60 protein-coding genes and 1 tRNA gene (2 of these 61 cut by a window edge) are annotated in these 57,671 nt (G+C 41.5%); 29 read left to right on the top strand and 32 right to left on the bottom strand.

Going from position 1 to position 57,671, the window contains the following annotated elements:
• From BST86_RS02305 to BST86_RS02275, 7 genes are all read right to left on the bottom strand, one after another.
• A protein-coding gene (locus tag BST86_RS02305) for a sigma-54-dependent transcriptional regulator (protein WP_105981850.1) crosses the window boundary here: on the bottom strand, positions 1 to 805 show its 5' portion. The gene continues 359 nt to the left of window position 1, outside the view; 805 of the gene's 1,164 nt are visible here — the first part of the coding sequence; its start codon is at positions 803 to 805; its stop codon lies beyond the left edge, outside the window.
• Positions 805 to 1,677 (bottom strand): DUF6268 family outer membrane beta-barrel protein, encoded by an 873-nt coding sequence (locus tag BST86_RS02300; RefSeq protein ID WP_105981849.1) that lies wholly within the window; start codon positions 1,675 to 1,677, stop codon positions 805 to 807. The genes BST86_RS02305 and BST86_RS02300 overlap by 1 nt, the downstream gene beginning before the upstream one ends.
• A 15-nt stretch (positions 1,678 to 1,692) precedes the next feature.
• Positions 1,693 to 2,592, bottom strand: a complete 900-nt coding sequence (locus tag BST86_RS02295) for a mechanosensitive ion channel family protein (protein WP_105981848.1) — start codon at positions 2,590 to 2,592, stop codon at positions 1,693 to 1,695.
• Positions 2,593 to 3,888, bottom strand: coding sequence for an ABC transporter permease (locus BST86_RS02290; RefSeq protein WP_105981847.1), 1,296 nt, complete (start codon positions 3,886 to 3,888; stop codon positions 2,593 to 2,595).
• Positions 3,881 to 4,810, bottom strand: a complete 930-nt coding sequence (locus BST86_RS02285) for an ABC transporter ATP-binding protein (RefSeq protein ID WP_105981846.1) — start codon at positions 4,808 to 4,810, stop codon at positions 3,881 to 3,883. The genes BST86_RS02290 and BST86_RS02285 overlap by 8 nt, the downstream gene beginning before the upstream one ends.
• A gap of 222 nt (positions 4,811 to 5,032) precedes the next feature.
• A complete protein-coding gene (gene dnaJ, locus BST86_RS02280; protein WP_105981845.1) occupies positions 5,033 to 6,166 on the bottom strand; it encodes a molecular chaperone DnaJ in 1,134 nt (377 codons plus the stop codon).
• A 1-nt stretch (position 6,167) separates the two neighbouring features.
• Positions 6,168 to 6,725, bottom strand: a complete 558-nt coding sequence (locus tag BST86_RS02275) for a nucleotide exchange factor GrpE (RefSeq protein ID WP_105981844.1) — start codon at positions 6,723 to 6,725, stop codon at positions 6,168 to 6,170.
• A 219-nt stretch (positions 6,726 to 6,944) separates the two neighbouring features.
• Here BST86_RS02275 and BST86_RS02270 point away from each other — a divergent pair, with 219 nt between their 5' ends.
• Both BST86_RS02270 and BST86_RS02265 read left to right on the top strand, forming a co-directional pair.
• Positions 6,945 to 7,598 (top strand): YceI family protein, encoded by a 654-nt coding sequence (locus BST86_RS02270; protein ID WP_105981843.1) that lies wholly within the window; start codon positions 6,945 to 6,947, stop codon positions 7,596 to 7,598.
• An 83-nt stretch (positions 7,599 to 7,681) separates the two neighbouring features.
• Complete coding sequence (locus BST86_RS02265) at positions 7,682 to 8,464, top strand: hypothetical protein (protein ID WP_146126690.1); 783 nt, start codon at positions 7,682 to 7,684, stop codon at positions 8,462 to 8,464.
• Positions 8,465 to 8,488: 24 nt separating this feature from the next.
• Here the strand turns inward: BST86_RS02265 and BST86_RS02260 are convergent, their stop codons facing one another.
• On the bottom strand, positions 8,489 to 9,400 hold the full coding sequence (locus tag BST86_RS02260; protein WP_105981841.1) for a TIGR01777 family oxidoreductase: 912 nt from the start codon (positions 9,398 to 9,400) through the stop codon (positions 8,489 to 8,491).
• Between the two features lie 122 nt (positions 9,401 to 9,522).
• On the opposite strand from BST86_RS02260, the gene BST86_RS02255 reads away from it, so the two are divergent.
• Positions 9,523 to 10,503 (top strand): Gfo/Idh/MocA family protein, encoded by a 981-nt coding sequence (locus tag BST86_RS02255; protein ID WP_105981840.1) that lies wholly within the window; start codon positions 9,523 to 9,525, stop codon positions 10,501 to 10,503.
• Between the two features lie 51 nt (positions 10,504 to 10,554).
• On the opposite strand, the gene BST86_RS02250 is transcribed toward BST86_RS02255, so the two are convergent.
• A complete protein-coding gene (locus tag BST86_RS02250) occupies positions 10,555 to 10,983 on the bottom strand; it encodes a DUF2141 domain-containing protein (protein WP_105981839.1) in 429 nt (142 codons plus the stop codon).
• 163 nt (positions 10,984 to 11,146) lie between these two features.
• Here BST86_RS02250 and BST86_RS02245 point away from each other — a divergent pair, with 163 nt between their 5' ends.
• Positions 11,147 to 11,968, top strand: a complete 822-nt coding sequence (locus BST86_RS02245; protein WP_105981838.1) for a hypothetical protein — start codon at positions 11,147 to 11,149, stop codon at positions 11,966 to 11,968.
• Here BST86_RS02245 and BST86_RS02240 read toward each other — a convergent pair.
• The gene (locus BST86_RS02240) at positions 11,963 to 12,289 is read right to left on the bottom strand and encodes a MerR family transcriptional regulator (RefSeq protein ID WP_055412246.1); all 327 of its coding nucleotides are present in this window, start codon (positions 12,287 to 12,289) and stop codon (positions 11,963 to 11,965) included. The two genes, BST86_RS02245 and BST86_RS02240, sit on opposite strands and share 6 nt — an antisense overlap.
• A complete protein-coding gene (locus tag BST86_RS02235; RefSeq protein WP_055412245.1) occupies positions 12,289 to 13,269 on the bottom strand; it encodes a M23 family metallopeptidase in 981 nt (326 codons plus the stop codon). The genes BST86_RS02240 and BST86_RS02235 overlap by 1 nt, the downstream gene beginning before the upstream one ends.
• A gap of 159 nt (positions 13,270 to 13,428) precedes the next feature.
• Between BST86_RS02235 and alaS the strand changes: the two genes are divergently transcribed.
• From alaS to BST86_RS02200, 7 genes are all read left to right on the top strand, one after another.
• Entirely contained in the window at positions 13,429 to 16,050 is a 2,622-nt protein-coding gene (alaS, locus tag BST86_RS02230) for an alanine--tRNA ligase (protein ID WP_105981837.1), read from the top strand.
• Positions 16,051 to 16,059: 9 nt separating this feature from the next.
• Entirely contained in the window at positions 16,060 to 16,626 is a 567-nt protein-coding gene (locus tag BST86_RS02225; RefSeq protein WP_172443300.1) for an RDD family protein, read from the top strand.
• Positions 16,627 to 16,676: 50 nt separating this feature from the next.
• Positions 16,677 to 16,973 carry a hypothetical protein gene (locus tag BST86_RS02220; protein ID WP_105981835.1) on the top strand — a complete coding sequence of 99 codons (297 nt, stop codon included), beginning with the start codon at positions 16,677 to 16,679 and terminating at the stop codon, positions 16,971 to 16,973.
• 3 nt (positions 16,974 to 16,976) lie between these two features.
• Entirely contained in the window at positions 16,977 to 17,258 is a 282-nt protein-coding gene (locus BST86_RS02215; protein WP_105981834.1) for a hypothetical protein, read from the top strand.
• A gap of 65 nt (positions 17,259 to 17,323) precedes the next feature.
• Positions 17,324 to 18,238: a GSCFA domain-containing protein gene (locus tag BST86_RS02210; RefSeq protein ID WP_105981833.1), complete on the top strand. Its 915-nt coding sequence runs from the start codon at positions 17,324 to 17,326 to the stop codon at positions 18,236 to 18,238.
• Positions 18,235 to 18,861, top strand: coding sequence for a DUF4230 domain-containing protein (locus BST86_RS02205; RefSeq protein WP_105981832.1), 627 nt, complete (start codon positions 18,235 to 18,237; stop codon positions 18,859 to 18,861). Before BST86_RS02210 ends, BST86_RS02205 begins: the two co-directional genes overlap by 4 nt.
• A gap of 48 nt (positions 18,862 to 18,909) precedes the next feature.
• Positions 18,910 to 19,632, top strand: a complete 723-nt coding sequence (locus tag BST86_RS02200; protein ID WP_105981831.1) for a DUF6498-containing protein — start codon at positions 18,910 to 18,912, stop codon at positions 19,630 to 19,632.
• Between the two features lie 101 nt (positions 19,633 to 19,733).
• Here the strand turns inward: BST86_RS02200 and BST86_RS02195 are convergent, their stop codons facing one another.
• The 6 genes from BST86_RS02195 to BST86_RS02170 all read right to left on the bottom strand — a co-directional run bounded on the left by BST86_RS02195 (position 19,734) and on the right by BST86_RS02170 (position 27,511).
• Positions 19,734 to 20,195 (bottom strand): hypothetical protein, encoded by a 462-nt coding sequence (locus tag BST86_RS02195; RefSeq protein WP_105981830.1) that lies wholly within the window; start codon positions 20,193 to 20,195, stop codon positions 19,734 to 19,736.
• Positions 20,192 to 20,884: a hypothetical protein gene (locus tag BST86_RS02190; RefSeq protein WP_105981829.1), complete on the bottom strand. Its 693-nt coding sequence runs from the start codon at positions 20,882 to 20,884 to the stop codon at positions 20,192 to 20,194. Before BST86_RS02190 ends, BST86_RS02195 begins: the two co-directional genes overlap by 4 nt.
• Positions 20,885 to 20,914: 30 nt before the next feature.
• A complete protein-coding gene (locus BST86_RS02185; RefSeq protein WP_105981828.1) occupies positions 20,915 to 21,463 on the bottom strand; it encodes an RNA polymerase sigma factor in 549 nt (182 codons plus the stop codon).
• A 127-nt stretch (positions 21,464 to 21,590) separates the two neighbouring features.
• Positions 21,591 to 24,737 carry an efflux RND transporter permease subunit gene (locus BST86_RS02180; RefSeq protein WP_105981827.1) on the bottom strand — a complete coding sequence of 1,049 codons (3,147 nt, stop codon included), beginning with the start codon at positions 24,735 to 24,737 and terminating at the stop codon, positions 21,591 to 21,593.
• The gene (locus BST86_RS02175; RefSeq protein ID WP_105981826.1) at positions 24,730 to 25,887 is read right to left on the bottom strand and encodes an efflux RND transporter periplasmic adaptor subunit; all 1,158 of its coding nucleotides are present in this window, start codon (positions 25,885 to 25,887) and stop codon (positions 24,730 to 24,732) included. Before BST86_RS02175 ends, BST86_RS02180 begins: the two co-directional genes overlap by 8 nt.
• 154 nt (positions 25,888 to 26,041) lie before the next feature.
• On the bottom strand, positions 26,042 to 27,511 hold the full coding sequence (locus tag BST86_RS02170) for an efflux transporter outer membrane subunit (RefSeq protein WP_242446442.1): 1,470 nt from the start codon (positions 27,509 to 27,511) through the stop codon (positions 26,042 to 26,044).
• 455 nt (positions 27,512 to 27,966) lie between these two features.
• Here BST86_RS02170 and BST86_RS02165 point away from each other — a divergent pair, with 455 nt between their 5' ends.
• Positions 27,967 to 28,686, top strand: a complete 720-nt coding sequence (locus BST86_RS02165; protein ID WP_105981824.1) for a Bax inhibitor-1/YccA family protein — start codon at positions 27,967 to 27,969, stop codon at positions 28,684 to 28,686.
• 1 nt (position 28,687) lies between these two features.
• On the top strand, positions 28,688 to 29,533 hold the full coding sequence (locus BST86_RS02160) for a zinc-dependent peptidase (RefSeq protein ID WP_105981823.1): 846 nt from the start codon (positions 28,688 to 28,690) through the stop codon (positions 29,531 to 29,533).
• On the opposite strand, the gene BST86_RS02155 is transcribed toward BST86_RS02160, so the two are convergent.
• From BST86_RS02155 to BST86_RS02135, 5 genes are all read right to left on the bottom strand, one after another.
• Entirely contained in the window at positions 29,485 to 30,090 is a 606-nt protein-coding gene (locus BST86_RS02155) for a hypothetical protein (RefSeq protein ID WP_105981822.1), read from the bottom strand. The two genes, BST86_RS02160 and BST86_RS02155, sit on opposite strands and share 49 nt — an antisense overlap.
• 214 nt (positions 30,091 to 30,304) lie before the next feature.
• A complete protein-coding gene (ettA, locus tag BST86_RS02150; RefSeq protein ID WP_105981821.1) occupies positions 30,305 to 31,996 on the bottom strand; it encodes an energy-dependent translational throttle protein EttA in 1,692 nt (563 codons plus the stop codon).
• Positions 31,993 to 32,406, bottom strand: a complete 414-nt coding sequence (locus BST86_RS02145; protein ID WP_105981820.1) for a hypothetical protein — start codon at positions 32,404 to 32,406, stop codon at positions 31,993 to 31,995. The genes ettA and BST86_RS02145 overlap by 4 nt, the downstream gene beginning before the upstream one ends.
• Entirely contained in the window at positions 32,407 to 32,583 is a 177-nt protein-coding gene (locus BST86_RS02140; protein ID WP_090756521.1) for a CAL67264 family membrane protein, read from the bottom strand. It lies immediately after the preceding gene.
• Positions 32,584 to 32,631: 48 nt separating this feature from the next.
• On the bottom strand, positions 32,632 to 33,786 hold the full coding sequence (locus BST86_RS02135; protein WP_055412226.1) for a THUMP domain-containing class I SAM-dependent RNA methyltransferase: 1,155 nt from the start codon (positions 33,784 to 33,786) through the stop codon (positions 32,632 to 32,634).
• A 44-nt stretch (positions 33,787 to 33,830) separates the two neighbouring features.
• Here BST86_RS02135 and BST86_RS02130 point away from each other — a divergent pair, with 44 nt between their 5' ends.
• Together BST86_RS02130 and BST86_RS02125 are read left to right on the top strand one after the other, a co-directional pair.
• The gene (locus BST86_RS02130) at positions 33,831 to 34,640 is read left to right on the top strand and encodes a class I SAM-dependent methyltransferase (RefSeq protein ID WP_105981819.1); all 810 of its coding nucleotides are present in this window, start codon (positions 33,831 to 33,833) and stop codon (positions 34,638 to 34,640) included.
• Complete coding sequence (locus BST86_RS02125; RefSeq protein WP_242446441.1) at positions 34,637 to 35,308, top strand: ZIP family metal transporter; 672 nt, start codon at positions 34,637 to 34,639, stop codon at positions 35,306 to 35,308. The genes BST86_RS02130 and BST86_RS02125 overlap by 4 nt, the downstream gene beginning before the upstream one ends.
• Before the next feature lie 36 nt (positions 35,309 to 35,344).
• On the opposite strand, the gene trhA is transcribed toward BST86_RS02125, so the two are convergent.
• From trhA to mnmA, 5 genes are read right to left on the bottom strand one after another with little or no spacing between them, the layout of a single operon-like run.
• Complete coding sequence (gene trhA, locus BST86_RS02120; RefSeq protein ID WP_105981818.1) at positions 35,345 to 35,977, bottom strand: PAQR family membrane homeostasis protein TrhA; 633 nt, start codon at positions 35,975 to 35,977, stop codon at positions 35,345 to 35,347.
• Entirely contained in the window at positions 35,970 to 36,923 is a 954-nt protein-coding gene (locus tag BST86_RS02115; RefSeq protein ID WP_172443299.1) for an NAD(P)H-dependent flavin oxidoreductase, read from the bottom strand. The genes trhA and BST86_RS02115 overlap by 8 nt, the downstream gene beginning before the upstream one ends.
• A gap of 43 nt (positions 36,924 to 36,966) precedes the next feature.
• Positions 36,967 to 37,179, bottom strand: a complete 213-nt coding sequence (locus tag BST86_RS02110) for a putative signal transducing protein (RefSeq protein ID WP_105981816.1) — start codon at positions 37,177 to 37,179, stop codon at positions 36,967 to 36,969.
• Between the two features lie 10 nt (positions 37,180 to 37,189).
• Complete coding sequence (locus BST86_RS02105) at positions 37,190 to 38,776, bottom strand: S8 family serine peptidase (protein ID WP_105981815.1); 1,587 nt, start codon at positions 38,774 to 38,776, stop codon at positions 37,190 to 37,192.
• A 9-nt stretch (positions 38,777 to 38,785) separates the two neighbouring features.
• Positions 38,786 to 39,964: a tRNA 2-thiouridine(34) synthase MnmA gene (mnmA, locus tag BST86_RS02100; RefSeq protein WP_105981814.1), complete on the bottom strand. Its 1,179-nt coding sequence runs from the start codon at positions 39,962 to 39,964 to the stop codon at positions 38,786 to 38,788.
• A gap of 153 nt (positions 39,965 to 40,117) precedes the next feature.
• On the opposite strand from mnmA, the gene BST86_RS02095 reads away from it, so the two are divergent.
• The 4 genes from BST86_RS02095 to BST86_RS02080 all read left to right on the top strand — a co-directional run bounded on the left by BST86_RS02095 (position 40,118) and on the right by BST86_RS02080 (position 43,288).
• Complete coding sequence (locus BST86_RS02095) at positions 40,118 to 41,089, top strand: fasciclin domain-containing protein (protein ID WP_105981813.1); 972 nt, start codon at positions 40,118 to 40,120, stop codon at positions 41,087 to 41,089.
• Entirely contained in the window at positions 41,090 to 41,557 is a 468-nt protein-coding gene (locus BST86_RS02090; RefSeq protein WP_105981812.1) for a transcription elongation factor, read from the top strand. It abuts the gene before it with no gap.
• A 162-nt stretch (positions 41,558 to 41,719) separates the two neighbouring features.
• A complete protein-coding gene (locus tag BST86_RS02085; protein ID WP_105981811.1) occupies positions 41,720 to 42,706 on the top strand; it encodes a fasciclin domain-containing protein in 987 nt (328 codons plus the stop codon).
• A gap of 108 nt (positions 42,707 to 42,814) precedes the next feature.
• Positions 42,815 to 43,288 (top strand): DUF1569 domain-containing protein, encoded by a 474-nt coding sequence (locus tag BST86_RS02080; protein WP_105981810.1) that lies wholly within the window; start codon positions 42,815 to 42,817, stop codon positions 43,286 to 43,288.
• Here the strand turns inward: BST86_RS02080 and BST86_RS02075 are convergent.
• Positions 43,285 to 43,725 (bottom strand): hypothetical protein, encoded by a 441-nt coding sequence (locus BST86_RS02075; protein ID WP_105981809.1) that lies wholly within the window; start codon positions 43,723 to 43,725, stop codon positions 43,285 to 43,287. The two genes, BST86_RS02080 and BST86_RS02075, sit on opposite strands and share 4 nt — an antisense overlap.
• Positions 43,726 to 43,884: 159 nt before the next feature.
• Here BST86_RS02075 and trmD point away from each other — a divergent pair, with 159 nt between their 5' ends.
• From trmD to BST86_RS02050, 5 genes are all read left to right on the top strand, one after another.
• Entirely contained in the window at positions 43,885 to 44,565 is a 681-nt protein-coding gene (gene trmD / locus BST86_RS02070) for a tRNA (guanosine(37)-N1)-methyltransferase TrmD (protein WP_105981808.1), read from the top strand.
• Between the two features lie 49 nt (positions 44,566 to 44,614).
• Complete coding sequence (locus tag BST86_RS02065; RefSeq protein WP_105981807.1) at positions 44,615 to 44,968, top strand: T9SS type A sorting domain-containing protein; 354 nt, start codon at positions 44,615 to 44,617, stop codon at positions 44,966 to 44,968.
• 127 nt (positions 44,969 to 45,095) lie between these two features.
• A complete protein-coding gene (rplS, locus tag BST86_RS02060; RefSeq protein ID WP_055412213.1) occupies positions 45,096 to 45,449 on the top strand; it encodes a 50S ribosomal protein L19 in 354 nt (117 codons plus the stop codon).
• Positions 45,450 to 45,821: 372 nt separating this feature from the next.
• Positions 45,822 to 48,041 carry an NADP-dependent isocitrate dehydrogenase gene (locus BST86_RS02055; protein WP_105983917.1) on the top strand — a complete coding sequence of 740 codons (2,220 nt, stop codon included), beginning with the start codon at positions 45,822 to 45,824 and terminating at the stop codon, positions 48,039 to 48,041.
• A 100-nt stretch (positions 48,042 to 48,141) separates the two neighbouring features.
• Positions 48,142 to 48,555: a DUF2306 domain-containing protein gene (locus BST86_RS02050; RefSeq protein WP_197709217.1), complete on the top strand. Its 414-nt coding sequence runs from the start codon at positions 48,142 to 48,144 to the stop codon at positions 48,553 to 48,555.
• A gap of 120 nt (positions 48,556 to 48,675) precedes the next feature.
• On the opposite strand, the gene BST86_RS02045 is transcribed toward BST86_RS02050, so the two are convergent.
• Complete coding sequence (locus tag BST86_RS02045) at positions 48,676 to 49,470, bottom strand: MBL fold metallo-hydrolase (RefSeq protein ID WP_105981806.1); 795 nt, start codon at positions 49,468 to 49,470, stop codon at positions 48,676 to 48,678.
• 248 nt (positions 49,471 to 49,718) lie between these two features.
• Between BST86_RS02045 and BST86_RS02040 the strand changes: the two genes are divergently transcribed.
• From BST86_RS02040 to BST86_RS02020, 5 genes are all read left to right on the top strand, one after another.
• The gene (locus BST86_RS02040) at positions 49,719 to 51,182 is read left to right on the top strand and encodes an alkaline phosphatase PhoX (protein WP_105981805.1); all 1,464 of its coding nucleotides are present in this window, start codon (positions 49,719 to 49,721) and stop codon (positions 51,180 to 51,182) included.
• Positions 51,183 to 51,186: 4 nt separating this feature from the next.
• Positions 51,187 to 53,004: a cytochrome-c peroxidase gene (locus BST86_RS02035; protein ID WP_105981804.1), complete on the top strand. Its 1,818-nt coding sequence runs from the start codon at positions 51,187 to 51,189 to the stop codon at positions 53,002 to 53,004.
• A 68-nt stretch (positions 53,005 to 53,072) separates the two neighbouring features.
• Positions 53,073 to 54,227, top strand: a complete 1,155-nt coding sequence (locus BST86_RS02030) for a trans-sulfuration enzyme family protein (protein ID WP_105981803.1) — start codon at positions 53,073 to 53,075, stop codon at positions 54,225 to 54,227.
• 5 nt (positions 54,228 to 54,232) lie between these two features.
• On the top strand, positions 54,233 to 54,949 hold the full coding sequence (gene bshB1 / locus BST86_RS02025; protein ID WP_105981802.1) for a bacillithiol biosynthesis deacetylase BshB1: 717 nt from the start codon (positions 54,233 to 54,235) through the stop codon (positions 54,947 to 54,949).
• A gap of 107 nt (positions 54,950 to 55,056) precedes the next feature.
• Positions 55,057 to 55,132, top strand: a tRNA-His gene (locus tag BST86_RS02020).
• Between the two features lie 321 nt (positions 55,133 to 55,453).
• Here the strand turns inward: BST86_RS02020 and BST86_RS02015 are convergent.
• From BST86_RS02015 to BST86_RS02005, 3 genes are all read right to left on the bottom strand, one after another.
• A complete protein-coding gene (locus BST86_RS02015) occupies positions 55,454 to 55,891 on the bottom strand; it encodes a hypothetical protein (protein ID WP_105981801.1) in 438 nt (145 codons plus the stop codon).
• A 131-nt stretch (positions 55,892 to 56,022) separates the two neighbouring features.
• Positions 56,023 to 57,303, bottom strand: a complete 1,281-nt coding sequence (gene thrC / locus BST86_RS02010; protein ID WP_105981800.1) for a threonine synthase — start codon at positions 57,301 to 57,303, stop codon at positions 56,023 to 56,025.
• A gap of 9 nt (positions 57,304 to 57,312) precedes the next feature.
• Positions 57,313 to 57,671 carry the 3' portion of a homoserine kinase gene (locus BST86_RS02005; protein WP_105981799.1) on the bottom strand. Its footprint extends 568 nt past the window's final position, so 359 of the gene's 927 nt are visible here — the last part of the coding sequence; the start codon falls outside the window, past its right edge; it ends in the stop codon at positions 57,313 to 57,315.

The raw sequence follows: 57,671 nt of genomic DNA, 5'->3' as shown, positions 1-57,671 counted from the left end.
GGTCGCTACCTACTCTTTGTATTTTATTTTCTTGTAGAGCGCGTAAAACTTTGGCCTGTGCATTGAGACTCATGTCTCCTATCTCGTCCAGGAATATGGTACCACCATTAGCGGCCTCAAACTTACCAGCACGATCTTTATTGGCTCCCGTAAAACTTCCCTTTACATGTCCAAATAGTTCACTCTCTATAAGCTCGCTGGGAATTGCTGCACAATTCACTTCAATAAAAGGACCGTTGGATCGGTTGCTTTTTTCATGCAACCAGTGCGCGACAAGTTCTTTACCAGTGCCATTCTCACCAGTAATAAGCACTCGAGCCTCAGTAGGCGCTACTTTTTCAATGATGTTTTTTATGATGGTGATAAGCTCGCTCTCGCCCACCATTTCATAGTTCTTACTGACTTTTTTCTTAAGTCTTTTATTCTCAACTACTAGCTCCTTACGATCCAAAGCATTACGAACGGTATTGAGCAGGCGGTTCAAATCTGGTGGCTTTGATATATAATCAAATGCTCCCAAGCGCATGGTGTTCACGGCAGTATCCAGATCACCGTGACCCGAAATCATCACTACCGGTATTTCTGGTTTGATTTTTTTGATGGCTGTGAGTACCTCAACACCATCCATTTTAGGCATCTTAATATCACATAGGATCAAATCATAATCATTATCCTTAGCAAGTTCTATACCTTCCAGGCCATCGCTAGCTTCAACGACTTGATAGCTTTTACTCTCTTCCGTTAGAATTTTTGTCAATACTCTGCGTATTGCAGATTCGTCTTCGATTATTAAAATAGTTGCCATTACAGTGAGAATTTTATGCCTGCGCGTGAGTAAAATGTATTTGAATCGTTTATGGTGTTTACGTCATCTCCATCTTCATTGCGCAGACGAATATCGTTTATTAACGAATAGCCAGCATAGGCATAAATAGAAAGGTGGGCCGTAAAGTTATGTTCGTATCCTAAACCGGCCACTAAGGTCGTCATAGACACGTTATCTGCAATTTGACCTTGGTCTGCAAGATCTTCCTGAATATTTGCATAGAACCCGTCTAATCTCAAATAGGCTTGCATGTTATTCTTTTCATTAAAATTATACTTCAAATTCATTTTGGGCGCTCCCAGCGAGTAGCTCCAGTCCTTTGCAAATTCTCTGTAATAATTGAGATAAGGTAAAGGGAATGGTCGTCCTACCCTGGTAGAGTATTGCACACCAACAACTAATCGCCACGGCTTTCCATTTGGATTGTCCTTTTTATCTTTTATGAAATATACTGACCCAGAAAAGAAGATATCATCTGATTGAACGCTTCCTGAATCAAAGTTTGATGCAAATAATAAGCCAGCTCTAGAACCAAAACGCCAATCATTTTCCATTGGAAATGTATAGCCTATGGCTCCTTCATAACTTTCATATCTATCAGTGCCAAACTCTCTAAAACGGTCATCGTCCCTGATCAATAAATGCACGTTACGATATTCAAAATAGGGAACGATATAGGTACCATCCTTGATCTTCAACGGAATATTGACAAAGGTTCTAAACCTTCTAAAGCTATTGTCAGAATCCCGCTGTGGGAAATACGTATATTCTGCACGGAACAGGTCGGTTCCTTGGGAGTTCGCTTTCGCGAAAGCGAAAACCATCAAACAGAACATCATTTTTTTTATCATGGGGTTATTAGAGTCTTAATTAATGTTCTCGCTACCATTTATTGATGCTTGAGTGTGACTTATGGGATTACTTTGATAAAAGTGAACATCTCTTTGCGGGAAAGGTATAGTGATACCGTTTTCACGGAAGGCTGCGTCGATGGCAAACCTAAGGTTGCTCTTGATTCTAGGGTCTGTAAAACTGTCGCGCACAAAAAAGTAAATTCCAAAGTCCAGGCTACTATCACCAAAGTTGTTGAACATCACAAAGGGTTCTGGGCTTTTGAGTATGGTTTTTTCTGCTTTGGCGCACTCTATCAAAATACGCTCTACCTTTTTGACATCACTGCCATAGGCAACGCCTACATGTACCGACTCTCTGGTTTTGGTATGATTTTGCGTGTAATTGAAAATGATCTCACTTAAAAATAGGTGGTTAGGAATGATCAATACCTTATCGTCCCTGGTGATGGCGCGAGTACTGCGCAGTTTTATTTCAAAAACCCTGGCTACCTTGTCGTTCATTTCTACCACGTCATTCACCAAAACCGACTTGTCTACCAAAATGGTAATGCCAGCAATGATGTCCTTAAAGAAGTCTTGAAGCGCAAAACCAATACCTACAAAGATGGCCGCACTCGCTGTCAAGATACCGGTCAAATTGATACCGGAACTGTGAAGGATCACAAGAATGACAATAAGATAGACTAAGTAATTAAAGAATTTGAAAATGCTCTGGAACTTGAGCTTGTCGGCCGGTTCCATTTTGCGAGTGAAGAAATTTTTGACGAGTCTTAAAAAAAGGCTTGTAAGCAATAACCCAACAATCACTAAAATGAGCATCCACAAATCAAAATGAAACTCACCTTTTGCAGCATCACCTTCAATAATCTGATAATTAAGAAAGTCCCTTATTTTTTGCCAGTCAATTTTCATCTAGTACTTGAGCCATTTATAGAGTTCCTTCCAATTGGTTTTCTTACCATACATTAATATACCAATGCGATAAATCTTTGCAGCTAGGTAAGCTACAAAAATTATGGATGTATAAAGAAGTAAAATACTCAAGGTCAATTGCCACCAAGTGATTTCGCCAAATGGAATGCGCATCAACATCACTATAGGTGACGTTAAAGGGATATATGAAAAAATGACTGCAACGGTACCGTTAGGATTGTCCATAACACTAAAGAAACCGACGTAAATCGCAAGCATCAATGGCAGGATGACTGGCAACATAAATTGTTGTGTATCTGTCTCACTGTCCACGGCTGCACCAATAGCCGTGTATATCGCAGCGTATAAAAAGTAACCTCCAATGAAGTACACAAAGAAACATATGATCATGGTTGCTAACGGCAGTTGCATGATGTCGTTGACAATCAACTGCATCTCGTCCATATTTTGTGCTTGACTAACCATTTCTTGATTTGCTGGGTTTTGAAAAGCTTCTACTCCAAAAACAGCAGACCCTACCATGATCAAAATAAATCCAAGAATCACCCAAATGGCAAATTGGGTAATACCCGCAAGTGAGGTTCCCGTAATCTTGCCTAGCATTAAATAAATAGGTTTTACAGAACTAACGATAATCTCAACAATACGATTTGTTTTTTCTTCTATCACAGATCGCATGACCATGTTCCCGTAAATAATGATAAACATCATTAAAAGGTATCCAGCAGCACCACCTAAAGCAATTTTCACCCAACTGGATGCTTTACTACTCACCACACCAGAATAGGTTTGCAGAATCACCTTGGCTTTTACCCTTGCATCTTCCAAATCTTGCAGGTCGACTCCTTTTTCTACCAGATTATTTTCGGTAGCTTTTTTTGACAGTTTTTCTTCCATCGAGTTGATGAAGGATGTCGATGGTGAATCGTTACTGTAGATGGTCGCCTTGACTTTGTTTTGATCGTCATCAGTCAGATGAATAAGCGCATAATTCCCATCGCTTTCACTTATGGCAATTGCATTCTCCAGTTCAACGTTGTCCAGGCGCTGGTATTCAAAATCAGAATTATCTTCAAATAATTGACCGTATCCAGACGCAGATTGATCTAACAGAGTGACCTGACGGGTCTCGCTAGAGTTGATGCTGGTAAGCCATCCTATCAACAGAATGACTCCAATAAAAATCAGCGGACTTACAAACGTCATGATGACAAAAGTGCGGTTGCGCACCTTATTGAGGTATTCTCTTCTAATAATCAACCACAACTTATCCATCCTGACGTACTGTTTTAATAAAGATTTCGTTCACGCTAGGTATGACCTCGCTAAAATGAGTAAGCTCACCAAGTCGGGTCAATTCCTGCAATAGTTGCGGTACCGCAAGGTTTTCTGGAATTTGAATAATGATATCTGTGGTATTGTCCAGTCCTTTTAATTCTGCTGGAGTGACGGTCGCGATCCTATTGAGTTGTTGCATCGCTTTGACCTCATCCTCGCAAATAAGAGAAACAGCATACGTTCTATTTCTAAAACTTTGTTTCACATCATTGAGTCGTCCTTCAAGAACTACGTTGGATTTATTAATCAGCGAGATGTAATCACACAATTCTTCCACACTTTCCATGCGGTGCGTTGAGAATATAATGGTAGCACCCAAATCTCTTAATCGTAGAATTTCGTCCTTGATTAAATCGGCATTTACTGGATCAAACCCTGAAAAAGGCTCATCAAAAATGAGTAGGTCGGGTTCATGTAGGACGGTAACAATGAATTGTACCTTTTGTGCCATTCCCTTAGAAAGCTCCTGTAGCTTTTTGTTCCACCAGCCTTGCATGCACAATCGCTCAAACCAGTATTGTAGCTTTTCCTTAGCGACCGATTTTTTCATTCCCTTGAGTTGTGCGAGATATATGCATTGCTCGCCTACCTTCATGGATTTATACAGGCCACGCTCTTCTGGCATGTAGCCTATTTTGGAAATATGTTCTGGAACTAATTCCTCACCATTGAGTAAAATAGTCCCTGAATCTGGAACGGTAATCTGATTTATGATTCTTATCAACGAGGTTTTACCAGCACCATTAGGCCCTAATAATCCGTAAATACTGCCTTTAGGTACCCGTATGGTAACCTCATTAAGAGCTTGATAGTTGCCGTAAGATTTTGAGATATTAACTGCCTCTAAAGCGTATTCCATAATTTTGTTAATCGCGCTAAATTAACAATATAGCCCAGCAATACCGGCCATTTTTGAATTATTTAATAGCGACTGGAATTCAGTAAAGCAATGGCATAAAAAAACCCACCTCTCAATTGCTTGAGAGGTGGGAAAAATTGCTATGAAAAAGAAAAATAACAATCGGTTGGTTAACCAATGTTGATCAAATATAAACTTATTTTTCAATTCATTAAACTTTTCTTAAGAAAACATGTCTTTCACCTTTTCAAAAAATGATTTATCTCCTTGCTCTGGAGCTGGCTCAAAGTTGGAATCGGTTTTCATGGACTCAAAGAAATCCTTTTGATCCTTAGTCAAACTGCGAGGTGTCCAGACATTTACATGTACTAACAGGTCGCCAGTTCCATAGCCGTTGAGGCTAGGCATACCTTTACCGCGCAATCTCAATATTTTACCACTTTGAATTCCAGCTTCAATAGGAATTCGTACTTTACCGGTAACGGTTTTTATTTCTTTGGAAGTTCCCAATATCGCATCTGGAACACTTACGTAAAGATCATAATGCAGATTATTACCTTCACGTTGCAACTCGGCATGTGGCTTTACTTCGATGTCTACCAATAAGTCACCACTAACACCATTGCCTGGTGCTTCATTACCTTTCCCGCTTACTTTGAGACGCATATCGCTCTCAACTCCAGCCGGTATTTTGATAGATACGGTTTCTACCTCAGTAATCAATCCTTGATTATCGGCTCCGTTAGGTTTGCTGTCTAGAATCTGGCCAGAACCACCACAAGTGGTACAAGGTGCACTAGTTTGCATGCGGCCCAGGATCGTATTTTGAATTCTGGTTACTTGACCGCTACCGTTACAGGTAGAACAAGTTTTGTAGCTAACGCCAGCAGCTTGTTTCTTACGCTTTACCTTAACTTTTTTCTCAACGCCATTAGCTGCTTCTTCTAATGTCAATGAAACGCGTATGCGCAAGTCCTTACCTTTCATACGTCGCTGGCCGCCACGACCACCGAATCCTCCAAAACCTGAGAATCCGCCGCCACCGCCGCCGAATATGTCTCCAAACTGGCTGAATATGTCTTCCATATCCATGCCTCCAAAGCCTTGACCACCGCCAAAACCTTGACCGCCACCAGAGGTATAAGCCTGATGGCCCATCTGGTCGTATCTCGCTTTCTTCTGCGGATCGCTTAACGTTTCATAGGCTTCAGCTGCTTTTTTGAAGTTTTCTTCTGCAGCACTGTCGCCAGGATTTTTGTCTGGGTGAAATTCTATGGCCTTTTTGCGGTAGGCCTTTTTAATTTCGGCAGCCGTTGCTCCCTTTGAAATGCCTAATGTGTCATAAAAATCTGCCATATTATTGTCCTATCACTACTTTTGGGTAACGTATGATTTTGTCGCCCAATTTGTATCCTTTTTCTATTACGTCGATAATCTTGCCTTTCATGTCATCGCTAGGTGCCGGTATTTGAGTCACGGCCTCATGCTCATCTGCATTAAAGGCGTCTCCTGCGTTTACTTCCATAAGCACCAGTCCTTTTGATACCAGTGTGTTGCGCAATTTGTTGTGGATAATTGCCACACCTTCTGATAATTGCTGGTCTTCTGACTTTGCAATTTCTAATATCGCTCTATCAAAATCATCCATTACTGGAATCAAATCTTTAAGAACGCCTTCACCAGCTGTTTTGAAAAGCTCGATGCGCTCTTTGGCGGTGCGACGTTTATAATTCTCAAATTCTGCAAATAGTCTTAAGAATTTATCCTTTTCCTTCTGGAGATCTTCGGCAAGCACTTCTTCAACACTTTTTTCTTCCTGCTCTACCGTTTCATTCTCGGTAGTTTCTGGAGTTTCCTGATCGTTGACTTGCTCCTGGACTACTTCTTCCTGCTCGTTTTTATCTTTTTTTGCCATGGTTATGACTTACTTAGTTTTAGAATTATATTTTAGGGTTGTTAATGGGTTACGCTTTCGCGAAAGCGAACTCTTATACAATCATCCTTCACGCAATGGTCAAAAGTACTGCCATAGGAGAGCACGATGCCAAAATGTCACGGCTTTATTTTAATATACTTTTAACCAAACTATTTGTAGGTACACATAATTTTGTAGGCTAACAAATAAACCAATACAATGACACGTAATTTTTTAAAAATCACAGGAATAGCATCAATGATGATCTTTGCTGTTTCTTGTAAAGAGAATCCAAATGAAGTGGATGCCACAGAGGCAGAAACTGAAGCAATGGCAACAGAAGCGGCTGTTACTTATACTGTAGATACTGCAGCATCTGAAATCATGTGGGAAGGATCCAAAGTAGGTGGAACGCACACAGGTACTATCGACCTTAAAAGCGGAATGGTACAGGTTAATGGTGAGACTGTAGAAAGTGGAGAATTTATCGTTGACATGACTTCTATCACAGTTACTGACCTTGAAGGTGAAAGCGCCATGAGTCTTAAAGCTCACTTAGAAGGAACTGCAGAAGGTAAAGAAACAGACTTTTTCAACACTCCAGAATATCCTGAAGCTAAATTTGTAGTTACTGGTCTTAACGGTAATACTCTTGAGGGTAACCTAACTCTTAAGGATGTAACTAAAAATGTTTCTTTCCCAGTAAGTGTATCTTATGACGGTGATAAAATGATGTTGACTTCTGAAGAGTTTACCATCGACAGAACAGATTGGGGAATCGTTTATGGTTCTGCAAGTTTGACTGACACTGTTAAAGACAAAGCAATCTCTGACGACATGAAATTGAAAGTAAACTTGGTTGCTACAAAGTAACCTAGTTGGTTAAATGATGAATGATGAAAGCCTCCTTTTGGGAGGCTTTTTTTATTATACATGGTTTGAGTATCATTGTTCCCATGAAATTTTTCACTCTTCTTTTTACACTCATAGCGTTTCAAACTAACTGCGCCGCAGTGCTTCCCAATACCATTCTTAAATCCCAAGATTCTCTAGTATCCTTCAAGGAAGTCCAAATCGATACGGTATTGAAAATTAAATTGCCCGAAAACCATTATTACGATGACGAATATTTTGAAGGGATTCATTCTAGGTTTTGGTCTGCCTATCTAGAGGATGAGGATGTGACTTTCACGGTCAACATCATGAATACGGAAAATCAAGCCTGCGTGGATGACATGGAAGAAATGCGCGCCTATTACCAGTCCATAGTGGAGAGCTGGCAGGAAGAAGAACCGACGATGAAAATAGGTGATAATTTTCAGCACATCAATGGCAATGTCTTTATGGCAAGTCTTGTATATACACAATATGATCTGGAGTATGATGAGACTTATCGCTGTAACTTCACTCTTATCCAAATAAAGGATCAACTGTACCAGATCTTGTACATTGAACCTTCCAATTTTAAAAATTATGAATATGCTGATACCTTCTTTGACAGCATTTACATAAACCCTGATTTTAAAGGCGAAAACCAGTATCAAAATTGCACTGGGCTGGATCAAGCCTTTGTGGCTAACGACGGGAAGTTTGGGATTTCACCTTATAATCTAGGAATGATTTTCGGCGGTGCGATGTGTGTTCTTATACCTGTTGGCTTGATCTTTATCATTGCCTTGATCTTGTATAATCGCAAGAAGAAAAAGAAGCAAAAAGAATGGAAGGAATTGAATGGTTAATTCTTTAATTAGGAATTTCAACTACTATTTTAAATATTCCTTCAAAGCCTCTTTAAGCTCTGGTAACTGAAAAACATATTCAGACTGCTCGATCTTTTCACTACTTACATATTGACTGGAAAGCACGGTAGCAGACATCTCGCCTAGCATGAGTTTCATCATAAACTCTGGTACATTAGGTAAGAAAACAGGTTTGTCCAATACCTCACCAATAGTTTCCATAAGCGGTCTGTTTCTTACTGGATTAGGAGCAACACCATTGTAAACGCCTTCCAGTTGCTCTTCTGCAATATGCTTAAAGATTCTTACCAGGTCGTCAATAGCCACCCAACTTTGCCACATTTTACCATTGCCAAATCCAGCTCCAGCATACAGCTTTACTGGTTTTGCCATTTGCTCCAGTGCGCCGCCTTGAGCTGCCAGCACGATCCCTATACGAACGATAGAGTGCTTGAGTCCCAATTCCTTCAATTGCATTCCTATATTTTCCCAAGCAATACAAACCTCAGCCAAGAAATTATCTGCTGTAGGTGGCACCTCATTTTCCTTCAATGGTTGGCCTTCCCAAACGTCAGGATAAATTCCTATCGCGCTTGCCGTTATGGCATGTTTCACCTGGTGATCATTATCGGCAAGAGCGTTAATGAGTAATTGAGTGCTGTTGATACGACTGGACATAATGCGCTCTTTAGCCTCGTCTGTCCATCTTTGGAACACAGATTCTCCAGCAAGGTGTATGATGGTATCTACACCTTCCAGACAGGCAGCGTCTATTGACATGGAACGAACGTCCCATAGAAAACCTTTGAAATCGGCTTCCGTCTCTATAGCGCTTTCTCTCGTTGTTAAATAATGAATCTGGTGTCCTGCAGATCTTAGTACGTCGGTAAGTTTTGAGCCTACTAATCCTGTGGCTCCTGTAATCAATAGCTTCATGTTTCTAAGTTATGCCTCAAATAATTGTGAAGCTCTTCCATTTGCGAGAAATTAACGCTTTGCTAGCGGTATAGATAGGAATGAATTGAGAACTTGTACGATGGTAGCTAAATTTAAGAGCAATGAATAAAAAGATACATTGGGGAATTATGGGATTGGGCAAGATCGCCCACAAATTTGCACAAGACTTAAAACTGGTTGACAACGCAGTCATTACGGCGGTAGGTTCTCGATCTATGGATAAAGCAACCGATTTTGCTTCTAGCTATGATGCAAAAAACGCCTATTCCAGTTATGAAGAACTTGCCCAAGATCCTGATGTGGACATCATTTACATTGCAACACCACACTCGCTTCATTACGAAAACACTTTGCTATGCTTGAATCATGGGAAATCTGCTCTATGTGAAAAACCCATTGCTCTCAATCAAGAACAAGCCGAAGAAATGGCTGCATTAGCCAGATCCAAAAACTTGTTCTTAATGGAAGGCATCTGGACGCGTTTTATTCCAGCGACCCATAAGCTTCTGGAATTATTGGAACAGAAAAGCATCGGTGATTTGCATTATTTAAAAGCCGATTTTGGTTTCATCGTCAACGCACCGCCAGAAAGCAGGCTGGTAGATAAGAACCTTGGCGGTGGCGCTTTATTGGATATTGGAATTTACCCATTGTATTTGAGCATGCTCGTTTTGGGCAATCCTATCGATATAAAAGCCAATGCTATTCTGGCGCCTAATGGCATTGATCAATTCTGCAGTGTGATAGCCAGCTTTCCCAATAATACTCAAGCTGTCATGGAATCTTCCTTCATATCCAACACGCCTACTGAGGCTTTTATCTACGGCTCCAAAGGGTACATCAAGATGCATCGCAAATTCCATCAGAGTGAAAAGCTGGAATTACATCTCTATGAAAGCGATACTACTCAAATATTTGAGCTACCCATCAAAGGAAACGGCTACGTCCATGAGATTGAACACGTGCATGAGCGCTTACATGCAAACGCAACCCAGTCAGATTTGCTGCCATTGGAAATGAGCCTACAACTCACTCGCCATCTGGATCGCATCAAAGAATTGATAGGATTGAAATACACGTGAAAACGTCCTGACATTATAGACATCAGGACGTTTTGATAAGAAATCCAGAATCTAGATCGCGATTCGTAGTGTAGTGTTTTCAGTAACTTCAAACTTGGCTTCTGCCCAGGTTGGCGGTCCATAACTCATCACATTATTGCTCACGCCATAAGATTCCTTAGGCATTCCATTCACTTCAAAATCCATTTGTTTGTTCCCGTTAAGATCTTGCAACACGATGATGGCATATTCTCCTTTTGGTACATTTTCAAAAGTAACTGAAGCGACGCCGTCTTTTATCGAGCTGCTTGCTGCCATTAACGGTGCGGCTTTCATAAACTGGTCTTTGGTACTCAAAGAGAAAATCATCTCGCCGTTGTCATTGCGAGCATTGTCTACGTTTACCGTGATGGTATAGGTTTCTACTATTGATGGTAGTGTTTGCGCTTTCGCGAAAGCGGAAATAAGAATAAGAACTAAAGTGGTCATAAGCGTTTTCATAAGTGGTGTTTTAGATTGTTTGTTGATTCAAATATGCGCCGACATCGCGCATTTCAAAACTTGTTCCTACCCAACTGTCATTATTACATCCTGAATTGTAACTTTTACCTGAAAACCAGAAAACCAGCCACCATTTTGTTCGTATGTTGATGGGATACCTTTTATGAAAACAACCAGCATAACCATTTTATTCATCGCCTTTTTAGGTCTGAGCATCTTCTCAAAAGCAAGTGCACAAGGCCTTGTGGATGGATTTTATAACGGTGCTGGCAAGTTGACCGCAGTTTTAGGTGCTGGTTATGAAGACAACCCAACTTATCTGGCCGGTAAAAATGAATTGGATCTGGAAAAATCATTTTTGAATGTCAATACGTTTCTTGCCTACGGATTGACAGATCGATGGGAATTGAATCTGGCAGCGGCCTATGTCAAAAGCGACCAAGAAGCTGGATTGCAAGATGCTCGATTCATCACCAAATTCAAGGCAGTTGAACACAAAACCAATCAGTACGAACTATCTACCACCATCGCTGGCGGAATCGCGTTTCCTTTAACCGATTATGAAACCGAAGGTCTCAATGCCATAGGCCAGCGAGCGACGAGATTTCCTTTGCGAGCATTACTTCATGTTCAAAAAGCAAATGGCTGGTTTGCCACTGCCCAAGCTGGCTATACTCCAACATTAAATCCTACGCCAGATTCCAATACGGCAAGTCTGAAATTAGGAGTCGCAAAATCCAGCTATTACATCGATGCTTTCATCGATTATCAAAATTCGCTTAATGGTAGAGATTATCGTGGTTTTCCAGCGCCCAACAACTTTAGGGAACTTGAAGTCGATTTCTTAAGAGCTGGCATTACTTTTTACAAACCATTTGGTTTGCGAGCTGGTGCCTTTGTAAATACGGCTTATACATTCAATGGTAGAAATGTAGGTTTAGGACCTGCGGTCAATATTGGACTGGTTTATAAAACGTTTTTATAAACTGTTCTTGATTTTAAGCAGTTCTGCTTTTACAAACTCAAGTTTCTTGATGATTTCCAGATGGCTTAGATCTTCCTTATGGGTTTTCATGTAATCACGAGCACCTTCCAACGTGAAACCGCGTTCCTTCACCAGATGGTAAATGGTTTGCAGGTTCTTTACGTCAGCTTGTGAGAATTTACGATTGCCACGTGCATTCTTTTTAGGCTGCAGAATATCAAATTCCTTTTCCCAAAACCGAATCAACGACGGGTTGACATCAAATGCCTTAGTCACCTCGCCCATGGTGTAGTACAGCTTCTCTGGTAGATCAACATGCATTAGTCCAGAGAAATGTTTTCCTGTTGCGATTTCTTAAGCAGTTCATTGAACTCTTCTGGAGTTAGGGAACCGTAATAGAAGTTGATAGGATTGATACGTTCATTATCCTTAAATACTTCATAATGCAAGTGCGGTGCCTGGGAACGACCTGTAGAACCTACATAACCTATGATGTCGCCACGCTTAACCTTTTGCCCTACTTTGACATTATAAGGATTACGCTGTCGCAAATGCGCATAAAGGGAAACATATCCATAACCGTGATCAATGCGTATGTGATTACCATAACCAGCGCTATTGGCATCTGCGCGCTCCACGACGCCATCACCACTGGCAAAAACAGGCGTACCGCGTGGTGCGGTAAAATCCATACCATAATGAAACTTTCTGGTCTTGTTAAAAGGATCTGTACGATAACCGTAACCACTGGCCATGCGCGTCAGATCCTGGTTACGCACTGGCTGGATCGCTGGAATACTAGCGAGTAGTTTTTCTTTGTCTTTAGCGAGTACAGCGATTTCATCCAAAGACTTGCTTTGGATCGCAGTACGTTTTTTAAGCTTGTCTATAGATTCCTTAAGCGCGATGACTTTGTCGCTGTTGGAATATCCTTCATAATTCTTATAGCGGTTCACTCCACCAAAACCTGCCTGGCGCTGCTCTTCGGTAATTGGGTTGGCGTCAAAATAAATGCGGTAGATGCTGTTGTCGCGTTCCTCAACTTCTTCAATAACGGCAGTAAGTTGGGCGATTTCTTCTTCCATACTTTCCATTTGCATCTCCACAAATTTCTTGTCACGCTTAGCGCTGCGCAGCTCTGGAGAATCGTACACCTTACCGGCATATAAATAAAGAAGAAAGCCTACTAGACAGCTGGAAAAGATAAAAAGAGCCACATTACCAAAGATTTTGCGCTTGCGGCGCTCTACTTTTTGGTAAGAAAGTGTTTCTTGATCGTAGTAGTACTTAACCTTTGCCATACGTTATAAAGTGCTATTTTTGCCGTGTTTTCTGCTACTTAAACAAGACGCAGAAGGACTGATTTTGTTACGCTTTCGCGAAAGCGAACTCACCTTCAATCCCATAAACAACGAGGACAAAAGTAAGAAATTGTAATTAACCGCAGGACAGACGCCATAATGAAGTCACAACAGATACGACAAACATTCCTAGATTTTTTCAAGAACAAGCAACACGAGATTGTGGCCAGTGCGCCCATGGTCATCAAGAATGACCCAACACTCATGTTTACCAATGCTGGAATGAACCAGTTCAAGGAATATTTTCTAGGTATATCAGATCCCAAAAACAATAGGGTGACAGATACCCAAAAGTGCCTGCGCGTGAGTGGTAAGCATAACGACCTGGAAGAAGTTGGTGTGGATACCTATCACCACACCATGTTTGAGATGTTGGGGAACTGGAGTTTTGGCGATTACTTTAAAAAAGAAGCGATTGCCTGGGCTTGGGAACTTTTGGTAGACGTTTACGGCATCGATAAAGATTGCCTTTACGTGACCATTTTTGAAGGTGACGCGTCAGAAAATCTGGAGCGCGATACAGAGGCCTATGATTTCTGGGCAGAACTTATTGATAAAGACCGAATTCTAAACGGTAACAAGAAGGACAACTTCTGGGAAATGGGTGATCAAGGCCCATGTGGTCCTTGTTCTGAAATTCATGTGGACATACGCAGCGATGCCGAAAAGGCAAAAGTAGATGGCGCGACGCTGGTCAATGCAGACCATCCACAAGTTGTGGAAATCTGGAACCTAGTTTTCATGCAATACAACCGCATGGCAGATGGTTCCCTTAAAAACCTACCGGCGCAACACGTGGATACGGGAATGGGCTTTGAGCGCCTAGCCATGGTATTGCAAAACAAGCAATCCAATTATGATACAGACGTGTTCCAACCGCTCATCAACGAGATAGAAACCATCACAGGTCACTCCTATGGCAAAACCGAGCAGGAAGATATCGCCATACGTGTCATTGCAGACCATGTGCGTGCCGTCTCGTTCTCTATTGCAGACGGTCAATTGCCGTCCAATACGGGTGCCGGTTATGTGATACGCAGGATCTTGAGACGTGCGATACGTTATGGATTCACTTATCTTGATAAAAAGGAGCCTTTTATTTTTAAACTGGCGACCACGCTGGCCCATCAAATGGGCGATGCCTTTCCAGAGTTGAAGGCACAGCAAGATTTGATCATTAATGTCATAAAAGAAGAAGAGCAATCTTTCTTGAGAACATTGGATCAAGGACTCATATTATTGGATTCTATGATCGCTTCCGCGAAAGCGAACTCTCAAAATGCCATTGAAGGATCCAAAGCTTTTGAACTCTACGACACCTTTGGCTTTCCTATAGATTTGACCGCACTTATCCTGCGTGAAAAAGGAATGGAGCTTGACGAAAAAGGTTTTGACAAAGCCATGCAGGAACAAAAAGATCGTTCTCGAGCTGCCAGTGCCACATCTGCTACAGACTGGACTGAACTAAGATCTGACGACACTCAAGAATTTATAGGGTACGACCGCCTCGAGGCAGACGTCTTTATCTCTAAATACAGAAAAGTCACCTCTAAAAAGGATGGTGATCTATATCAACTGGTGTTTAATATGACACCATTTTATGGAGAAAGCGGTGGACAGACTGGTGATAAGGGTTATTTACAAAGTGCTGATGGTGATACCGTATATATTGTAGATACTAAAAAGGAAAACGGACAAACCGTACATATCACAAAAAACCTACCTAAGGAAGTAAAGGAGCGTCACAAAGCTGTGGTAGATGCGCGACAACGTCAGCGTAGTGCTGCAAACCATACGGCTACTCACCTATTGCATCAAGCCCTACGCAAGATTTTGGGAACTCATGTAGAACAGAAAGGATCCATGGTGCGCAGTGCGTCCTTGCGATTTGACTTTTCACACTTTGCCAAAATGACTCCTGAGGAAATTGATCAGGTAGAACAATTTGTCAACGCTCGTATCGCAGAACACCTTGAACTGGAAGAAAACCGAAATAACACGTATGAAGATGCCATTCAAGATGGTGCGATAGGATTGTTTGGTGAAAAATATGGCGATGTGGTGCGCACCATTAAGTTTGGTGCCAGCCATGAACTTTGTGGTGGTACACATGTGAAAAACACGGCAGATGTCTGGCACTTTAAAATCAAAAGCGAAAGCGCCGTTGCCGCAGGTATACGTCGTATCGAGGCAATCACTGGCGACGCCGTCTTAAAATACTTTGAACAACAGGATGAAACCCTGGAAGAGATCAAAAGCATCTTAAAATCTACGGCTCAAAATCCGGCAGAATCCGTACAAGCATTGCAAGATGAAAATGCAGCTCTTAAAAAAGAAATCGAGCAGTTGCTAAAGGCAAAAGCTGGAAACCTAAAAGGTGATTTGATCGCATCGGCTCAAGAGGTCAACGGTGTGAATTTCATTGCCGCTGCCACCGATCTTGATACTAAATCCATCAAAGACCTGGCTTTTGAAATCGAGCGCGAGATGGAGAATTTATTTATGATCTTGGGATCTAATGCTGACGATAAAGCCACACTTACCGTCATTATTAGTAAGAATCTGGTAGAAGACAAAAAACTTAATGCTGGTCAGATCGTTCGCGAACTGGGCAAGCACATTCAAGGCGGCGGCGGTGGACAGCCACATTTTGCCACAGCTGGCGGAAAGAATCCGCAAGGGATTGATAAGGCATTGGAAGCAGCAAAGGATTATTTATAAAAGTGCATTGTGCAAAATGATCCATTCATAAAAGCAGAAGAGCAGCAGGAAACCAGCCTTGTTTTTAAGGGATTCGGCCCGCGATTGGGTGCGTATTTGCTGGATGTTTTGTTTTTGATTGTTCCTGCCGCAATGGTAGATTTTTATAATCTGGCTTACCCAAGAAGCTTTTGGTTATATCTCTTAATATGCATTATTACAATGGCTTATAAACCTATTCTTGAGGGATTGTATGGAGCCACTTGGGGAAAGATGATTTTATATATCAAAGTAGTGGATTATGACGGTGGTAAGATCAATGCTGCTCAGGCGATTTTGCGCAGCGTTTTCACCATAAGTAAAAATCTTATCCTACTGCCGGTATACTATTTTATCTTCAATGACAGCTATTTATTGAGCATGGAGAGCTACTTTGATTTCAGTACTGAGATGGTGGCACGTTATCCCATGATCAACATCATTTCTGGAATCTCGGTACTTATTACTTTTGTCGAATTGATCGCTCTACTGATGGATCAACCCTACTGGAGAGCGATTCATGATCGTATTGCCAAGACGTATGTGGTGGAGAGTTAGATAATGCTCGTTATTATGTAACAAAACAAGAGTTTTTCCTACATATAGTTATGGCAACCACTGCGACACATATTCTAAGAAAAATAGATAACATCAAAGCTCGATCAGAGCAACGCAGGTCTGATTACAAGAAAGACATTTTGATGGGTAAACGATCTCCGTTCAAAGAGAACTCTGAAATGCCGGTTTTTACAAAGGAACAGGTTGAAAATCACAAAAAAAAGTTCCAAAGAGAAATCGCAAAACGAAAGCGTAGAAACATTTGGATCATTTTAATTGTTGTAATTTCTTTACCAGCGACATTATGGTTGATGCACAGCATATTTATGTACGGCGTTAAATCTTGATATATGAGCAGCGCAGGTAGCATACAAGCCATGATCACGGCGATGAAAAACAACGCCAGACGTCGCAAGACCAGCGATACATCCATGGCAGGAACACAGGCTGGAGCACTGTATAATAACGATACCAGTAAAACACCTCAACACACACCAGAACAGATTGCAGCGGCTAAAGCTGCCTTTCAGATCAAGGCACAAAAAGAAAAGCGCCGCAGATTGAAAATTCTGTTGATAACTATTCTGGGTGCTCCGTTGTTAGGTTACCTGCTGTTTGAATTAATGACCTAAGTCATCAATTAGTTTAGAATTACCATAACATCGACTGGCAGTCGTTTGATTACATTTGGTATTCTATGAAATTCACCACACATTTTGAGATTGAGACGATCAAAAAGCCGCTGGATCATCATGACCGCGTGGTGCTCATGGGCAGTTGCTTTTCCCAAAACATATGCGACAAACTTTCCCATTATGGTTTCAAGGCGTTGGTCAACCCTTTTGGGGTCATATTTAATCCATATAGTTTGATGCTGTTGATGAAGAAATCCATTTATGGGGATTTCAGTATGGACGATGTGAACGGCAACTTCAGCTACCTCGCACATTCGGATTTGAATGCAGCTAATGCAAGTGAAGTTTTGATTCAACTGCAAGATGCCGGCCAGGTACTAAAGAAGCATTTAGAAAAAGCTTCTCATGTCATCCTAACTTTGGGGACAGCCTGGATCTACGAACTTCAAAAAACAGGACAGATAGTGGCCAATTGCCACCAGCAACCGCAAAAGTTATTTAGCAAGAGGTTGTTGAGCATACGTGAGATGGAAGAGGCCTTACAGCGCATCGAGTTCCTGATCAAAAAGGTCAATCCGGCAGCGCAATTGATATACACCTTATCGCCCGTACGTCATACTAAGGATGGAATGGTAGAGAATGCCCGCAGCAAAGCGCGACTTCATGAAGCCATCCAGCAATCCTGCGACGGTCGCGATCCTTATTATTTTCCTGCCTATGAAATCCTGATGGATGAATTGCGCGATTACCGTTTCTATGCCAGTGACATGATACATCCTAATGCAACCGCTGTGGATTATGTGTGGTTACGCTTTCGCGAAAGCGTACTTCACCAAAACACAGTGAACGCTATAAAAGCCATCGAAAAACACCAAAAGTTAGCCGGCCACAAACCCAAAGACATCGAGGCGCATGCCTTACATGTGGAGCAATCACGCCGACAGCTACTTTCAAAATTTCCCTATCTACAACTATGAATAGCAGACTTAAAAATATCTTTATAGGTGTTGCCATCACGATCATTATTGTGCTTATGTACAGCTATTATAGCAGCCGTAATGACGAGCGCGAACGCCTTATTACTCAAACGGCCTTGATTGAGAAACAGGTGCGCAACGTGAGCAAGCTTGTAGTGACTGAGGCTACTTATGCCAAGGTGTATACCTATGAGAATACGAAAGTTTTTGGTTGGGATTTTTTCAGTAGCCAGAAACGAGCGCTGGTCATTTCAAACGCCAAAGTTCAAATCGCGTATGACTTGAAAAAGATGAATTTCCAGATTGATGAGAATGCCAAAACGATCAGGATTTTAAACATTCCGCCGCCAGAGATCAACATCGACCCTGATCTCACCTATTATAATCTGGATAATGGACTCACCAATAGATTTGAAGCCCAGGATTTTAACAAGATCAAAACTCAGATTACCAAAGACCTAAAAAGTAAGATAAGTAAGAGTGAAGTTGTAGGCAATGCCCAGAATAGACTGCTTAGTGAGTTATCACAAATCTATGTCCTGACAGAAAGCTTCGGCTGGACGCTGGAGTATGATGGCTCTACCATCAATAGCGATAGTGACTGGAGTGACCTGATGGATTAGGGCAAATGCCTTATAGATGTTCATTGGCCTTAGGGATATTTTAGTCGCATGAATTTAGGAGTGCTGCAACCATTGCTCAAGATCAATGAGCGAACGACCCATATTTATCTTTCCAGCCTTTTTGTGCTGCTGTTGTACTTTTTAGAATCTGTGAGTGCCATCACAGTAATCTTTTCCTATTTCTTGGAGACGATTGTGATAGGTGTTATTAATGTATTCAAGATTCTTTTATCGCGTAAAAAAGAGGAAAAGGAACTTAATGGTAAATTCTTTCTCGCGGCTTTCTTTACCGTTCATTATGGGATGTTTGTAGCGATACAATCCATGTTTGCCTTTACCTATCTGGAAATTTCAGATCCCAACTGGACCAGTAGTGGTTTTGAACTGGTCGATAATTACACCCGTGTGCTTGCGATGGACAATATAGGTTGGATTCTGGGTACGATCATTTTAAACAACCTTTGGGTATTTTATAAAAATTATCTGCGGAATGGGCGATATCTGGAAGTTAGTGGACTAGAACTGATGTTTGCGCCGTACGTCAGGATATTTGTGCAACAGTTTGTGGTAATCTTATCTGGATTTTTTATCAGCTTTGGAGCGCAGCATGCGGCTGTTATTTTGTTGATAGGCTTGCGCACCTTTATTGATGTGATGATAGTAGAGATAAGAGATGGCACTCCTTTTATGGAGTATCTGGTCAAGAAAAACAATACCAATAAAATAAGCGACGAAGAATTTAGAAAGTACGTCAAAAACCTTTCTGAATAGTTAGGTACGGTCTTCTGAAAAAAGTAAATCCCTCAAGAACGAGTTCTCGAGGGAATTACCATCATTAACCAAAACTAATTACTAAAAATCTTTTGCGGAATCTATCTGCCTCTAGTGCGGTATTCCTGCAATATCTTTTTTCTAAATTCATATTCAGCCTTTTTGAGTTGTAAAAATCTCTTTGGGCCTATGATTTTGATAATCTTTCTGTTGCGCGCTTCAAAATTAGACTCGTTGAGGGCTGCTTCAATATCAAACATGCCATCAACAAATTCTTGTGCTTGATCTACGGACATAGTATTAAAGCTCTTAGCCATATCATACATCAATTTTTTCTTTTTAATCTTCAAGTCATTACGCTCTTCCTTGATATCGTTAAAAATGGGCCAGAATTTCTGCGCCTCTTCTGAGGTGAGTTCAAGTTCTTGCGTCAGGAATGACACTTCCATGGCTTCAATCTTATCTGTGGCACTGCGCACCTCTTGGTAACTGGTACGCACTACTTGTGCCATCGAACTGACAGATGCCATTAGGGCTATGGTAAATACAGTTATCGTTTTCATTCTTCCAACATTTGGTTCATATCTACCTCATCTGCAAGGTAGTTTAGCAATTCATCATTACTTATAGAGGTTTCAAAATTTGCAGTATCGAGAATATCAGTATCTGAGTATAAAATATTAATCGCGTCGCGATCAGATATAAAGTCTGTTTCAGCTAAATAAAGAGCTATCTCTTCATTTTCCAGATCTTGAATGGTCAGTGCATTTTGAGGCCAGAATCCATCTATAGCAAGAGCAGCAACAAATATGGCGGCAACAGCAATCATTGGAATTACCCATGATGGGTAATCTCTTTCCAGCTTGACTACTGGCTTATCGACAGTTGCTTCCAGTACTCGTTTTTCCAGTTGCTCAAAATAGTTATCTGGTGTAGTAAATGGTAGTTCCTTATCGTTTGCAGAACGCTCACTTTGCGCCACTGTGTTCATCACACGATCTTCCAAACCATCAAAATAACCTTTAGGCACTTCAAAACCATTCGCATTGACCGCATCTGCATCCTGATCAGAACGCACGGCATTCATAATACGATCCTCCAAGCCGTCAAAATAACCAGAAGGCACAGAAAATTGAGAATCCTCACGCTCTTGCGCAGGTTTCACGTTATCGCACAACCGATCTATGTTTGCCTTAAAGTATCCTTGCGGTACTTTAAAACCTAAATCGTTATGTGTGTTCTTCTTTTTCATGTTTCTATGACACCAATTATGGCGATTAGTTTAATCTCCCTTAAGGTAAGACTCTATCTTTTTTGCTGCTATATGATAGCTTGATTTTACAGCGCCTTCACTAAGTTCCAAAATTTCGGCGATATCCTTAAACTTGATCTCGTCGTAGTACCTCATGTTAAAAATCTCCCGTTGCCGGTCTGGTAATCTTACCAGTGCTTTTTGGAGTTGCATTTGTACATCATCACCCGTGAAATACACATCTGCTTCCAGTTGCTGCACTAGGTAATCTTGCATTTCGGCACTGTTGATCTGGACGATTTTAGATTTGCGTTTGAGAAAGGTCATACTTTCATTGTATGCAATTCTAAACATCCAGGTACTCAATTTACTATCACCTTTAAAATTAGGCAAGCCTCTAAAGATCTTGATAAAGACATTTTGCAGCACATCATCTGCATCCTCGTGGTTGAGCAGGATCTTACGTATTTGCCAGTAAAGGTTTTGCTGATGTTCTTTCACAAGCATGCGAAAACCTTTGTCCAGTGACTTAGGGTTTGCAATGAGATCAAGAATTTCGCGGTCGGTTGTTTGGCTCATTCAATAGTTTTGACTCTTAAAAATAATAAAGGTTTAATGTTTTTCTAGTCGTTGACAAAAATCAAATGGAGTCTCTTTAAATTTAAGGAGTTCGATTCATTTCAATGTAGCCAGTACTAAGAGATTTCTATGAATCATCTTCGTCTTCTTCTGTAAATAATTTCCCCACCACCTTTTCATGCAAATTCTGAAATACAATGAAGAGCATAGGCACGAATATGATCAATAATAGTGTACCCACAAATAAGCCTCCTGCGGCACCGGTTCCTATGGAACGGTTACCTTTAGCGCCTACTCCAGAGGCGATAATTAAAGGAACCATACCTGCAATAAAAGCGATCGAGGTCATCAAGACTGGCCTTAATCGTTCCTTAGCTGCTTGGATCGCAGCATCTTTTATGGATTCTCCATCTCTACGTTTTTGTTGACCAAACTCTACTATCAGAATCGCATTTTTTGCCAGCAAACCGACAAGCATGATCAAGGCGATCCTGAAATAAATGTTGTTTTCTAATCCGAATAGGTACGTAAATAGGTAAGAACCTAGGACACCTAGCGGCAAAGAAAGAATTACCGCCAATGGGATGATGTAGCTTTTGTATTGAACAGCCAAGAAAAAGTACATAAAAACCAAGCTAAGTACAAGAATCACTTGTAATTGACCTTCTGCCTCGATCTCTTCTCTAGTCAAACCATTGAAACCTAATTTATAGCCGCGTTTCAAACTCTGGGCTTCTTCTTTGATGGTAGCAATTGCATCACCGGTACTGTAACCTTCCTGAATGGATCCATTAACACCAATGGCATTAAACAGATTGAATCTATTTATGGACTGAGCACCGTTGATCTCTTTTAGAGTGAAAAACTCTGTTATGGGCGCCATTTCTCCTTTATCATTGCGAACAAAAATCTTTTTAAAATCCTCTTTGGTTCTACGGTACTCTGGTAAGGCCTGTACGTAAACCTTATACTGCTTTCCAAACTTGCTAAAGTTTGAGGCATATATTCCACCAATATAACCTTGTAAAGATCCTAATATCGTATTTGCATCAATTCCTGCGGCTTTGATTTTAGGTAAGTCCAATTCAATTTGATATTGAGGAAACTCATTGCTAAACGTGGCTCTCGTCATGGCAATCTCGGGTCGTTGATTAAGGCGTGCAGTAAGTTTTTTTGTTTCTTGATTAAGATCGTCCAAGGATGCGTCGCTTTCACTTAAAACATTGAACGAAAAACCTCCAGAACCACTATAACCAGGCACCTGCGCTGGCTGGAAAAAGGTCATTTGCGCATCTGGAAATGAAGCGGCAACCCCATTGAGCTGTTTAATAATCGAATTGATGGATAAGGAGTCCGCATCTCTTTCACTCCATTTCTCTAAGGGTAGATAGGCCAATGCATAAGAACCTCCAGTACCATTAAAAAAATTGGATCCTGTAGAAAACGATATTGACTCAATGCCTTCGATGTTTTTAGCTTGCTCACTAAAATCTGCCATGATCTGATAGGTACGATCCATGGAAGCTCCATCTGGTAAAGTCACGTTTGCAAATACCACTCCTTTATCTTCAGTTGGCACAAAACCTTTAGGAATGTTATTATTGATAAAAAAGATAGCTCCCAAGGCAACGGCAAGCACAATACCCGTAATTACAAGTTTACTGCTCAAACTATTTAAAACGCTCTCGTAACGATCCTTGAGCTGGTCAAACTTCTGATTAAAGCCATTAAAAAATCGCCTTAAAAAGCTTTTGTTTTCTTCTTCGCCGTCTTCAGGTTTTAGGATTAAAGCACTTAATGCTGGACTTAACGTGAGTGCGTTTATAGAAGATATTACAATAGAAATAATCAACGTGACTCCAAATTGCCCAAAAAAGATCCCAGTTGGACCTGTCAAAAAAGTTACCGGAATAAACACTGCTGCCATCACAAGGGTCGTCGCGATGATTGCTCCTGATATTTCCTTCATCGCATCTATACTGGCCTTTCTAGCGCTTTTTTCACCGTTTTCCATTTTGGACTTGACAGCTTCTGTAACGACAATGGCGTCGTCAACAACGATTCCTATGGCAAGAATCAGCGCGAATAATGTCAAGAGGTTCAAGGAATAGCCCAACAAATTCAAGAAGAAAAACGTTCCAACTACAGATACAGGTACCGCAATAGCTGGAATAATAGTCGTACGTATATCTTGTAGAAAAACAAAAACAACGACAAAAACCAGTGCAAATGCAATCAAAAAAGTATTGATCAAATTATCAATGGACGCTTCTAAAAAATCATTGATATTGTAATCAATGATGTAGTCCATTCCTTTCGGGAAGTCTGCCGCTAGTTGCTCTAGTTCTACTTCAAGGTCTTGAATCACCTTTTGTGCATTGGATCCAGGCGATTGAAAAATCCCTAAACCTACAGATCGTTCACCGTTAGTTTCTGAAATGGAAGTATAGCTAAAGGCATCCAGCTCAATATCTGCCACTTGCTTAAGTGTCAAATACTGATTATTGTCGATGGCTTTCAGCACAATATTTTCGTACTCTTCGATCGAACTGAATCGGCCTTGATACTGCAGCGTATATTCGAATGCAGTACCTGAATTTTGTCCCAAAGTTCCTGGTGCCGCTTCCACGCTTTGCTCGTTCAATGCCGCGAGAACGTCAGATGGTTGCAAGGCATAGGCCGCGAGTTTATCTGGTTTGATCCAGATGCGCATGGTGTATGCCTTACCACTGCCTGATGAGACCTGTGCTACTCCTTCAATTCTTTGAAGAACTGGAACCACTTTGATATCAATATAATTCTGCACAAAAATCTCGTCAAAATCATCTGTTGTGCTTCTAAAGGATAAATACATCAACGAGCTATTCTGCTTCTTTTGAGTGACAATACCGCTGTTAATGACCTCTGCAGGAAGTAATGGATTTGCCCGTGCCACACGATTTTGAACATTTACCGCAGCAATATCAGGATCGGTTCCTTGTTTGAAGAAAATGGTAATGGTGGCATTACCACTATTACTCGCCGTCGAGGTGATATAATCAATGCCTTGTACACCATTGATTTCCTGCTCGAGTGGCACTACAACGCTTTCCAGAATGGTCTGTGCACCTGCACCTGGAAATGTTGCCGTTACCTCGACCGTTGGTGGCGCGATCTGCGGATATTGGGTCACCGGCAGATTATTAAAGCCAAGTATTCCCAAAATCACCACCACAATAGAAATCACGGTAGATAAAACTGGATTATCGATAAATATTTTGAGGAATTTATTCATTCCTAAAGGTGTTTTTTACATTTCCCAAAACACTATCCAAAGCAATAAGCCTAGGCTTGATCTTACTACTATCCTGCACTTTTCCAAGTCCTTTGGCTAGAATGGTATCACCTACTTTAATACCTGAATTGACAATCACCACATTCCCAACACGCTTTTCTATATCGACAAGTGTATTATAAATGGTATCCTTATTGGCCAGCTTAAAAAGATAGGTAAGCGTTTGTTGTTTATAAGTGGATTCTGCAGGTACCACAACAACGTTATTGTAAGCAATCGGAATTTTCATCAAACCACTATATCCATTGAGCAGTACGCCATCTGGATTGGGAAAAATCGCTCTGAATGTGATGCTTCCCGTAGAACTGTTGATCGTACCCGTTGTGGTTTGGATCCTTCCCTTTTGATTATAGTTGTTACCGTTGGATAATTCAAAAACCACTTCTGGAAAGTTTGCTATTTTCTCTTGAAGTGTGGTTCCCTTAGTTTCCTTTAAAAATGAGACATAATCTTTCTCATCCATGGAAAAGTAAACAAATACACTATCGTTCTGGCTTACGGTGGTTAACGCCATGGCATCCGTTGGTCCCACAAGAGAGCCTAACCTATAAGGCAATGAATTGATGCGACCGGTCACTGGACTCACGATGGTCTTGTAATTCGACATGCGCTGTGCACTGCGATACACGTTTTCACTTTCCTTCAATCTTGAGTTTGCCTGTTCCAGGCCAGCTTGTGCTTTCTTTAATTCCACGTCACTGATGATGCCGTCTTTTACCAGTGGTATGAGTTTATCCACATCAACTTGTGCGTTGTATCGATCTGCACGGGCAATGCCTATAGCATCACGCGCAGCTTGAGCTTCGGCTTGCAAGGGTTCTGCTTCCAGTTCAAACAGCAGGTCGCCTTTTTGCACGTACGCACCTTCATCCACATAAATTTTTTCAATAAATCCTTGAATTTTAGGTCTTATCTCGATGTTCTTGACACCTTCCACATTAGCGGGAAATATTGTGGTGTCATTTACTGTTCTCTTTTCTACCTTCAGAACGGGCAACTGCGGTATTCTTTGCTCTTTTTGCTCTTCAGAACATGAGCAGCAAAGCGCCAATGTCATCAGGCAGGACAATATGATGTGATAGGTCTTCATAATATATAGCTTCCCAGAATATCGCTGGGGTTTAAATTTGTTCTGATGGCTTCGGTTGCGTCATTAGCCCACTTGTTTCAATTTATATTTCAAATCATGAACTCTATTAAAGCGATGAGGTGTGTTTGAAATTCGCTTTCGCGAAAGCGTAACTTCAATCATTCTTCTTCTCTTCATTAGACAACATGGTACTTGCAGGTTCAATCTTCTTATTCCAGCCGCCACCCAAAGCACGGTACAACTCTACGGTTGCGTTAAGCTGATTGAGTTTTAGGTTTACCAATTCAATCTGGGCATTCAATTTGTTGGAATCTGCGATGAGCACCTCTAGATAACTGGAAAGACCGCTTTGATAAAGCCGGAAGGAATAGTCTGTCGCATTGTCGAGAAATTCCACTTGCTCCTGTCGCACCTTGTATTGTTCTGTAAGCGAGTTTTGGGTAAACCACGCATCATTAACCTCTTGATAGGCTGTCAACAAGGTCTGTTTGAACTCCAGTGATGCGGTTTGTTGATTGATTTGAGCTACCTCAAAATTGGTCTTGATTCTTCGGTTGTTCAAAATGGGCTGTGCCAGACCGGCGACAAGTGTATTAAACAATGAAGCGCTACTTATCCAGTCGCTGGCATTCACACTTCTAAATCCAGCAGAAGCTCCAATATTTAATTGCGGATAAAAATCTGCTCGCGCCACATTTTCCAGCTCAAAGGCATTAATTAAGTTGAATTCTGCCTGCACCACATCGGGTCGGTTTCTCAATAATTGCGACGGCAATCCTATCTCAATTTCTCTATCCAGAAAGGTACTATCGATCTTTCCACGAGAAACCTCTTGCGGGTTTTTCCCTAATAGGACGCTGAAAGCATTTTCGGCAAGCTTGATTTGCAACTCCAGATCCAGTGCGAGCAATTCTGCAATCTTCAATTGCGAACCAGATTGTTGCACGGCCACTTCACGTTCCAGACCAGCTTTTTTAAGTTTTTCTGTGATGTCAAAACTTCCTTTTCTGGCTTCCACAGCCTGCTGGGCAATTTCCAACTGCTCGTCAAGTGCCATGAGCAAGTAATATTGCGAGGCCACATTTGAAATGATAGAAGTCTTGACCAGTCGTTGTCCAGCCTCGCTCTGTAAATAAGCTGCAGCTGTTGCTCTTTTGTTGCTGGTAATGCCACCCCAAAGATCAATTTCCCAATCCAGTGTCCCAGTAAGGTCATACTGTTCAATGCGTGAAGGAACATTGCCATCGCTGGACTGGTTTCCTTGACGAGCTTGCTGTCCCTGAAAACTATTATCACTAAAATCTGATGAATTGACCGACGCGTCCACATTCAAAGTAGGTACGTAACCAGCTCTTCCTTGCCGATATAATGCCTGCGATCGATACACATTTTGAAGTGCCAGACGCATATCATAATTGTTAGTAAGTGCTTCATCAATGTAGTCTAGTAGTAATGGGTCATTGAAAAAACACTCATAAGGCACCATAGCCATTGAGGTAGAATCGATTTCCTTAAAGTCCCTATAAACGGTTGGGACGTCCAGTTCTGGTTCTTGGTAATTTTTAGTCACCAGACAAGAATGCGTTAAAAAAGCAATGAGTATGAGTAGTAGAATCTTTTTCAAAAACAATCTTACCTTTTATATATTCGTTTGCGATCCTTATAAATTGTGACCGGCAATGGATATTTTGAAAATTAAGGCAGCAAGCCACAATTAAATGATAGGGAAATGTGAAAGTTGCCTCGAGGAAGAAAAGTTTTCACGTAATGACTATTCTGGAAAACATTGAAATTGCTCAAGCTGACGGAACCAGTCGAATAATTGAAGCATCTATAAAGTTCGATTTAACTAGGTCCTGTTAGGCACTATTATTGAAACCCACAACAATGTAATCATTGAGTCAATAAAAGAGTTTAAGATTAAAACTTTTGAGATTTTCTTATGCTTTTATCGCAATGCCTAATGGATACGTCTATAGATTTATTAAATATCTTTGTTACATTGACTGCTATAGAAGTAAAACAATCCATTAAACGTTTTCTTCTATAGTCAGTAACAGCAAACTCAAATTAAAAAACATGGAAACTACCGAATATAAAAACACAACGACATATCAGCCTTTGATTGAGGTTACGGACCATACCCGAGCGGCATTTTACCGTAAGACCTATGGTCATGTGGCTCTTGCTACCTTACTGTTTATTGTTATTGAAACAGTATTGCTACGCATCGATCCGCTGGTAGATCTTATGTTGTCTCTTACCCAAGGATGGAAATGGTTACTGGTTTTAGGCGCTTTTATGTTTGCGACTAATTATGCTGAAAAACTGGCGCATACCACACACGACAAGACCAAGCAATATCTGGCGCTTTTCCTATTTGTACTGGCAGAGGCGATCATTTTTGTACCGCTGCTTTACATCGCGATTTACTATCTGCAAGGCGATTATTTTGCAGTCATCAATCAAGCTGCAATCATGACACTAGCTCTATTTACTGGATTGAGCGCCGTAGTATTGATTACCAAAAAAGACTTTTCATTCCTACGCAGTATTCTTGCCATAGGCTTTTTGATAGCCGTAGGTGCGATCGTTGCCGGGATGATTTTCGGTTTTAATCTAGGACTGTTCTTTAGTGCTGGAATGATTGTTTTAGCCGCTGGAACGATCTTATATCAAACTTCGCAACTAGTCCACAAATATTCTACAGATCAATATGTAGGTGCATCACTTGGGCTTTTTGCTTCATTAATGCTATTATTCTGGTACATCTTGAGCATCTTCATGTCAAACGACTAATTTGCCAAGACTGCTAATACCTAGTGACACGCAGCAGTGGTTGGCGCCATACGGGTATGCGCTTGTTGGGCTCATACTGCTTGCTGCGATCATTCATCTTATCTTGAGATACCTGCAAAATCGAAAGGATTTTCTATGGTATAGACAAGTGGTAAGCTGGAGAAGGTTATCGCTTTCGCGAAAGCGAACTCTTCAAGAATTCTCCTTTTATAAAAATCTCTCGCCTAAGTATCAAAAACAGTTTGAACATCGTGTTGCATGTTTCATAGCCTATAAAAGTTTTAACCATCGTTATGGGAAACCAGTGCAGGATCATCAAAAGGTCACGATAGCCATTATTGCGGTAATGCTCACCTTCGGTAGGCGTAATTATATGATGGATAATCTGGAGACCATTTTGATATTTGACACGCCTTTTGAAAGCGCTGCGAATCAAGCCTTACACAAAGGTGAGTTCAATCCCAGAGCAAAAGTGCTGGCCTTGTCTTGGCCTGATGTGCTGGCAGGAATACAGGTAGAAGACGATAATTTCCATCTAGCGCTGCACGAATTTACTCATGTGATTCATATTGAGAGCGAACGCTCGCAACACATAGATGCCTTGAGATATCATAAATACCATCATCTTTTACTGATGGCCTTAAAAGATCGAGAAGTACGGAATAGGTTGGAACTTTCTCAATTTTTCAGAGACTATGCGTTCACAAATCAGTACGAATTTATGGCAGTACTCACGGAGTATTTCTTTGAGTCACCGGTAGCTTTCCAGAGCGAATTCCCTTTACTGTTTCAGTATATTCAAACGGCGCTTTTGTACAAAACCGACTGGCTTACAGGATTGGAATGAAGCTGTTTTGGTCGTTTGAGTCCGCTGGTGTTTAAAGCCAAGTGAGATAGGATATCCAAAACCGAAGAAGTTTTTACCAAATCCTTAGCCTCCAAACCATAGGTGCGTTCCCCATTACGAATGATAGCCATCGACTGTACGGCACAAATTCTATCGCTAAAATGACTTCTAAATTCACCAAAATATTTATTTGCCGCGTTTTCAATCAGACTTATTTTATCCAAAAGATCCTGAGAAACCGTTGAAGCTACAGAAGTCTCAAACCTCAAACATTGATCAACTTGGGTAAAACGTTCTATCGATTTTGAGTTGGTCACATCAAGTTTCAATAAATGAATGAAGTCATTAATGGCAAACACCAATTCACTTAATTCTTGTTTTGAAACGACTTCTGGAAGTTGATGTGGATTTTTTGGTATGCTAACAGAATGTCTTGAACTTTCTACTTTCACATTTAGGTAAGCCAGAAATGAGACGATACCTAGACCTTTAGCATCTTGAACCGAGATCCTACTCTGAGCTAACTGAATTTTTAAGGATAGTAAATTTCTTATCATCTATTGCAATTCAACGGGTTAAAGGTAACCCTACTTACACGATGGAAAAATATCCCATGTAGGGTGTTTCTTGCCTCTATTAGAAGTTAAAAGAAACCTTTCAAACTGTTAATTGTGAAGCGCCTAGATTGATGCAAAGATTAAACAAAAGATAAAAAAACTCCCATCAAGAATAATTACCTGATGGGAGCTATAAGTGTCGTAATAAGAAAGCTTAATCTCTTATCAACTTTTTATATCTAATTCTCTTAGGAGTTACATCACCCAATCGCTTTCTCTTGTTCTCTTCATATTCTGTAAAGCTACCTTCAAATGAATAGACCTGAGAGTCACCTTCAAACGCAATAATGTGTGTACAAACCCTATCAAGGAACCATCTATCGTGAGATATGATCACCGCACAACCAGCAAAGTTTTCCAGTCCTTCTTCTAGTGCACGTAGGGTATTCACATCTAAATCATTGGTAGGCTCATCGAGAAGCAGCACGTTTCCTTCTTCTTTAAGAGTCATGGCAAGGTGCAGCCTGTTGCGCTCACCACCAGAAAGCGTTGACACTTTCTTATTTTGCTCAGAACCTGAAAAGTTGAAACGACTCAAGTACGCCCTAGAGTTTACCATCTTGCCACCCATCATCACCATATCTTGCCCGTCTGCAAAATTCTCCCAGATGGATTTATCCTGATCTATATTACTGTGTGTTTGATCTACATAGGCTAGCTTGACCGTTTCACCTACTTTGAATGAACCTTTGTCTGGTTCTACCTCATCCATAATCATTTTGAAAATGGTCGTTTTACCAGCACCATTGGGACCTATGATTCCAACAATACCGTTTTGTGGCAGTACAAAATTGAGGTCTTCATATAATAGTTTATCGCCAAATGCCTTACTCACGCCATTAGCCTCGATAACATTAGTTCCCAATCGTGGTCCATTGGGTATATAGATTTCCAGCTTTTCTTCTTTGGCTTTTTGGTCCTCGTTTAAGAGCTTGTCATAGTTATTCAAACGAGCCTTTTGCTTGGTCTGGCGACCTTTGGCTCCTTGACGTACCCAATCCAACTCACGTTGTAGGGTCTTGCGACGCTTGGACTCTGTTTTTTCTTCTTTGGCAAGACGGTCACTTTTTTGCTCCAACCAGCTAGAATAGTTTCCTTTCCATGGAATCCCTTCACCACGATCCAGTTCTAGAATCCATCCTGCAACATTATCAAGGAAATATCTATCGTGAGTTACAGCGATAACGGTTCCCTTATACTGAGCAAGGTGTTGTTCCAACCATAATACAGATTCTGCATCCAGGTGGTTGGTAGGCTCATCCAGCAATAGGATTTCGGGTTCTTGTAGTAATAATCGACATAAAGCCACGCGTCGCTTTTCACCACCAGAAAGATTTTTGATGCTCGCATCACCTGGCGGCGTGCGCAGTGCATCCATCGCGATTTCAAGTTTAGTGTCCAGTTCCCAGGCATTAACGGCATCAATCTTATCTTGCAATTCTGCCTGACGGTTCATCAACTTCTCCATCTTGTCTGCATCAGAATAGTTCTCTTCCAGTCCAAAATCGTCGTTGATCTTATTGTATTCGTCCAGAATCGCAACCGTTTCGGCGACGCCTTCCTTGACGATTTCCATAACCGTTTTGGACTCGTCCAGTTCTGGTTCCTGCTCCAGGTAACCTACACGGTATCCTGGCAAGAAATTGATATCTCCTTGGTAGTTTTTTTCTTTCCCTGCGATGATCTTCAACAGCGTGGATTTACCAGAACCATTGAGACCTAAAATCCCGATTTTGGCGCCGTAGAAAAAGCTTAGGTAGATGTTTTTAAGCACCTGTTTACCGGTACTTTGGTAGGTCTTTGAAAGACCTGACATTGAAAATATTACTTGTTTATCGTCACTCATTGTAATGAAATTTTTTCTTTAAAAATGGTATGTAGTTGTTCTAGGGATTGATCTGTGTATCGCTTTCGCGAAAGCTTAATATCCTCTAACCCCTCAACTCGTATTAATAATCCCAGATCTTGAAGGCGTACTTGCTTGACATCAGCAAATAGAAATCCTATGGTTTTGTGTCCCAGCAGTTTCATGGTCACGCTTTTGGAGCCGTAAGAAACCGCGTTTGAAGTCGTAAAGCTATCCATGCTCAAATAAGCAAAAAGCGTGATGGCCAAACCAGCAGCAATGTAGGCGTAAACGACCGGTGCATCTAGAAACCAACATAAAAACGCTATGATAAATAGGGCAGTAGCGGCGTAAGTAATGCGCAAATACTTCTTACTGTTCAGGTTTTTAATTTTGATTTCCCGTTTCATTTAAACGCGACCCTTCAATGCATTGAATACCCAAGCGATCGCAAAAAATCCTATGCCTACTGCGGCAAAACCATATCCTGCCACTTCTCTATATCTAAAAGCGCCCAGTGCAATAAGTCCAACACCTATAATGATCATGATTAGGGTTGCCCATCCTAGAACTCCGTTCTTATTCATTGCCATATCTAATGTATTTTAAATAATGCGGACTGCAAATATACACTCCTATTGATCCTGTTTACTGGCTTTTTTTGAACCGCGATACATTTCATATTTAACCAGTCGCGCTTCCAATTTACCATTAAAAAGCTTGATCCTGCGGGATGCTTTCAAGCCTACATGCTTCAAGGCTTCCAGATTTCCGGTGATCATCCATGCCGTGCTGCCCGCATACCTGCTTTTCAAGGTATCGCCTATTTCTTTATAGAAGGCCTCCATATCAATCTCTAATCGCTCATCATATGGTGGATTGAACAATAAAAAAGCCTGAGCGCTTTGTGAATCCCTAAAAAAGTCTCCTTTCTCGACGCTAACAAAGTCTTGAAGGTTAGCATTCTTGACATTTTCTATGGCCTTTTCTACCGTGTAGCCATCAGCATCGCGAGCGATGATTTTACCGTCAAAGCCACGCATCTTCTTCAAACAGCTGGCTTGAATATTTTCAAACAATTGATTGTCATAATCTGGCCATTTCTCAAAACCAAATTCCTTTCTATTGATATTAGGTGCAATGTTAGCACCTATCATTGCCGCTTCTATAGCTATCGTTCCGCTACCACACATGGGATCAATAAAAGTCGAGCGCTGGTCCCAATTACTAAGCAGAATTATTCCAGCAGCGAGCACCTCATTGATCGGCGCCACATTAGTCTGATCGCGATAACCTCTTTTATATAAAGGATCTCCACTCGTATCTAGCGATACATCAACCGTTTGATCGTTGATATGGACAGAGATGCGCAAGTCGGGATGCTTGGTATCCACATCTGGACGCCGACCGTGTTTCTCACGCAATTGATCAACAATCGCGTCTTTGGTTTTTAGAGCAACATATTGACTGTGGTTAAAGTACTGAGAAGAAACCGTGGCGTTTACCGCCAGCGTATCGTGCGGCGTCAAGTATTTTGACCAGTCCATTTGATAGATGCCATCATAAAGGTCTACCTCAGTTCGCGCTCTAAAACTATGAATAGGTTTAAGAATCCTGATGGCCGTGCGCAGCATCATATTGGCTTTATACATAAAACCTTGATCGCCTGAAAAACTCACCATTCTCACACCTTTCTCGATATCCATCGCACCTAGGTTTCTAAGTTCGGTTTCCAGGACTTCTTCAAGGCCAAAAAGGGTTTTGGCAATCATCTTAAAATTTTGCGACATGCGATACAGTTTTGAGCCGCAAAATTAAGGTATTTTTGCCGCCTATGAGCGAGACAAACGACCAGACTACATGGTATTCCAGTTGGTTCGACACGCCTTATTACCACATCCTCTACAGGGATCGTGATTATATTGAGGCTGGTCATTTCATGAAGCGCCTCACGCAACGTCTGGAGCTGGACCAACAGGCTCACATCCTGGACCTGGCTTGTGGCCGTGGCCGCCATAGCATCTTTTTAAACCGATTGGGTTACCGCGTTACCGGTGTGGATTTGAGTGAGAGTAGTATCGCTTTCGCGAAAGCGAAACTAGACCACATCAAGTCTGGAAATCTAGAACTGGGCGAATTAGGAACCGGAAAGGTCCAACTGGACCGCATACAATTTGCGGTGCACAATATGACCCAACCGTACCCAGAGAAGTTTGACGCCATCTTTAACCTGTTTACCAGTTTTGGCTATTTTGACAATCCAGATGACAATCTCAAGACCATACAGGCGATCAAACAAAGCCTGAAACCTGATGGTTATGGCGTGATCGATTTTTTCAACTCGCATAAAGTGATTGAAAATCTAGTTGCTTATGACGAAAAAACCGAAAAGGGAATCACCTTCAACCAGTCGCGCAGGTTTGAGGATGGTCACATCTATAAAGACATACGTTTTGAGGAAGATGGAAATAAATTTCATTTTACAGAGCGCGTCCAGGCATTGACCCTAGAAGATTTTAAATCCTATTTTGCTACCGCTGGACTGCAACTGGTCGCTACATATGGAGATTATCAATTAGAGCCGTTTAATAAGAAAACCAGTGACCGTCTTATATTGGTCTTTCAAATAGCAAAAGCATCATGATGAATTTGTGGTTGCCATTTCTCGCTGTCGTTATAGGCAGCGCAACGGCATTTATATTTAAAGAAGTTTCTAGGCAGCGCATGAAGTTATTGCTGGCATTTTCTGGAGCGTTTTTATTGAGCGCCGTGGCCACAGAATTTCTTCCCGAGATTTATGAATCTGGTGATGCAACTTTTGGCATTTACCTCATCGCAGGTGTTTTTGTACAGATCATTCTAGAGTTTTTCTCAAAAGGAGCTGAACATGGTCACCTTCACGTACATCATGATGTTACTAAATTTCCCATCGCGTTATTTGTAAGCCTATGTTTACACGCCTTTCTGGAAGGTATGCCGCTGCAAGAAGCTAATGGTATGACCTATGGTGTGGCGATTCACAAAATACCTATCGCCTTCATTTTTACAGGATTCCTGATTGCTAATAAGGCTTCAGTTACTAAAATACTTTTGGTCATTTCCATTTTTGCGATCATGTCTCCGTTGGGAAGCATCATCGCACAATACGCAGATTTCGCTGACGCCTACATGCTTCCCATCAAGGCATTAGTAGCTGGGATCGTTTTACACGTTTCTACCACATTGATTCTGGAATCCAGTGATGGACACCAATTCAATCTTGCCAAAATGATTGTAATGCTGGCTGGTGCCGGACTGGCTTTTATGATTTAGTATTTCGCTTTCGCGAAAGCGATACATCCATCACGTCTATTTCAATATGAGCCATACCATTATCAAGTGACTCAAGCTACCGCCTAGAACAAAAAAGTGCCAAATGACGTGGTTGAAGTATAGCTTGTTCCAAGCGTAGAAAACAATTCCAACCGAGAAGAAAATGCCTCCAGCAATAAGCCACATCATCTGCTGTGCGCTAAAGGCAGCTTGCAAGGATTCCAGATCCAAAACTACCATCCAACCCATCACCAGATATAATATGCTCGAGAAAGCTTCAAACTTACCAGTAAAGAAAAGTTTCCAAATCGTTCCAAACAAAGCAACGCCCCAAACTGCTGCCAGAATGAGCCAGCCACTACTCTGCTCCAGACTGATCAAGCAAACTGGCGTATACGTTCCTGCAATGGAAAAATAAATGGAGATGTGATCCATCTTGCGCAAGGTCCACTTGATTTTTTCTGGCTTGGCATAGTGATATGAGGTGGATGCTGCATATAAAAATAATTGCGACACACCATATATAATTATGGCGAGCAGTGCATAAGATGCAGCACTTGATGATGCTTGCTGCAAAAGAATAACACTAGTGCATGCAAATAGGATAAATCCAAAACCATGCGTGATGACGTTCCAGCGCTCTTCCAGAGCGGTTTGTGCTCTAGGCATACAAGGATTTTTCCATCATTTCTTTGCGGGCCGCTTCATATTCTCCGACCATGTCTTCAACGACTTGGGCCGCAGGAATGATGTCATCAATCAATCCAGATACTTGACCTATTTCTAACTCACCATTATCGAGATCACCTTCAAACATGCCTTTTTTTGCTCTGGCTCTTCCCAGCAATTGGGTCAGATCTTCCTTAGTTGGCGATTGCTGATATAATTCCTGCACCTGATTCCAGAATTTGTTGCGCATCAATCGTACGGGCGCCAATTCCTTTAGAGTCAAGTGGGTATCACCTTCACCTGCTTCTACAATCGCTTTTTTAAAATTGATATGACTGCTGGCTTCTGGAGTACAGACAAACCTACTACCTACTTGAACACCATCAGCGCCCAATGTCATTGCTGCCAGCATGGCTCTACCCGTAGCGATACCACCAGCGGCCATTAAGGGAATATCAATAGCTTTTGCGACCTGTGGTATCAAGGTTAAGGTGGTGGATTCTTCACGTCCATTATGGCCACCAGCTTCAAAACCTTCTGCCACGACGGCATCAACTCCAGCTTCTTGAGATTTCAAGGCAAATTTCACGGAACTTACCACGTGAACTACTGTAATTCCTGCTTCTTTTAATTGTGGAGTGTAGCTTTTGGGATTACCAGCACTAGTGAATACAATAGGCACTTTTTCCTCTTTGATGATTTCCAGAATCTCATCCAGATCAGAGTAAAGTAAAGGCACATTCACACCATAAGGTTTGTTTGTAGCTTTCTTTGTTTTTTGAATGTGTTCGCGCAGCACATGTGGATACATCGACCCAGCACCTATCAGGCCTAAACCACCTGCATTGCTTACGGCACTGGCCAGTTTCCAACCGCTTGCCCAGACCATACCGCCTTGAACAATGGGATATTTGATTTGAAAAAGTTGAGTGATTTTATTGCTCATCAATTAGAATTCTTTCTCGCAAGATCTATAAAATGATCTTGAATTAGGATATTGATGCGATCAATTCTTGGGCTTTCTGCGCATCTTCTTGTGAAACAAAAAGTTCTACACTGTTCTCAGGTACTCCAAAGCCTGCCAATCTACTAGACTCGGTTTCATCTTTGACAATTACCGAAATGTTGTTATTTTCCAAAACGTCTGCCATACGGTGTACGGTTATGGAATCACTGGTAAATATTTTGATATGATTTTTCATAAGTATTGTTCTAGTTTAAAGCAATCTTAAACGCTTTCTCCTTCCATCTAAAAAGATAGATCCCGCTTGAGAATCCGTTTAAATCTATGGTGTCCTGTGGCAGGATGTTTTTATCGATCAACAATTGACCTTGAAGGTTGTAGAGTTGGAAAGGAATTGCGCTTTCGCCTTGAGCGATATAGACGTGTAAAATACGGTCCTTAACATAATACTTCAAATCATCCATGGCGGTAACTTGCTGGCTGGACAAGGTTTGAAAGGTCTTGCCGAAATCTGGAATACCGTAGCCTAACTGGTTGTCTGGATTTGTGGCCTGAGATCCTGAATCTTGAACGGCTTGCATGAGCTGTGCTGGCGTCAAATTGGGATAAGCCTGCAGTAAGCACGCCATCGCTCCAGCGATGACAGGACCACTGTAACTGGTACCATTTCCCGTCACAATCTGACCGTCATTCTCATGTACTAGTGCGGTGGCAGATCCTTGAGCGACTATGTGCGGACGTATGCGTCCATCGACCGTTGGACCTATACTGGAAAAACTGGATTTTATACCACTTGCGGTTACCGCGCCTATCGCAAACACACCTGGAGCATCTGCTGGTGCAGCAATCCACGGATAGCTGGCACTATTCCCAAAATTTCCAGCACTGGTCACGACCAGCACTCCTTTTTCACTTGCTATGGTCGCGCCACGAGAAATCACAGAAGTACCATTCATATCTTGATACGTAAGGCTTTCATTGGAATTATCAAACCCCAGATATCCCAACGAGACATTCATGACATCAACACCTAAAGAATCGGCGCGCTCTGCAGCGGCGACCCAGTAACTCATTTCGACTGGAGTTTCACTGGCGGCGTCTTCAGTTCTAAATAGGTAGTAGCTGGCATCTGGAGCCGTGCCTATATAATTATCAGTCGCTGTATTGATTTGCCCGGCGATAATGCTAAAGACTCGTGCGCCGTGAAAATGATCGCCATAAAAACTAGCGTCACCAGCTACAAAGTCGTAGCCACTTACAATTCTGTTTTCTGATCTAGCGGTCTCAAAAGCTCTATTGATATCTACATTAGGGAAACCACTATCAGTTATGGCCATTAGGATTCCATCGCCGGTAAATCCACGATTATGCAAATCATCCAAACCTATCATTTCAATCTGATTAGTGGCAGCGCCATAATTGGCAGGTAAGGTGATGTCTTCATTGAATTTTTCTCGTTGACCGACAGTCGCATTTTTGGTCTGGTCTGCATATTCCACTCGATCCACAAAACTCAAATTCTTCAAGATTTCCAAGTTCTCAAAAGTTGCCACCACATGTACAGCATTGAACCATTTAGATTGAGTACGGTAATCTATACCAGGCTGTGATTTAACGGTGTTCACATAATTCTGATTCATGGGAACGTCACGCTCATCGATGGCAATGCCGTGACGTTGCTTGCGATCCAATGCCCGTTGCGTAAGAATGGTTGATGGATTCTCCAGCGAACTCTGCACATTAGGCTTATCCTTAAAATAAACCAGTGCATGCAGTTCTTGAGCAGAAAGCGATACCGTGAAAAGCATCACTATTAAAACGACTAGAGATTTCATATCTGAAAGTTAAGCAATTACGCCAGAACCCAAACACTCTCCATTTTTATACCAAGCTGCAAACTGTCCTGGTGAAATCGCACTCTGTGGCGCATCAAAAATCATATAAAGTCCATCTTCTCGCTGGTACAGCTTGGCTGGCTCCAACTTTTGACGATACCGTATGCGACCCATGACTTCCATGGATTCGCCTACTTCCAGTTTCAAATCAGTTCTTATCCAGTGCACTTCATCTGGTTGTATCACGAGCCCGCGGCGATACAAACCGGCATGGTCCTTTCCTTGACCTACATAAATCGTATTGGTATCCACATCAGTCTCAATGACAAACAACGGCTCTGGAGTGCCACCTACATTCAAGCCGCGGCGCTGGCCACGTGTAAAATAGTGTGCTCCTTGATGCTGACCTTTAAGGATTCCATCAGATTCTTGATAAGTTCGCTTTCGCGAAAGCGAAACCACCTCATCATCACTGCTCAATTCTGACATTCTGGAAACGCTTAAATGCGTTGGTATCTCTACGATATTTCCAGTTTTGGGTTTGAGTTGCTGCTGTAAAAAATCAGGTAGTCGAACTTTACCAATGAAGCACAATCCTTGACTGTCCTTTTTGCCTGCAGTGATCAAGCCTTTTGCGGCAGCGATCTCGCGCACTTCACTTTTTTGAAGATGACCTATAGGAAAAAGGGTTTTGGCAAGCTGCTCCTGCGAGACTTGGCATAAAAAATAGCTCTGGTCCTTGCCGGCATCCGCTCCAGAAATCAAATGATGAATGGTATTTCCGTTTTCTTGTGTGGTGGTTTTCTGGCAGTAGTGACCCGTCGCAACAAAGTCTGCTCCAAGGTCCAAGGCGATATCCATAAAAACATCAAACTTGATCTCTCGATTGCACAGCACATCAGGATTGGGCGTGCGGCCGCGCGCATACTCGTCAAACATATAGTTGACAATGCGTTCCTTGTATTGCTCACTCAAATCGACGGTCTGGAACGGTATTCCCAGCTTATCAGCCACCAGCATTGCATCGTTTGAATCTTCCAACCATGGACACTCGTCACTGATGGTAACGGTGTCATCGTGCCAGTTCTTCATAAAAAGCCCTATCACCTCATGACCTTGCTCTTTTAAAAGATGCGCGGCGACACTTGAGTCTACTCCACCAGAAAGTCCTACTACTACTTTTGCCATGCTGCAAAAATACGTCAGTTCGCAACGATGCGCGATGTGACGGCATTTGATTTGTTGATGCCCGCGATTTTTTTGTCTATGGAAATAGTTGAATGAGTTTTACACCGTGAACGCAATAGGCTAGCTGCATAATCGTTATTTTGCAGCACGTTTATGAGTAGTACTATGAAGAAGTTTTTGAATTCATTTTTGTTTTTGAGTGTTTTGGTGTTAGCGGTTTCCTGTGTGGATGACGATGATAACATGAATGTGATCAACGGCCCAACGGCACTGGATTTTCTAGAAGAAAGTCCAGATCATACTAGCATGGTGGCAGCCCTAGAACGTACCCAATTGGATTTTACACTGGATCAAGAAGGTAGTTTGACCATTTTTGCACCTAACAACCAGGCGTTTTCAACCTTTCTTGCAGCCAATAGCTACAGTAGTATCGAAGCTGTGCCCGAGGACTTATTGAGAACCATATTGTTGTATCATGTGCAATCTGATATCAAAACCACTGGTCAATTCAATTCTCAATATTTCAAAACATTGGCGCAAGTAGGCAATGCCCAGATCGATGTATTTGTAGAAGTTGAGAACAACACCTTGCGTATCAATGATGAGTCAACGGTGACAGATCCCGATAATCGCGTGAGCAATGGTATAGTTCACATCGTTGATGATGTGCTGGATTTACCCAGCATTTATACGCTTATTAGTTCCAATCCTAATTTTTCAAATCTGACTACGGCTTTGGATCAGGAAGGTTTAAGTATCGTACTGGACAATAATGACGATGCATCTGCACCATTTACGCTTTTTGCACCTAGTGATCCAGCTTTTGCTGCGTTCATAGCTTCAGACCCTAATGATCAATTTGAGACCATTCAAGACGTGCTGGACCAGAATAATTTTGACGATAAGTTGCTGTATCATGTTTTGGGTAGTCAGGCATTGCGCCAGGATGCCTTTGAAAATGGCGCGACGATTGATCCTTTAGGAACAGGAACTTTTACCGTAAATACGACTAGCGGTATTTCAATCATTGACGGCTCGGGAAATACCATCAATCTTGTAGCGACCAATATTACTGCTTTCAATGGCGTGATTCACACACTGGACTTTGTACTGCAACAGCAATAGATGGACGAGACAAGCTGGATTCAATTTAAAACTGCCATTCATAACAAATGCCTCGAAATAGTGCAACAGCAGTTGGATACCATACAATCCAGTATGGATCAACTGATGGAAGCCAAAAGCAACGAAACAAAAAGCAGTGCCGGCGATAAATATGAAACCGGTATGGCAATGATCCAGAACCAGGAAGATCTTTACAAAAGACAGCAAATTGATGCCAAACAACGTTGGAATGTACTTCAAAGCATAGACTCTCAAGTAACCAATAACTCTATAGGAACAGGAACATTAGTGCATCTATCTACGGGCTGGTTCTACATAGCTGTTGCCATTGGAAAAATTGAAGTCGATCATAAAGAGGTCTATATTATTTCTAAGGCATCACCTCTGGGTACTTTATTACGAGGGAAAAGAGAAGCTGATTCTTTAATATTCAACCAGAAAACAATATTGATAAATTCAATTTTATGATCTAACTAATGTTTTTGTTTTACGATCTTATTTATTAGCTGTAGGAAGATCGAACAAAGCCATATTAGATCTATAAAGGATTGTTAAACAAAACTTGTTTAACATTTTGTTCAAAACCGTTAAACAGAATGGGAAATAATTTTAAAAAAAATATCTTTTATTATGAAAACCCTATTAAAACCTTTAGCAGTTGCATTCCTAGCAATTGCAGCAATCAGTGTAACAAGTTGTGATTCTGACGACGACGCAAACCTTGTCATTCAAGACAGTGCTTTTGACATCACCGTCAATAATCCAAACTTTTCCACCTTAAAAACGGCCTTAGAAAGAACCGGATTAGATGCAGCATTGGATGATCCTACAGCTACCTTTACCGTTTTTGCGCCTACAAATGACGCTTTTGAAGATTTTCTTGAAGCAAATGATTTTACTACACTGGACGAAATCCCACAGGATGTTCTTGAAAATGTATTAAGAAATCACGTTTTAGGTTCTGTCAATAGAGCAGCAGACTTGGAGTCCAACTATTACAAAACCTTAGCAGTAAACGCAGATGGAGATTCCTTTGATATGTTTATCAATACTAATGACGGTATTTTAATTAACAACTTTGTATTTGTTGAACTTGGTTCATCAGACATTCCGGTTAGTAACGGAGTTGTTCATGTTGTTGACGAAGTAATTACCCTACCAACAGTAGCGACCCTTGCGGCGTCAAATCCAACGTTTTCAAATTTAGTTACCGCTCTAAGCCAAGAACAATTAGTTCCCGCACTACAGAATACTATGACTACTGGAACAAATCCAGCACCATTTACAGTATTCGCTCCAACAAATGATGCATTTCAAGCTTTAATTGATGCAGATCCTAATGATGGTCTTAATTCTATTGCAGATGTACTTGCCCTAGATAATTTAGACGCGATCCTATTGTACCATGTGGCTTCTGGTGCCGCAGTGCGTCAAGAAGATATCACTGATGGACTGGTCGTAGACCCGATAACCACAGGAACTTTTACTATCAACACTACGAATGGTGTTACCATTACAGATGGCTCTGGGAATAATGATATTGAAGTTATTGCTACCAATGTTACTGGAAGTAATGGTGTAGTTCACGCTATTGACTTTGTGTTACTTCCTGAATAGCAGTAAATTATAATTTAAAAACATAAGCACTTTTCCAAATTTGGAAAAGTGCTTTTTTATGGTCAAAGATTCACAGATACCTCTATCTTGTAATTCAAAATTAAGTCCATGAAAAATCCTTTGCAAAAACAATTTGACCAACTTGAAACTTATCTTGAGAAAGGAAATCTGGTGGCGCCCAATGTTTCGGCTAAAGGGATTTACTGGCACATTGATCACAGTTTACGCATTCTGGAAGGTGTTCCAGAAATGATGCGCCAGTCAAAGCCAGAGGACTTCAAACCTAAATCTTCCTTGCTCAAGTTTGTGATTATGAATACAAGCTGGATGCCTCGTGGCAAGGGAAAAGCTCCTAAGGATGTACTGCCAGATGAAGGTGAGTTAGATAAAGATTCAATTAAGGTGCGATTGGATCGCACATTCCATCAGGTGAATTCCATTAGGGATCTGGATGAAAAGGCTTTTATGCGTCATCCATTATTTGGGTCATTGGATAAAAAGGAAACGATCAAATTCCTAAAGATCCACACGCATCACCACATCAAGATCTTGAAGGATATCGTCAAGAAAAGTAACGCTTAAAAACCTATGGGCGTTTTAGGTTGAGGTTGGAACAACGCCTTGACTTGAGGTTTACTCAGTTCAATAATTGTAAAAACACCCAAAGCAATTCCCAGCATCCCAGTAAAGCAGTTGAGGATACCAACTACAAAAATAAAATTATAGCCCTTCCGCGAGTTGATTTTTGAGGCTGCGATAAGCGTCAAAATCCCAAAAGTCAAAAGGACTACAGCTCCTATAGTTCCTACGATTACAAAAATCCATTGCATGGCCTCTGGAAAATGCGCTTCATTTTGAGCCGGGTTTGGAAACGTATTTACCATCGCTTTAAAAAAGGTGCCCATAAAGGCATATCCTATAAAAAAGAACATCCCTAAAAAGTTAAAGCAGGCCTTCACAATGTAAAGGATGCGCAGTAGATTCAGATTATTATCGTTCAAGGGTTGAGTCGTTTGCATATGGTGGTAGATTAGTTGCGCTTTCGCGAAAGCGATAAATTCATCAAATTCTAAACAGTGTTTAAACTAACGTAAAAAGATATATTCCAATAAAAAACGAAGCTTCTTGCATTACGGCATGTTTTTAGAAGAAGTACTTTTGCCCCAAAGTTATTTATTTTGAGAATAGACATCATTACCGTACTACCAGAATTAATCCAAAGTCCTTTTGAAGCGTCTATATTGAAGCGCGCGGTCGAAAAAGGAATCGTGGAAGTGCACATGCACGACCTGCGCAGATATGGTTTGAACAAGTACAACCAGGTAGATGATTATCAATATGGAGGTGGCGCCGGCATGGTCATGATGATTGAACCTATTGATAAAATGATTACAGAGTTGAGTGCAGATCGCAAGTACGATGAGATCATTTACATGACACCAGACGGAGAAACCTTGAATCAAGGCATCGCCAATCAGTTGTCATTAAAAGAGAACATCATCATATTATGTGGACATTATAAAGGAGTTGATCAACGTGTGCGGGACCTGTATGTGACCAAGGAAATTTCCATAGGCGATTATGTATTGAGCGGTGGCGAGTTGGGTGCTGCCGTATTATGTGACGCTGTGATAAGGCTGATTCCCAATGTGATAAGCGATGAAACTAGCGCGCTGACGGACAGCTTTCAGGATGGACTACTGGCGCCACCGGTATATACTAGACCAGCAGAATATAAAGGTGCCAAGGTTCCTGAAATTTTATTGAGCGGTAATCTGCCTAAAATTGATGAATGGCGAGAAGAACAAGCATTTAAAAGAACAAAAGAACGACGACCCGATCTTTTAACTGATGATTAATATCGACAAATAACAAAATAATTGTAATTTTACACGTAATTAGACACTTATGAAAATACTTATACTCTCTTTTCTTTTAGGCGTGATGGGTTTTTCATCTTACGCAATACCATTAGAACAGCCTACGACGGTGCATTTTCAGCTGGACCAAAAGCCAGAAAAAATGACCTTGCTGGCAAATCCTATTAAGGATGGCACACTCAAATTGTCATTTGAACAAGTGCGTAGTGAGTCTGTGAACGTGGTTATCATCAACTCATTGGGCAAGCGTGTTTTTGAGTCCAAACGCAGCCTTAACAATCAGACCCAAGTGTTTGATGTATCTTCATTAGCATCAGGAATTTACTTTTTGCGTGTGAATACAGATCAATCCAACTTTGTCAAGAAACTGATCGTACAATAGCAAGATCATTTTTATTTGATTTTTTTGGTATAATTATTTAATAATCCTATTTTTGCGCCTCGTAAAAAATAACCTCTGACGATAATCGTGCATGTTGTTTGTTTACCTAACACATTAATCTATCAAGATGACTGATTTAGTAAAATTCGTTCAGGACGAGTTTATCACAAAGAAAGAATTTCCAAAATTTGGAGCTGGAGATACCATCACGGTATTCTATGAAATTAAAGAAGGTGAAAAGAGCCGTACGCAGTTTTTCCGTGGTGTAGTGCTACAGGTTAGAGGTTCTGGAGCCACTAAGACATTCACCATTCGCAAAATGAGTGGTAACGTAGGTGTTGAGCGTATTTTCCCTATGAACCTTCCAGCAATCCAGAAGATCGAATTGAACAAAGCAGGTAGCGTACGTAGAAAACGTATCTTCTACTTTAGAGAACTTACTGGTAAGAAAGCCCGCATCAAAGAGGCTCGTAGAAAATAATCTACCCTATCATTTCCCTTTAAAACCGCTTCTTTCAAGAAGCGGTTTTTTTATGTCTTGATATTTTGTTTGGTGTCGCTTTCGTTGCTGCCAACCTTAGATAAGAAAGTGAACGAATTATCAACCCTACAATTCCTGACCATTTTAGTTTTATGTATCCATCTAGTTTATCAAAATTTTGAATGTGTAGCAGCACTCCAAAAGCCTGCCTGATTGAATCTTCAAGGATTTACCAAAAAATCCATTGAATCTCATGGTAAAAGTGCTAAGCCTAAGCAAAAACCACCTAAAAACAGATTCTTACCTATTATATTTGTAGGCCGCACCTATAGCGTGCGTTTCACATTAATTTTTATTAAAACAAGTACATACATGTCCACCCAAAATCCTAAGATCATATACACCAAAACCGATGAAGCACCGGCACTCGCTACGGCATCGTTTTTACCTATAGTTCAAAAATTCATTGAGCCTGCTGGAATAGAAATAGAGACCAAAAATATCTCTCTTGCAGCTCGAATCCTGGCTGTTTTTCCAGATCGATTGGGCGACAAAAAGGTGCCAGACGCTCTAGCAGAATTAGGTGAGCTGGTTACCAAGGAAGAAGCCAATGTAATCAAGTTACCCAATATTAGTGCCTCTGTCCCACAATTGAATGATGCAATCAAAGAATTGAGAGCTAAAGGTTATGATCTACCAGATTATCCAGAAGAAGCCACAACAGCAGAGCAAAAAGACATTAAAAAGCGCTATGACAGCGTGAAAGGTAGCGCTGTAAATCCAGTGTTACGTGAAGGTAACTCTGATCGTCGCGCTCCTAAGCCGGTAAAGCAATATGCGAAGAACAATCCACATAGTATGGGCGCATGGAGCAAGGATTCTAAGTCTCATGTTTCTACTATGGACCAGGGAGACTTTGCTCACAATGAGAAAAGTGTCACTGTGGACAAGGCTACAACCGTGAACATACAGTTGATTGATACTGATGGCGAAAAACATCTATTGAAAAAAGGACTAGCTCTTAAGGCAGGTGAGATCATCGATGCGACTTTTATGAGTAAAGATGCATTATTAGATTTCCTGGAAGATCAAATGGTGGACGCTCGTGAAAAGGACGTTCTTTTCTCACTGCACATGAAAGCGACCATGATGAAGGTTTCTGATCCCATTATTTTTGGTCATGCCGTGCGTACGTTTTTCAAATCCGTATTTGACAAGTACGGTGACGCACTAGAAAAGGTAGGTGTTGACGTAAACAACGGTTTAGGCGATCTATTGGGCAAATTACATGAATTACCAGACGATAAGAAAGAAGCCATTCAAGATGAGTTGAGACGAGTGATGGAATATCGTCCAGATCTTGCCATGGTCAACTCTGACAACGGCATCACCAACTTACACGTACCTAGTGACGTGATTATTGACGCTTCCATGCCTGCCATGATTAGAAATTCTGGTCAGATGTGGAATAAGGATGGAGAATCCCAAGACACTAAAGCCGTCATTCCTGATAGCTCTTATGCTGGGATCTATGCCGCAACTATTGATTTTTGTAGAGAGCACGGCGCATTTGATCCACGTACGATGGGAACGGTTCCTAACGTAGGGTTGATGGCTCAAAAAGCCGAAGAATACGGTTCTCACGATAAAACCTTTGAACTTCCTAAAGCTGGAAAAGTTCAAGTAGTGGATGCAGATGGAAATGTGTTGATGGAACACAACGTAGAAGCTGGAGATATCTGGAGAGCATGTCAAACTAAGGATGCACCTATTCAGGATTGGGTAAAGCTTGCGGTTTCAAGAGCAAGAGCTACTGGAGATCCTGCTATTTTCTGGCTGGATGAAAATCGCGCACACGATGCCGAAATTATCAAGAAAGTGAACAAGTATCTCAAAGATCATGATACAGAAGGATTGGATATTACCATCGCTTCACCAGTTGAAGCCACTAAACGTACGTTACAACGTATGAAAGATGGCAAAGATACCATCTCTGTAACTGGAAACGTTTTGCGTGATTATAACACTGACCTGTTCCCTATCCTAGAAGTTGGGACAAGTGCCAAGATGCTTTCTATCGTTCCATTGATGAATGGTGGCGGATTGTTCGAAACTGGTGCTGGTGGATCTGCTCCTAAGCACGTGCAACAGTTTGAAAAGGAAAACCACTTACGCTGGGATTCTTTAGGTGAGTTCTTGGCATTAGCCGTTTCTCTAGAACATACCGCTGAAAAATACAATAATGAGAAGGCACAAATCATCGCGGATGGTCTGGACAAGGCCACTGAGAAATTCCTGACCAATAAAAAATCGCCTTCTCGTAAGGTGAATGAATTGGACAATCGCGGTTCGCACTATTACTTGGCTCTTTACTGGGCTCAAGAACTTGCTAACCAAACCAAGGATGAAGATCTTACGAAACACTTCAGCAAGCTTGCTCAGGATCTTGCAGATAATGAAGAAAAGATCACGCAAGAACTAATAGAAGTACAAGGCAAAGCTATGGACATAGGTGGCTATTACCTACCAGATCCAGCTAAGGAAGAAGCAGCAATGCGACCTAGTAAAACGCTCAACGCGATTATTGGGTAGCTCCTTTTTAAATATATATTCAAAAATGCCTGTTGCGATTGCAACGGGCATTTTTTATTTGGTATCGATAAAATTCTGATATTTAGACAAATAATCACTGATGATCATCGCTTTACCTTATCAAGATTCTGTTCTAAACGTTTTGATGTTTACGCATCTAGTTACAGTAGTTCCCTGCATTTTTATAGGCGGTTATCTGTTGATGGCTTACAAGGGAACGCCTAGACACAAATTACTGGGTAAGATCTACATGTCGCTCATGTTTATAACAGCCTTGATCACCATATTTCTCCCAGCAAATGTTGGCCCTAGTCTATGGAATCATTTCGGTTGGATTCACTTGTTTACGGTGTTGACGCTTTGGACTGTTCCTACGGCATTCATCGCAGTAAGAAAAGGAAGGATTAAGGCTCATAAACGCAAAATGATTCTTCTATACGTGGGCGCAATCATGATCGCAGGTGGCTTTACGCTAGTTCCAGGACGCTATTTGCATGAGATGTTTTTTGGGTAATTCGTTTTCGCGCCAGTCCGTCGGAAGACAGGAAAGCGAACTATGTCACGAATCTTAAAGAATAAAAAAACCGCTTCGTCAAACGAAACGGTTTTATTCCATTTATAAATACTCTAAGGCCTAACTTCTTTCTGGATACCAATCCATGAAGGTTACTTCGATATCTGTATTTCCTTTGTTTACAAGTGATTTGAACTTATCAATGTCATGAAGTCCATCTTTACCACGGTAATGGTAAGGAATCACTTCTGCGGGCGCAAAGTCAAGAACCGCATCTGCTGCTTGTTCTACATCCATGGTGTACGGTAGATTCATACAAACAAATGCCTTATCAATATTTTCAAGGCTTCTCATCTCTGGAGTACCTTCTGTATCTCCAGATACGTATACTCTGTATCCATCACTCTCGATCACATATCCGTTTCCAACTCCTTCTGGATGATTATTAAGGCGGCCTTCAGTGATATTATACATCGCAACGGCATTCACTATAATATCATCTACAGCTTCTGAATCACCATTATTCAAAACGGTTGGATTAAAATCAGCTCCTAATTTATCTGCCACTGCTTGTGGCGTAAATAATTTGGCGTTGTCATTCATGACGGCTTTTAAAGTAGCTGGATCCATGTGATCGCCGTGAGTATGAGTGATCAAGATCATATCTGCTGCTGGCATGCCTTCATATGCACTGGCTCCTCCAACAGGATCTAGGTAAATTGCTTTGTCGCCCCATTTCATGACAAAGGAGGCGTGAGAGATAGGCATGATTTCAATCTCTGGTGTCACAGCCGTTTCAGTAGCGGCGTACTGCTGTTCCATTTGATTGTCTGCGGTTTCCACGGCGGTTTCTTCCTTTTCCTTACATGCGCTGAACAATACCAGCATCAGTAAGAATCCCATTATATTTTTCATGATTGTGTTTTGATCAAAGATAAAATCACCTTATGATCACTCTAGTTAAGGATTTAAGAAAATCTCGTTTCTCCAAGTCTCTCGATTCACGCAGTCTACAAAAGGATTTTTCATTTATACAACATTCGCATAACACGAATGCGCCAGACCTATAACAATTCAATCATACTTCCTTAAAAGTGACATAAGACCACCTCATGAACCAAATCCTAGTTTTAGACCACATAAAAAACTAATTCAATCTTATTATGAAAAACAACTTTCTGATCGCAGGCCTTTCCACACTTTTACTACTTTCCTGCAACGATGATGATGGGGTGACAAGAACAGGTGCTCAAGGCGATGATATTGTTCTTAAATCTCATTCTGTAACTCCTAATTTTCTAAAGACGACTCCAGAATTCTCTAGTGTAAACATCTATTCAGTACTATCCAGTGCAGATCAACTCGATGCATCTCCTGAATTTGTTTACGGTTCTATGGCAGACGGTGCTGGCCTTCTCTACAATCAAGCTACTGAAGATTTCACCTTGATCAACAACATAGAGGCAGACTACTCCATTGCGCGCATCAAGTTTGATAAGACCTTTGCTCCTATTTCTGGCGAGTACATACTTAATGCAGAGGCCACAGCATCTACAGCTCAATGCAGTGGATCTTTAATTACGCCACAGGAGCATGGGTTTGGGCCACTTTATCTTTCCGGTGGTGAATGGGGCGGATCTTCTAAAGGTGTATTTGCAACTGAAGTAACAAAACCATCCTCTACCAGAACTACTCCAGAGATACTAACCGCAATGGGGCAATGGTCCACTGAAAATGCTGTGGTGATAGGAAAAGATGCTTATCCCAATAAAACGGTTGCTTTTATAGGAGATGATCATTCTGACAACAATATACCATCTGGTCAATTGGGAATGTATGTAGGTAATCGTGGAGATCTTTATAGCGGTAATCTGTACGGTCTTAAAGTCACGGCCGCAGGCATTGATTTTGAAATGGACATGGAAGAAGGCCAATCTTATACCGCAGAGTTTGTAGAATTGAACCAACGCAACATTGATCTATTAGATGCAGAAGCTAAGCAAAAAGGTGTGATGGGCTTCTCAAGATTGGAAGACATCGACTGGAGACGAGGCGATGCCAGCAACCAGCGCGAGATTTATTTTACCGTAACTGGAAGGAAAACAAATGGATTAGTTGGTAAGGGAACTGCCTACGGACGTATCTATAAAGTAACCTTAAACGAAAATGACCCAACTGGCCCTGCAACAATCACCTGTGTACTTGACGGCGATAAGGTTGGTGGTAAAGCTTGGGGTTTCCATAGCCCAGATAATGTTCTAGTGACTGAAAACTATGTATACATCCAGGAAGATCCTAACGGTTATTTTGATGATGCTGTAAGAGAGCACTATGCCCGACTATATCAATATGAAATCTCTACAGGTCAACTTAAAACAGTGCTGGAATGTGATCAAAGGAGCGCTGCAGCTGCAGGAATAGGTACTGAGAACTCCGTATGGGAAATAACTGGAATGATAGATGTATCTGATGTGGTAGGTATTGATGGAACTTTCATGGTCATCACTCAAAACCATGGCTGGGAACCAGCTGACGGCTCTGCATTTACAGACCCTACCGCAAATGACGTGAACAATAGCAGTAAAGAAGGAAGTGTATTATACGTTATCAGCGGTTTAGAAAGATAAGCATATGAATTATCAAAATATAAAGAAGGCTTGTTTCATCGCAAGCCTTTTATTTTTAATTAGCTCTTGTAAAGAAGAGCAAAGTTATAAGAAACAACAGCGCAGCCCGCTAGAGCAATTACAAGAACTGTATCTATCAGATCTCGATCAGGCGATCCATTCTTTGAGTGTCATGGAAAGCATGACTGATACAGACTCAATGCAACGAGCCTTTAAAACCGCCCGTGAGAATTTCAAATCCGTCGAGCCTATTTTAAGTTTTCAGGACCTCAATAATTATACAACCTTGAACGCGCCTAACATTCTCAAAGTAGAAGAAGAGGACGCAACAGACATTAAGATCAAAAAAGCCAGTAGTTACCAGACCCTTGAAGAAATATTATTTACTGAATCACCAGATGTTACAAAAGTCCATAATGTCGTAATGACACTGCGCCGGCGATTGCAGCTCGTTAGATCAACGACAGACTTAAGTCACTACCAGCCATACCATGTACTTTGGATCATTCGCAAGCAGTTGGTGCGCAGCGCTTTGACCGGCGTGACTGGGTTTGACTCACCTGTTTTAGAGAGCAGCCTGGATGATGCGGTTATCGCTTTCGCGAAAGCGAAACAAATACTACAACTATACCATCAACAATTCAAAAAGGAGCAATTACTGGAGAAATGGAAACACCAACTTGATCAGGCGCAACATCGCTTGTCACAAAGTACCTTTGAAAACTTTGATCGCTATGCCTTTTTAAAACAAGACATCGATCCATTATTAGAGCTTTGGGTAGCCACCGCACAAGATTGGGAAGTACAATTCCCATTAGAACTTGCTATAAAAAATGAGGCAACGACTTTATTCTCTAAAGAGACGCTGTCTTTAGATTACTTTGCAGACCGCAAACCCGCGCCGCTGACAGACCAGCAAATCACACTCGGCAAACAACTATTTAACGACACACGCTTATCGTCGGATGGTATGATAAGCTGTGCTACCTGCCATGTACAAGATCTTGCATTTAGCGATGGTCGACCTATAGCAAAAGGGCAACAACGCAACAGTCCAACACTGACTTATGCTGCCTACCAGCGCGGCTTCTTCTACGACAAAAGGTCTGGAAGCCTCGAGGGTCAAATCATTTCGGTGATCAATAATGAAACGGAGTTCCACAGTGACATCAACAATTTCACAGCCGCTATTGAAAAGGATGACGACATAGTCAAACAATTTACCGATGCGTATCACAAAGAAGTAGGCCAACTGGCGGTTAGAACAGCTATAGCAGACTATGTGCGTAGTCTTAACAGCTGGGATTCAAAATGGGACCGCAATATGCGTGATGAAGAAAACACCTTGACCCAATCTGAAATCAACGGCTTCAATCTGTTTATGGGTAAGGCTAAATGTGCCACCTGCCATTTTGCGCCCGTTTTTAATGGCACCGTACCACCAGACTTCATGGAGACTGAACTGGAACATCTTGGAGTTCCCTCAAAAAACCTAACGGTAAACGCCTCGATTGATCCAGATACAGGCCGTTATGAATTTTTGAAAACAGAGAACCGCAAACACTTTTTCAAAACACCCAGCATACGCAACGTTGCGGTGACAGCGCCCTATATGCATAATGGAGTTTATCAAACACTGGAAGAAGTGGTTGACTTTTATAATCGTGGCGGTGGTAGTGGCATAGGCATCACAGATCAAGAGTTTCAAACATTACCACCAGATCCTTTGAACCTAACAGCAATGGAACAAAAGGACCTGGTGAACTTCATGAAATCGCTGACAGATCAGGCCTTCACTAAATCAAAGGTACATTCTCTATGACTAAGATTTAAGACTGCCATTACATCTTTCCATGCAAAACAGTTAGCTTTGTGCAACACGACAATCGCATGAAAAAAAATAAAAACGTCAATTATACCTGCGTCCACGCGGGCGAACTCAAGGATACGATTTATGGTGGCGCTACGGCGCCCATCTATACCTCAACCACCTATGATTATCGAGGTCCAGGAACAAATCTGTATCCACGATACTTTAACACGCCTAATCAGGTGGCGCTGGCTCAAAAGATCTCCGCCTTGGAGCAGACTGAGGCTTCCCTGATTTTTGGTAGTGGTATGGCAGCGATTAGTGCGGTATTCATGGCCTTTCTCAAATCTGGCGACCATGTGATCATGCAGCGAGCGATTTACGGCGGTACTTCACATTTTGCTGCGGCAGAATTTGAGCGTGTGGGAATCACCTACACCATGCTGGAGCACATCAATGAAGACACGATGAAGCAAGCGCTCCAGGACAATACCAAGATGTTGTACATCGAGACGCCTAGCAATCCATTATTGGAGATTACAGATATTGAAAAGGTTTCCGCTTTCGCGAAAGCGAACTCCCTAATCACCGCCATCGATAACACGTTTGCCTCGCCTATCAACCAAAATCCTGCAAGTTTAGGAATTGACCTGGTGATTCACAGCGCGACCAAATATCTAGGCGGCCACAGCGACATTTGCGCAGGAACCGTTAGCGGTACGCAGAAACACATGGAGTATTTATGGAAAACCGCAAAAAATTACGGTGGTAGTTTGAGTGATGTAACCGTGCATCTACTGGAACGCAGTATTAAAACACTGGCCTTGCGGGTAAAGCAACAGTCCAAAACTGCGCTAAAACTGGCACGCTTCCTAGAGAAGCATCCAGACATGAAAAAAGTAAACTATCCTGGATTGAAGTCGCATCCCAATCATCAAATCGCCAAAAAACAGATGTACGCCTATGGCGGCATGATGTCTTTTGAATTGAAATCACACATCGACCACAACGATTTCTTGGAAGAACTAAAGGTCATCAAACCAGCCTTAAGTCTTGCTGGCGTGGAATCGACCATCCTATCTCCAGCGTTGACCTCGCACAGCCTCATGACGGCAGAAGAGCGCGCACAACAAGGAATAAGCGACCGATTGTTACGATTTTCCGTCGGTATTGAAGAACTCAACATTCTAGTGGACGACCTAGAACAGGCTCTTGAAAAAAGCCGAAAAAGATAAATTTGATGAAATTAGATATACTCGCTGTAGGATCACATCCTGATGATATTGAATTGAGCTGTGCCGGTGTGCTTGCTAAAGAAGCATCCAGAGGCAAAAAGATTGGGATTCTGGATCTAACAAGAGGTGAACTGGGAACTCGAGGCACTCCAGAAATACGGGATCAAGAAGCCGCAGATGCTGCGAAGGTTTTGGGCGTCGCTGTAAGAGAAAATCTAGCTTTTGCCGATGGTTTTTTTACCAATGACAAGGTTCACCAGTTAAAGATTGTCGAGATCATTAGAAAGTACCAACCAGAAATCGTGATATGTAATGCCATAAGAGATAGGCATCCAGACCACGCTCGTGGATCAGAATTGACCAGCGTGAGTTGTTTTTTATCTGGTTTACGCAAGATTGAAACCCAGTTGGAAGGTCAACAGCAAGAGGCATGGAGACCTAAACAGGTGTATCATTACATCCAATGGCAAGACATGGATCCAGATATTGTTATTGACATCTCTGGTTTTATGGAAACTAAAATTGATAGTGTCAAGGCCTACAAATCACAGTTCTTTGATCCTGAAAGTAATGAGCCGTCCACACCCATAAGCAGTAATAATTTCTTTGAATCCATACGATATAGAGCTGCCAATTTAGGTAGGCTTATAGGGACAGACCATGCAGAAGGTTTCATGGTGGAACGCTACCCAGCAGTGGATTCTATTTTTGATTTGATATAAATCTGCTAAAACTATTTGTCATTTTCAGAAATGCATTAAATTTGCATCCGCTTAACAGCTAGTGGTTGAATTCTTGAGATCCACTTTAAAAAAACTCACATTGATATGGTGGTTGTAGCTCAGTTGGTTAGAGCGCTGGTTTGTGGTGCCGGAAGTCGCGGGTTCGAGTCCCGTCTTCCACCCGAAAAGGTCTTAGAGAAATCTAGGACCTTTTTTAATTTACGGATGTTTTTAAGGCGTTATGAAGCAAGTGACGAGAAGTTTATGCCGCTGTAGAGCGGTAAGTCCCGTCTTCCCTGCCTGACGGCAGGCAGGCACCCGAAAAAATCATAGAGAAATCTAGGACCTTTTTTAATTTACGGATGTTCTTAAGGCTTTAAGAAATTAGTTACGAGGCGTTTATGCCACACTAAATGAGATACCTCAATTCACTGCTACCTATCGGAAGCAAAAAAGGTCTTAGAAAATCCAAGACTTTTTTATGTTGAAACTTTTAGGTTGTGACTATTGATCTGCCAGAGGTGCCAGCTTTAAGGAAGCTTCCAATTCATCGTCGAGGTTCTCATCAAAGGAAAAGGCAAAGGTCTTCCAACGATCTTTAGGCTTATAAAACTGAAACGTAAATCTCATGGGTTGTAAATCGTAAAGAGCTGTATAGGTATAGATGACAAAGTAATCGTTAAGTTTCTTTTCTCCCAATAGTGCATGACCATGCATTTTACCCAAAACATTTTCGGCAGTGACCAGTTTTTTCTTGAGTATACTGATGCTTTCAGCATTGTCAATGGCCCATTCATTATTGGAATACAAGTTGGTGAGTGCCACTTCAGGACCTTTAGAAGCCTGTTCCTTAAAAAAGGTCTCTACCAATGCTTCTGGAGTATTTTGAGCTGGTAATTGAGAGATTGTCAAAAAGAATAATAAGAGTACTGCGTTTTTCATGATTGATGATTTAGTGATGATCGAAAATTATCTCACCTCATTAAAAAACCCAATACGTCAACTGCCTTATAATCGTAGCTGCGTATTTGTAACCAAGAATTTTTATAATGCAATCTAAAATGCTGCTTAAATCAGCTTAGCAAAATATCTCTCAGTTGTTGGTAATCATTATCCATGCTTAATTTGTGAAAGCCATCCAAAGAGGTTTCAGTGAGGACGTGATCAGGAACAGCTTTGACGATAATGTCTTGGAACTTGTTGGGATGTGCGGTTTCTACAAAGATCCCTAATTCATCTTCCTTGAGGCTTCGCTCTAAAGCCAACTTACCAACCGCACCATGAGGGTCCAGTAAATAACCTGTTTCTTGAATCGTGTCCTTCATCTCTTGTACGGTTTCCTCATCGGTGATGGAGGCAGCAGAGATGTGTGCGGACATTGCTCCTAGATTTCTTCCATACAAGTAAGCCAGTCGTTCATAATTACTAGGATTCCCAACATCCATAGCGTTGGAAAAGGTGAGCACCGATGGTTTGGATTTGTATTCACCGGTTTTGAGATAATCAGTAAAGGTATCATTAGCATTGTGCGCCGCGATGAATCGTTTGATAGGCAATCCCATATGCTTAGCCAGTATGCCAGCGGATGCGTTCCCTAAATTTCCTGATGGTATGGAAACCACTAAAGATTTATCCTTGAGCTCTTTTTTAATCTGTTTGTAAGCCAGAAAGTAATAGATCATTTGTGGTAACAACCTAGCAAGATTAATGGAGTTTGCGCTGGTTAATTCTACTTGCTTGCGCAACTTGTGGTCATTAAAAGCCTGCTTCACCATGCGCTGGCAATCATCAAAAGTACCGTCCACTTCAATGGCCTTGATGTTTTTCCCTAAACTGGTCATTTGACGTTCTTGATAAGGACTTACCTTATCCTTGGGGAAGAGTATTTTTACATTCACACCTTCCACATCATAGAAACCGCTGGCCACAGCGCTGCCTGTATCTCCAGAAGTCGCTACCAAAATGGTAATCTCTTTATCGTTACTCTTTTCAAATTTAGATAAGCAACGAGACATGAATCGAGCACCTACGTCTTTAAAGGATTCCGTCGGGCCGTGGAAGAGTTCCAAAACGTAAGTGGCTTCTCTAATATGCTTGACCGGCGTCGGAAAATTGATGGCATCTTCAATGATCCATTTCAAATCAGCATCAGAAAGGTTTTCTTGTACGTAAGGTTGTAATGCGGTAAAGGCTATCTCGTGATCAGAAAGGTTTTCTATGTTCTCAAAAAAGCTGGATGGCAATTGCGGAATCTCCTCTGGAAAATAAAGGGCACCATTTTGAGTCAAGCCATTAAGTACGGCTGTTTTAAAGCTTACACGTTCTTCGTTAGGTGTGGTACTAATAAATTTCATGATCAGTTTTTAAAGAATGATAGCGCCGCTGTTGGCATTGATGGGACTTATGTAAACTTTATAATCTAAATCAGTGGTGTTATAGATGGTCTCATGACAATGTTGGATCTTTTCAGTCATTTCCTTTCCTTGAACCACGGTAAACACTGATGGTCCAGAACCAGAAATCCCAAAGGCTAACGCGCCTTGATCCAGAACGGCAGCTTTCATTTCTGCAAACTTGGGAATCAACATGCTGCGCATGGGTTCAATCACAACATCTTGCATGGCGGCCTTGAACAATGCGACATCCTGCAAATACAGACTCGACACGAAAGACCCCATATAACCTATCTGTTCACTTGCGGTTCTTACCGCCATGGTTTCTT

The sequence above is a fragment of the Nonlabens agnitus genome (assembly GCF_002994045.1).
Lineage (GTDB): Bacteria > Bacteroidota > Bacteroidia > Flavobacteriales > Flavobacteriaceae > Nonlabens > Nonlabens agnitus.
Note: the sequence above shows the minus strand (reverse complement) of the source record. Positions and strands in the feature narration are given on the sequence as shown.

Bases quoted from the DNA above. Each gene is read 5' to 3' on its own strand.
- BST86_RS02300 (WP_105981849.1), bottom strand. From the start codon at position 1,677: ATGATAAAAAAAATGATGTTCTGTTTGATGGTTTTCGCTTTCGCGAAA.
- BST86_RS02295 (WP_105981848.1), bottom strand. From the start codon at position 2,592: ATGAAAATTGACTGGCAAAAAATAAGGGACTTTCTTAATTATCAGATT.
- BST86_RS02290 (WP_105981847.1), bottom strand. From the start codon at position 3,888: ATGGATAAGTTGTGGTTGATTATTAGAAGAGAATACCTCAATAAGGTG.
- BST86_RS02285 (WP_105981846.1), bottom strand. From the start codon at position 4,810: ATGGAATACGCTTTAGAGGCAGTTAATATCTCAAAATCTTACGGCAAC.
- dnaJ (WP_105981845.1), bottom strand. From the start codon at position 6,166: ATGGCAGATTTTTATGACACATTAGGCATTTCAAAGGGAGCAACGGCT.
- BST86_RS02275 (WP_105981844.1), bottom strand. From the start codon at position 6,725: ATGGCAAAAAAAGATAAAAACGAGCAGGAAGAAGTAGTCCAGGAGCAA.
- BST86_RS02270 (WP_105981843.1), top strand. From the start codon at position 6,945: ATGACACGTAATTTTTTAAAAATCACAGGAATAGCATCAATGATGATC.
- BST86_RS02265 (WP_146126690.1), top strand. From the start codon at position 7,682: ATGAAATTTTTCACTCTTCTTTTTACACTCATAGCGTTTCAAACTAAC.
- BST86_RS02260 (WP_105981841.1), bottom strand. From the start codon at position 9,400: ATGAAGCTATTGATTACAGGAGCCACAGGATTAGTAGGCTCAAAACTT.
- BST86_RS02255 (WP_105981840.1), top strand. From the start codon at position 9,523: ATGAATAAAAAGATACATTGGGGAATTATGGGATTGGGCAAGATCGCC.
- BST86_RS02250 (WP_105981839.1), bottom strand. From the start codon at position 10,983: ATGAAAACGCTTATGACCACTTTAGTTCTTATTCTTATTTCCGCTTTC.
- BST86_RS02245 (WP_105981838.1), top strand. From the start codon at position 11,147: ATGAAAACAACCAGCATAACCATTTTATTCATCGCCTTTTTAGGTCTG.
- BST86_RS02240 (WP_055412246.1), bottom strand. From the start codon at position 12,289: ATGCATGTTGATCTACCAGAGAAGCTGTACTACACCATGGGCGAGGTG.
- BST86_RS02235 (WP_055412245.1), bottom strand. From the start codon at position 13,269: ATGGCAAAGGTTAAGTACTACTACGATCAAGAAACACTTTCTTACCAA.
- alaS (WP_105981837.1), top strand. From the start codon at position 13,429: ATGAAGTCACAACAGATACGACAAACATTCCTAGATTTTTTCAAGAAC.
- BST86_RS02220 (WP_105981835.1), top strand. From the start codon at position 16,677: ATGGCAACCACTGCGACACATATTCTAAGAAAAATAGATAACATCAAA.
- BST86_RS02215 (WP_105981834.1), top strand. From the start codon at position 16,977: ATGAGCAGCGCAGGTAGCATACAAGCCATGATCACGGCGATGAAAAAC.
- BST86_RS02210 (WP_105981833.1), top strand. From the start codon at position 17,324: ATGAAATTCACCACACATTTTGAGATTGAGACGATCAAAAAGCCGCTG.
- BST86_RS02205 (WP_105981832.1), top strand. From the start codon at position 18,235: ATGAATAGCAGACTTAAAAATATCTTTATAGGTGTTGCCATCACGATC.
- BST86_RS02200 (WP_105981831.1), top strand. From the start codon at position 18,910: ATGAATTTAGGAGTGCTGCAACCATTGCTCAAGATCAATGAGCGAACG.
- BST86_RS02195 (WP_105981830.1), bottom strand. From the start codon at position 20,195: ATGAAAACGATAACTGTATTTACCATAGCCCTAATGGCATCTGTCAGT.
- BST86_RS02190 (WP_105981829.1), bottom strand. From the start codon at position 20,884: ATGAAAAAGAAGAACACACATAACGATTTAGGTTTTAAAGTACCGCAA.
- BST86_RS02185 (WP_105981828.1), bottom strand. From the start codon at position 21,463: ATGAGCCAAACAACCGACCGCGAAATTCTTGATCTCATTGCAAACCCT.
- BST86_RS02180 (WP_105981827.1), bottom strand. From the start codon at position 24,737: ATGAATAAATTCCTCAAAATATTTATCGATAATCCAGTTTTATCTACC.
- BST86_RS02175 (WP_105981826.1), bottom strand. From the start codon at position 25,887: ATGAAGACCTATCACATCATATTGTCCTGCCTGATGACATTGGCGCTT.
- BST86_RS02165 (WP_105981824.1), top strand. From the start codon at position 27,967: ATGGAAACTACCGAATATAAAAACACAACGACATATCAGCCTTTGATT.
- BST86_RS02155 (WP_105981822.1), bottom strand. From the start codon at position 30,090: ATGATAAGAAATTTACTATCCTTAAAAATTCAGTTAGCTCAGAGTAGG.
- ettA (WP_105981821.1), bottom strand. From the start codon at position 31,996: ATGAGTGACGATAAACAAGTAATATTTTCAATGTCAGGTCTTTCAAAG.
- BST86_RS02145 (WP_105981820.1), bottom strand. From the start codon at position 32,406: ATGAAACGGGAAATCAAAATTAAAAACCTGAACAGTAAGAAGTATTTG.
- BST86_RS02140 (WP_090756521.1), bottom strand. From the start codon at position 32,583: ATGAATAAGAACGGAGTTCTAGGATGGGCAACCCTAATCATGATCATT.
- BST86_RS02135 (WP_055412226.1), bottom strand. From the start codon at position 33,786: ATGTCGCAAAATTTTAAGATGATTGCCAAAACCCTTTTTGGCCTTGAA.
- BST86_RS02130 (WP_105981819.1), top strand. From the start codon at position 33,831: ATGAGCGAGACAAACGACCAGACTACATGGTATTCCAGTTGGTTCGAC.
- BST86_RS02125 (WP_242446441.1), top strand. From the start codon at position 34,637: ATGATGAATTTGTGGTTGCCATTTCTCGCTGTCGTTATAGGCAGCGCA.
- trhA (WP_105981818.1), bottom strand. From the start codon at position 35,977: ATGCCTAGAGCACAAACCGCTCTGGAAGAGCGCTGGAACGTCATCACG.
- BST86_RS02115 (WP_172443299.1), bottom strand. From the start codon at position 36,923: ATGAGCAATAAAATCACTCAACTTTTTCAAATCAAATATCCCATTGTT.
- BST86_RS02110 (WP_105981816.1), bottom strand. From the start codon at position 37,179: ATGAAAAATCATATCAAAATATTTACCAGTGATTCCATAACCGTACAC.
- BST86_RS02105 (WP_105981815.1), bottom strand. From the start codon at position 38,776: ATGAAATCTCTAGTCGTTTTAATAGTGATGCTTTTCACGGTATCGCTT.
- mnmA (WP_105981814.1), bottom strand. From the start codon at position 39,964: ATGGCAAAAGTAGTAGTAGGACTTTCTGGTGGAGTAGACTCAAGTGTC.
- BST86_RS02095 (WP_105981813.1), top strand. From the start codon at position 40,118: ATGAGTAGTACTATGAAGAAGTTTTTGAATTCATTTTTGTTTTTGAGT.
- BST86_RS02090 (WP_105981812.1), top strand. From the start codon at position 41,090: ATGGACGAGACAAGCTGGATTCAATTTAAAACTGCCATTCATAACAAA.
- BST86_RS02085 (WP_105981811.1), top strand. From the start codon at position 41,720: ATGAAAACCCTATTAAAACCTTTAGCAGTTGCATTCCTAGCAATTGCA.
- BST86_RS02080 (WP_105981810.1), top strand. From the start codon at position 42,815: ATGAAAAATCCTTTGCAAAAACAATTTGACCAACTTGAAACTTATCTT.
- BST86_RS02075 (WP_105981809.1), bottom strand. From the start codon at position 43,725: ATGCAAACGACTCAACCCTTGAACGATAATAATCTGAATCTACTGCGC.
- BST86_RS02065 (WP_105981807.1), top strand. From the start codon at position 44,615: ATGAAAATACTTATACTCTCTTTTCTTTTAGGCGTGATGGGTTTTTCA.
- rplS (WP_055412213.1), top strand. From the start codon at position 45,096: ATGACTGATTTAGTAAAATTCGTTCAGGACGAGTTTATCACAAAGAAA.
- BST86_RS02055 (WP_105983917.1), top strand. From the start codon at position 45,822: ATGTCCACCCAAAATCCTAAGATCATATACACCAAAACCGATGAAGCA.
- BST86_RS02050 (WP_197709217.1), top strand. From the start codon at position 48,142: ATGATCATCGCTTTACCTTATCAAGATTCTGTTCTAAACGTTTTGATG.
- BST86_RS02045 (WP_105981806.1), bottom strand. From the start codon at position 49,470: ATGAAAAATATAATGGGATTCTTACTGATGCTGGTATTGTTCAGCGCA.
- BST86_RS02040 (WP_105981805.1), top strand. From the start codon at position 49,719: ATGAAAAACAACTTTCTGATCGCAGGCCTTTCCACACTTTTACTACTT.
- BST86_RS02035 (WP_105981804.1), top strand. From the start codon at position 51,187: ATGAATTATCAAAATATAAAGAAGGCTTGTTTCATCGCAAGCCTTTTA.
- BST86_RS02030 (WP_105981803.1), top strand. From the start codon at position 53,073: ATGAAAAAAAATAAAAACGTCAATTATACCTGCGTCCACGCGGGCGAA.
- bshB1 (WP_105981802.1), top strand. From the start codon at position 54,233: ATGAAATTAGATATACTCGCTGTAGGATCACATCCTGATGATATTGAA.
- BST86_RS02015 (WP_105981801.1), bottom strand. From the start codon at position 55,891: ATGAAAAACGCAGTACTCTTATTATTCTTTTTGACAATCTCTCAATTA.
- thrC (WP_105981800.1), bottom strand. From the start codon at position 57,303: ATGAAATTTATTAGTACCACACCTAACGAAGAACGTGTAAGCTTTAAA.